The 51359-nt window shown below is 33.9% G+C and carries 41 protein-coding genes (1 of these 41 only partly in view); 10 read left to right on the top strand and 31 right to left on the bottom strand.

The window, feature by feature from the left end; all coding sequences use genetic code 11:
- Positions 1-132 precede the first annotated feature (132 nt).
- From cas9 to mnmE, 26 genes are all read right to left on the bottom strand, one after another.
- Positions 133-4434, bottom strand: a complete 4302-nt coding sequence (gene cas9, locus BM239_RS10815) for a type II CRISPR RNA-guided endonuclease Cas9 (RefSeq protein ID WP_092208460.1) — start codon at positions 4432-4434, stop codon at positions 133-135.
- A gap of 400 nt (positions 4435-4834) precedes the next feature.
- The gene (locus BM239_RS10810) at positions 4835-5581 is read right to left on the bottom strand and encodes a T9SS type A sorting domain-containing protein (RefSeq protein ID WP_092208458.1); all 747 of its coding nucleotides are present in this window, start codon (positions 5579-5581) and stop codon (positions 4835-4837) included.
- Between the two features lie 560 nt (positions 5582-6141).
- Positions 6142-6891 carry a hypothetical protein gene (locus BM239_RS10805; protein WP_092208456.1) on the bottom strand — a complete coding sequence of 250 codons (750 nt, stop codon included), beginning with the start codon at positions 6889-6891 and terminating at the stop codon, positions 6142-6144.
- A 600-nt stretch (positions 6892-7491) separates the two neighbouring features.
- Entirely contained in the window at positions 7492-8133 is a 642-nt protein-coding gene (locus tag BM239_RS10800) for a DUF6266 family protein (protein ID WP_092208454.1), read from the bottom strand.
- Between the two features lie 361 nt (positions 8134-8494).
- Positions 8495-9223 (bottom strand): hypothetical protein, encoded by a 729-nt coding sequence (locus tag BM239_RS10795; protein ID WP_092208452.1) that lies wholly within the window; start codon positions 9221-9223, stop codon positions 8495-8497.
- A gap of 1040 nt (positions 9224-10263) precedes the next feature.
- A complete protein-coding gene (locus BM239_RS10790; protein WP_092208450.1) occupies positions 10264-12216 on the bottom strand; it encodes a heavy metal translocating P-type ATPase in 1953 nt (650 codons plus the stop codon).
- Complete coding sequence (locus tag BM239_RS10785) at positions 12213-12575, bottom strand: DUF3703 domain-containing protein (protein ID WP_092208448.1); 363 nt, start codon at positions 12573-12575, stop codon at positions 12213-12215. Before BM239_RS10785 ends, BM239_RS10790 begins: the two co-directional genes overlap by 4 nt.
- Before the next feature lie 55 nt (positions 12576-12630).
- Entirely contained in the window at positions 12631-13047 is a 417-nt protein-coding gene (locus BM239_RS10780; protein WP_092208446.1) for a Fur family transcriptional regulator, read from the bottom strand.
- A gap of 2 nt (positions 13048-13049) precedes the next feature.
- Positions 13050-14255, bottom strand: a complete 1206-nt coding sequence (locus BM239_RS10775) for an efflux RND transporter periplasmic adaptor subunit (RefSeq protein WP_092208444.1) — start codon at positions 14253-14255, stop codon at positions 13050-13052.
- A gap of 4 nt (positions 14256-14259) precedes the next feature.
- Positions 14260-18594 carry a CusA/CzcA family heavy metal efflux RND transporter gene (locus BM239_RS10770; protein ID WP_092208442.1) on the bottom strand — a complete coding sequence of 1445 codons (4335 nt, stop codon included), beginning with the start codon at positions 18592-18594 and terminating at the stop codon, positions 14260-14262.
- Between the two features lie 123 nt (positions 18595-18717).
- On the bottom strand, positions 18718-19113 hold the full coding sequence (locus tag BM239_RS10765; protein ID WP_245758232.1) for a hypothetical protein: 396 nt from the start codon (positions 19111-19113) through the stop codon (positions 18718-18720).
- An 80-nt stretch (positions 19114-19193) separates the two neighbouring features.
- Entirely contained in the window at positions 19194-20297 is a 1104-nt protein-coding gene (locus BM239_RS10760; RefSeq protein WP_072349417.1) for a DUF4238 domain-containing protein, read from the bottom strand.
- A gap of 3 nt (positions 20298-20300) precedes the next feature.
- Positions 20301-21035 (bottom strand): hypothetical protein, encoded by a 735-nt coding sequence (locus BM239_RS10755; protein ID WP_092208438.1) that lies wholly within the window; start codon positions 21033-21035, stop codon positions 20301-20303.
- Between the two features lie 9 nt (positions 21036-21044).
- The gene (locus BM239_RS10750; RefSeq protein ID WP_092208436.1) at positions 21045-23156 is read right to left on the bottom strand and encodes a Piwi domain-containing protein; all 2112 of its coding nucleotides are present in this window, start codon (positions 23154-23156) and stop codon (positions 21045-21047) included.
- Positions 23157-23173: 17 nt separating this feature from the next.
- A complete protein-coding gene (locus tag BM239_RS10745) occupies positions 23174-24091 on the bottom strand; it encodes an Abi family protein (RefSeq protein WP_092208434.1) in 918 nt (305 codons plus the stop codon).
- A gap of 222 nt (positions 24092-24313) precedes the next feature.
- Positions 24314-24637 (bottom strand): hypothetical protein, encoded by a 324-nt coding sequence (locus tag BM239_RS10740; protein WP_092208432.1) that lies wholly within the window; start codon positions 24635-24637, stop codon positions 24314-24316.
- Between the two features lie 3 nt (positions 24638-24640).
- A complete protein-coding gene (locus tag BM239_RS10735; RefSeq protein WP_092208430.1) occupies positions 24641-27901 on the bottom strand; it encodes an Eco57I restriction-modification methylase domain-containing protein in 3261 nt (1086 codons plus the stop codon).
- On the bottom strand, positions 27902-28231 hold the full coding sequence (locus BM239_RS10730) for a helix-turn-helix domain-containing protein (RefSeq protein ID WP_245758231.1): 330 nt from the start codon (positions 28229-28231) through the stop codon (positions 27902-27904).
- Between the two features lie 131 nt (positions 28232-28362).
- The gene (locus tag BM239_RS10725) at positions 28363-30114 is read right to left on the bottom strand and encodes a DUF3987 domain-containing protein (RefSeq protein ID WP_092208426.1); all 1752 of its coding nucleotides are present in this window, start codon (positions 30112-30114) and stop codon (positions 28363-28365) included.
- Positions 30111-31019, bottom strand: coding sequence for a BT4734/BF3469 family protein (locus BM239_RS10720; protein ID WP_092208424.1), 909 nt, complete (start codon positions 31017-31019; stop codon positions 30111-30113). Before BM239_RS10720 ends, BM239_RS10725 begins: the two co-directional genes overlap by 4 nt.
- Complete coding sequence (locus BM239_RS10715; RefSeq protein ID WP_092208422.1) at positions 31006-31302, bottom strand: helix-turn-helix domain-containing protein; 297 nt, start codon at positions 31300-31302, stop codon at positions 31006-31008. The genes BM239_RS10720 and BM239_RS10715 overlap by 14 nt, the downstream gene beginning before the upstream one ends.
- A complete protein-coding gene (locus tag BM239_RS10710) occupies positions 31299-31601 on the bottom strand; it encodes a helix-turn-helix domain-containing protein (protein WP_092208420.1) in 303 nt (100 codons plus the stop codon). The genes BM239_RS10715 and BM239_RS10710 overlap by 4 nt, the downstream gene beginning before the upstream one ends.
- Before the next feature lie 157 nt (positions 31602-31758).
- Complete coding sequence (locus BM239_RS10705; protein WP_092208418.1) at positions 31759-32709, bottom strand: DUF6617 family protein; 951 nt, start codon at positions 32707-32709, stop codon at positions 31759-31761.
- Complete coding sequence (locus BM239_RS10700; RefSeq protein ID WP_092208416.1) at positions 32709-33803, bottom strand: site-specific integrase; 1095 nt, start codon at positions 33801-33803, stop codon at positions 32709-32711. Before BM239_RS10700 ends, BM239_RS10705 begins: the two co-directional genes overlap by 1 nt.
- Before the next feature lie 6 nt (positions 33804-33809).
- Positions 33810-34262, bottom strand: a complete 453-nt coding sequence (locus BM239_RS10695) for a helix-turn-helix domain-containing protein (RefSeq protein WP_245758230.1) — start codon at positions 34260-34262, stop codon at positions 33810-33812.
- 130 nt (positions 34263-34392) lie between these two features.
- Positions 34393-35784 carry a tRNA uridine-5-carboxymethylaminomethyl(34) synthesis GTPase MnmE gene (gene mnmE, locus BM239_RS10690; RefSeq protein WP_092208414.1) on the bottom strand — a complete coding sequence of 464 codons (1392 nt, stop codon included), beginning with the start codon at positions 35782-35784 and terminating at the stop codon, positions 34393-34395.
- Positions 35785-35896: 112 nt separating this feature from the next.
- On the opposite strand from mnmE, the gene BM239_RS10685 reads away from it, so the two are divergent.
- Positions 35897-37024: a TlpA disulfide reductase family protein gene (locus BM239_RS10685; RefSeq protein WP_092208412.1), complete on the top strand. Its 1128-nt coding sequence runs from the start codon at positions 35897-35899 to the stop codon at positions 37022-37024.
- A gap of 54 nt (positions 37025-37078) precedes the next feature.
- Here BM239_RS10685 and BM239_RS10680 read toward each other — a convergent pair whose 3' ends face one another.
- The gene (locus tag BM239_RS10680; RefSeq protein WP_092208410.1) at positions 37079-37729 is read right to left on the bottom strand and encodes a rhomboid family intramembrane serine protease; all 651 of its coding nucleotides are present in this window, start codon (positions 37727-37729) and stop codon (positions 37079-37081) included.
- 62 nt (positions 37730-37791) lie between these two features.
- Here BM239_RS10680 and BM239_RS10675 point away from each other — a divergent pair, with 62 nt between their 5' ends.
- Entirely contained in the window at positions 37792-38685 is an 894-nt protein-coding gene (locus tag BM239_RS10675) for a lysophospholipid acyltransferase family protein (RefSeq protein WP_092208408.1), read from the top strand.
- A 6-nt stretch (positions 38686-38691) separates the two neighbouring features.
- On the opposite strand, the gene BM239_RS10670 is transcribed toward BM239_RS10675, so the two are convergent.
- Complete coding sequence (locus BM239_RS10670) at positions 38692-40206, bottom strand: aminotransferase class V-fold PLP-dependent enzyme (RefSeq protein ID WP_092208406.1); 1515 nt, start codon at positions 40204-40206, stop codon at positions 38692-38694.
- A gap of 25 nt (positions 40207-40231) precedes the next feature.
- Positions 40232-41620 carry a phosphoglucosamine mutase gene (gene glmM, locus BM239_RS10665; RefSeq protein WP_092208404.1) on the bottom strand — a complete coding sequence of 463 codons (1389 nt, stop codon included), beginning with the start codon at positions 41618-41620 and terminating at the stop codon, positions 40232-40234.
- A gap of 73 nt (positions 41621-41693) precedes the next feature.
- Here glmM and BM239_RS10660 point away from each other — a divergent pair, with 73 nt between their 5' ends.
- From BM239_RS10660 to BM239_RS10645, 4 genes are read left to right on the top strand one after another with little or no spacing between them, the layout of a single operon-like run.
- Positions 41694-42293 (top strand): acyl carrier protein phosphodiesterase, encoded by a 600-nt coding sequence (locus BM239_RS10660; protein WP_092208402.1) that lies wholly within the window; start codon positions 41694-41696, stop codon positions 42291-42293.
- A gap of 3 nt (positions 42294-42296) precedes the next feature.
- Complete coding sequence (gene ggt / locus BM239_RS10655; protein WP_177209029.1) at positions 42297-44000, top strand: gamma-glutamyltransferase; 1704 nt, start codon at positions 42297-42299, stop codon at positions 43998-44000.
- 12 nt (positions 44001-44012) lie between these two features.
- Positions 44013-44912 carry an ATP-grasp domain-containing protein gene (locus BM239_RS10650; RefSeq protein WP_092208400.1) on the top strand — a complete coding sequence of 300 codons (900 nt, stop codon included), beginning with the start codon at positions 44013-44015 and terminating at the stop codon, positions 44910-44912.
- 6 nt (positions 44913-44918) lie between these two features.
- Positions 44919-45632, top strand: a complete 714-nt coding sequence (locus BM239_RS10645; protein WP_092208398.1) for a hypothetical protein — start codon at positions 44919-44921, stop codon at positions 45630-45632.
- A 72-nt stretch (positions 45633-45704) separates the two neighbouring features.
- Here the strand turns inward: BM239_RS10645 and BM239_RS10640 are convergent, their stop codons facing one another.
- Together BM239_RS10640 and BM239_RS10635 are read right to left on the bottom strand one after the other, a co-directional pair.
- Positions 45705-46232: a hypothetical protein gene (locus tag BM239_RS10640; RefSeq protein WP_092208396.1), complete on the bottom strand. Its 528-nt coding sequence runs from the start codon at positions 46230-46232 to the stop codon at positions 45705-45707.
- A 7-nt stretch (positions 46233-46239) separates the two neighbouring features.
- Positions 46240-47115 carry an NmrA family NAD(P)-binding protein gene (locus BM239_RS10635; protein WP_092208394.1) on the bottom strand — a complete coding sequence of 292 codons (876 nt, stop codon included), beginning with the start codon at positions 47113-47115 and terminating at the stop codon, positions 46240-46242.
- A gap of 186 nt (positions 47116-47301) precedes the next feature.
- Between BM239_RS10635 and uvrA the strand changes: the two genes are divergently transcribed.
- The 4 genes from uvrA to BM239_RS10620 all read left to right on the top strand — a co-directional run.
- A complete protein-coding gene (gene uvrA, locus BM239_RS10630) occupies positions 47302-50133 on the top strand; it encodes an excinuclease ABC subunit UvrA (protein WP_092208392.1) in 2832 nt (943 codons plus the stop codon).
- 56 nt (positions 50134-50189) lie between these two features.
- Positions 50190-50360, top strand: coding sequence for a lmo0937 family membrane protein (locus BM239_RS15315; RefSeq protein WP_143094915.1), 171 nt, complete (start codon positions 50190-50192; stop codon positions 50358-50360).
- A gap of 217 nt (positions 50361-50577) precedes the next feature.
- Complete coding sequence (locus BM239_RS10625; protein WP_092208390.1) at positions 50578-51267, top strand: LOG family protein; 690 nt, start codon at positions 50578-50580, stop codon at positions 51265-51267.
- Positions 51268-51287: 20 nt separating this feature from the next.
- Positions 51288-51359, top strand: the 5' end (the start) of a protein-coding gene (locus BM239_RS10620) for an endonuclease/exonuclease/phosphatase family protein (RefSeq protein WP_092208388.1). The gene runs 1203 nt beyond the window's last position; 72 of the gene's 1275 nt are visible here — the first part of the coding sequence; the start codon lies at positions 51288-51290; its stop codon lies off the right edge, out of view.

The raw sequence follows: 51359 nt of genomic DNA, 5'->3' as shown, positions 1-51359 counted from the left end.
TGGAAAATATCGTGTTTTCTAATCTTTAATCAAACCACAAATGAAAAATCGTTGCAAAAAATTGAAACCGTCAATTTTCCGTTGGGGTTTGGTTGTTTAAGATAAAAATGTATGTCAAAGAACTATTTTAATCTAAATAAATTTTAGTTTGCCTGTTGGAGTGATTATAAAATCATAACCTTCCACAAGGCAGTCAAAACTATTGACACCCACTTTTATCCATGGAAATTTTTTGTGTTCTCCAATATTTTTACCGCCTTTCATTCCTGTTTTTAAATTCATGAATTCAGTTAGTGTTTTCTTTTCTCTTGCTTCAGTATGATGCAAAAGCTTAATACAAGAAGCTTCTACATCCATCTGGGTAATTTGAAATAAACGCTCTAGTAATTGGGACTCCGCCATTTCGAACAGTTCGTTGGGCATTTTATCATAAACAAGTACCATTTTACCCTTGGTCAAAATATACTTTAAAGAATTGTTATTTTCATCCTTCTCTGGTGCTATTGGATATAGTTGATTGTTTGTATTACTGGTTTTAAAATAACTGCCAGCTTCTAAATTATTAATTAACAAATTTGACCTGCTTACCTTTCCCTCATCATTAATCCCTTCATAAATTGCCATACAATAATTGCTATCATTTTTAGCAAAGTAATATTGTTTGTGCTCATGCCTTGAAACATCACGATGTTTTTTTATTTCTAAAGGCGCTTTTACATCATTAGCAAAATATCGAATCTTTTTTATAGGTATTGGACTTCCGTTTTTGTTAGGCAACACATAAAGTTCGTTGTCAATTTTATTAGTGATATCTTCTATTTGAGCTTCCATCTTTTGCCCTTCAACATCATTTACCTTGTTGATTTGTTTTTTTAAGGTTTCTATTTCTTTTTTTAATTGTTTCTCTTGTTTCCTTCCGTTTGTAACAATCTCCTTAATTCTATCATCAACAATGTTTTTTAAATCGGTGTCCGAAAAACTATCCAATGGTTTTCTCAATACATACTTTATAACGTCTTCTACTTCTCCTTTTTTATTTTTTTCTTTTCGTTTAATAGCACCATAAAAACTTTCTTTATGCAAGGCACCTCTTACAGTATCGCCCTTTTGGTACTTAATCTCGCCTTTTTTGTTTCTTTGAATGATGCCACGTTTGCGAATGGCTTTTTTACTTTGTATCGGCAAAACATCTAGCGTATGATGACTAATAAGTGTGTTATCATCAAAATTTTTAACATCTTTATTAAAGCCTTTCCATGGAATTCTGTGTTTAAAGGATGGCTTTGGTTTACCATAATATTTAAAATCTTCGTAATTATGGTAATATTCTACCAAAGCATCGTTAATATCTTTTGAGCAGCATGCCACAACCACGGCATCTTTAGCATGATGTGCATGATTGTCTCTTTCCTTTTTATCCAAGCCCCAAATATCCCTTAAATTCGACGTTGTTTTTCCTTTAACAGGAAATACTTTTGAAAATAGCGATTTAAGATACAAATTGCCATATTTACTGATTATCCCAATATCTACCGATTGACTATTTTTAAATCCTTTCGGGATTTCAGTCATGGTGAAGGTTTTGTATTTATTGCGATAGTATACATATTCAAATCGAAGTTTTGCTCTTTTTTGAATGTAACTATCTCTATTTTCTTTAGTAGCAGCGGCTTTAACTTTTTTGGTAATGTCTCTTGTTTGGTCTTCTAAACTTTTATATTTGGCATACCAATGTTTTATTCTTGGTAAAATATCTTCATGGTTATTACATTCAGCAGGTATTTTATTCTTTTTTACATCTCTATTATAAATAGAGCAGCATAAGGTTTTATTAGTTTGCGAATTGTCCAAACTTTTGCTTCTTGGAATGGTATGCTCAATATCAAATTTTGGATTGGCTCCAATAAAATCGCAAATGCTAATAGTTTTACCTGTGTAAAGACAGATTCTGTTTTGCTCTAACCAAAGTTGGTATTTTAAGATTTCATCTTCAGAAGGGTCAATTTCCAACCCACAAACTTCTTTGTAGAGTTTTTTTATGGCACCTATATAATCTTTTCTATTATTCTGTAAGTCATTTTGCCATTGTCGTATGGCTACCCTTTCATTGGCACTTTTAAGTTCTCTTGCCATTTCTATACGCACAATAGTGTTTTCATCTATAGCATCTTCTTTTATGAGTTGATTAATGACTTTGCGCAATTGATGAAGTGAACGCATAGCCATTGGGTTTTTAACGGACGATATTAATGGACTGCCTAAATATAGTTTTCCATCTTTATCGCTACGTTTTGCCTTATCGTAAACCTCAATAGCGGATGGATGGTAAAGTTTTTTTAATTGAAATTCACTAACATTAAAGTTATCTCGTAAAAAATCTTTTACACGTTCATCCAAGGTTTCCTTTTTCAGGAATTCGCCTCGTCCAGAATTTAAGGCCATTTGTTTTGAAAAGCGCTGAAAACTATCATTTAAAATAGTTTCTTTTTTGTCTTCGGAAAACGAGTTCCATGTTTCTAAACCGAAATAATCTTGAATGTTTTTATCAATATCCTTTTTAAAAGCATCAACTACAAACGTGTTTTTATCGTTCCAAGATTCTTGTTTGTCTTTTATATTTTTAATGATTCCATTAACAATATCAACCGAATTTTTATAAGTATTGTAAGTTTCTATGATTGAAAACACCTCCTTCTTTATAACGCTTCTGTCCGTTTCATTGTTCCAAATATCTTTTGGTAAAACATGTTTCATATTGGCTAAAAACACGGCATGCGAGTAAAGCAAGCCTTTTTCCAAATATGGTAGAATATTGCGAATAGCTTTTAAACTTAACGAACCATAATCTTGTTTCAATTTTACTTTTGAAAATTTTGAAGCAGTTTCTTCATCACAATCCAAATAATCTTTTACAAATTGTTTTAGCTTTTTGGTTTTATCAAATCTAAAAAGTACATGCCAAATAGCATCTATAATCTGATATTCTGTTTTATTGGAATTGTCTTTATTCTTCTTATTAAATTTTTTGACTAAATACGATTTCCAATCCTCACCAAAAACATATCTTAAATTAGCAATCGTTGGGCAACCTGAAACATTGGTATAATTACCAAAATTGAATAAAACATCAAAGTTTTTGGCATTTTTATCTTTGTAATATCCAGAGATAAGATTTTTGGGTGTTAGCTTTTTTGAAATTTCCTCAAAATCAAAATTAGGTTTGGATTTTCTGTAAAAAAGAGGCTCAATCAATGCCTTTTCATCAGTATTTAAAACTCTTAATTTATCTTCGTTTTCAGGTTTTATTTTAATGGAATTTATAAAACTGTACATTCTAAACAGTTCAAAATCTGGATGGGATTTTGGCACGCATGCTTTGTCATTTTCTAACGGACACTTTGCTACCAATCCTTTTTGCGATTTTAACGGTCTTTGAAAAAATATAGCGTTTTCAATATCTTTTTTTAACGTATTGGGTAAATTTTGGTGGTCACAAATTGCATGAAACTCATGTAAATAATGTTCTTCACGGTGCGTGTAATTATTTCTAATTCGTTGCCCTTCCTTATGTAATCCATAGAAATATTCCCCAAGTGTATTGCAATTGGCTTCTTCTATTTTAGAGGACAAATCACTAATGGCACTTTTAACTTTACCTAAAAACTCTTTTCTATTAAGTCGTTCGGAAAGTTTTTCCTGAATATCATCAAACGCTTCGTCTGCATTTTCTTTTATTATGGATTTAAACGCTCTATTTAAAGTAAATAACGCTTTACTGTTAGTATCTGTTTTATCATAAGATTCTAGAAATTCGTTATAGATTTTAAGCAATTCTTCTGGCGTGTTGCATTGCTGAATTATATCCTCAATTTCACTGTTTTTCTCTTCAATAATTGAATTGTCTGATGTATCTAATCTATTGCTTAAAAAACCTCGTCGTTGTGCTATGTGATAAAAGGCTCTTCCTAACTCGTTTCTATCATTTAAATTATTTAAATCTAACTTTTGGGTTGAAGCTTTAAAACGAAAAGCATAAGGGTTTTTGATTTGCTGTTTTCGTTCTAGCTCATTGTCTTGATTATCTGTACTTAACCACAATCTAAACTTATCATTGTTAGGATATATTTTTTTATAACGCCACAACTTTAATTCTTCGTCTGATAATTTTGGACACAAATTATTATCTGATAAAATTTTTAGAAGTTCTAACTTTCTTAATTTTCTCCTGTATTTTAGCTTTCTGCTACTTCTGTAGCCTGTTCGTTGCGATGCTTTGGAGCTTTCGCTACTTGTTTTGGCTTCAATATTTACACCCTCAGAGAATATTCTTACACCTTTATCAATTAGCGTAAACTCTTTCTCATTCTTGTCTTTTTCTACAACTGCCCAACCAATCGAGTTAGTTCCCAAATCCAAACCTAATATCCTACTCATAATATCTTAAATTAAATCAGCACTCAAGATACAAATTGCCTTTAATTAATGTTACGGGTTTCCACATTGCAAATTAAAAATGTTTTCAGTATATTTGAAACTGATTAAAATTTCTAATCTTTAATCTTATCACAATAAGGCTATATGCCGTAGATGAAAATCTTTAGTCCTGCATACTCTGTAGGACTTTTTTTTCACTCCTAAAACCCTAATTTTTAAGGTATTCAACAAATAAAAAAACGCTACAACTCTATCTGTCGCTAGGCAGAAAACAAATTAACAGCAATGCAACTTTCCACCTCTCCGCCTTTGCTAGAAAACCAAAAAATCTAAAAATCCAACAAAAAAAAACCCAACCAAATAAATTGGCTGGGCATAAATATAAAATCGCATACAGCTATTACAGCTTAATAAAACGGATCGCTTGGTTGTTATCAGCCTGTAAAAAATAAACTCCAGTTTGCAAGGTTTCCACCAAAATGCTTTGGACATTAATAAAACCGCCGCGTTGCACCACTTGCCCTAAAGAATTGTAAATAACATACTGTTCAGCACTTGGCAATCCAGAAACCTGCAGCTGATTATTTACTGGATTCGGACTAATAAACACCTTGTTTTCGGCAAGGGCATAGCTATCAAGACTTAAGGTGTTTAAATTACCCGTAAAAGCATCTATATTAATATTGTAAAAATCAGTTGATGTCAACCGGACTTCATCCACCTGAATATCACCAAACGTTAAGGTCGCTTCAATTCCTGTTGCAACCGTTTGCGTACTTCCAACTAAAACATCAGCCACATATCCTCCAACAAATACTGTAGCCGCATCTGTGCTATTAATAAAAATACTGCTAAAGGTAAACTCGTTACCATCCGTTCTTTTAATGGTCACTTTTTCAGTAGTGCCAAAATTTTCAGCACCTGATAACACATTAATGGACGCTGAATTACCAAGGCCATAAACATTTTCCCAAGCAAAATCGCCGCCATCTCCATCACTTGTAAAGGTAAAGGTAAAAGACACACCCTGAAGCGTTTTAGTTAGCGTTGTGGTAACGCCCGTATCCACATCAAAATTTTCCGTAAACGATTGCGCATAGCTAAATGTTACGCACAATAAAGCTGATAAAAAAGTAATTTTTTTCATAAGTAGGTTTTTTAGGGTTAAAAATTCGATGCTAATTTAAAATTAAATAGAAGTCTAACAACTTTAATTCACAATAAATCAGCAGTTTTTTTTAAAATTATAATAGCTATGAAATAAATACAAAAATAACACAACCTAAAAACCAAGGAATCCAGTTTACTTAAAAATAACTTTATAGCTTTACAGTTAAACAACTCCACAACCCTGTCTGCCGCTAGGCAGAAAACAAATTAACAGCAATGCAACTTTCCACCTCTCCGCCTTTGCTAGAAAACCAAAAAATCTAAAAATCCAACATTTATAAACAATAGCCTTACGGAATACCAGAATAATAACTAAATATTCATAATAAAATACCTGTACCCAAAACCTTTTCAACCTCGCGCCTTCCTGCCTTCGCGAGAAAAAAATAAAACCCTATACCGCCAAAAAACAAAATTCAAAGTTTCAATCCAACACAACAACAAACAACAGCATGAGCCACTTTAAACGTTTCACGCTTCACTTTTCATTATTCACTTTCCACTTCTCACTTTTCACTAGTCACTAGTCACCTTTCACTAGTCAACACCAAAAACTCCTATCCCAACACCATTCTCAGCATTTAGCACATACATCAACCCATCAACTTCTTGATAGTACCGCACACCCATAACAGCCAACTGCAAACCCAATCCAGTTGGAGCCGTCACAGGAGTAAAACCTAAAAAAGTACCCGCAAAATCCTTGGCCAAAACCAGAGGCGCAGCCAAATGCAAGGCAGAATCTAAAGTCTCAAAATTAAAATCCAAAACCCCAAACTGCAAGGCAATATGGGTAGAACCCGTTATAAACTGAACATGCTCTATATTAAATTGAGGAATGCTAAGCGTATACGTTGGCCAATCCATACCATAACTAAAAGGCAAAACCAACTGTGGTTTGCAATCTGGCGTATACGTAAAATCCTGCAACAAGCGTTTTCCTGCATCAGTTAGAAGTCCTTTATAAACCTGACGCGAACCACGTGCACTATCAGTATCCAATTTTTTCAAATCGGTAAACATGCTCATCAATCTACTATGAAAAAATGTAAACCTATGGTTGGTATAAAACGGTCGTAACGCCTGCCTAAATACCTTATTCACATGAGAACAATCTCCAAATTCACTCGCATTTTCCCGCACACGCTCCATACTTATTTTAGTTTTAATAGCCTCACCATTAAAACCACCACCAGCAACGCGTGCTACAGGCTTCCCATTCAAATAATAAAAATTAATCCCACCAATCGTCCCAACCAATGGAATAACACCTTTTTGCTTTGCCATAACATGAAATTTTAAAATGAATCACACAGTTCCAATCACAACAATCAGAATCACCCATAACACACATAATCCACTAACAACCAATCATATGAAAGCTAAATTACAAAATAAAAATGAATAGTTATAGCGTGGTTATAACATGATTATAAAATGATTAAAGCAAGGTTATAGTAATCTAGATAGCCACCATATACGGGAAAATAGTACGGCAAATACACAAAACATAACAGAAAGAAGTAAAGTAAGGCTAATAGTAGCACTAAAAGAAACGCATCACAACAAGAAGTAACATAAAGCTACCAGTAGGCGCCACGTGGAAACAATCTAAAAACAAGTACATGAATATCTAAATGCCTTTGCACCTCTGAAACTGTCAAACATGACATTTCAAAAACTATGGAACGCTTACCAGACCTACTTCCCAATACAATATTTAACTATCCCTATATTCATTGGTGTTGTAGCATTTGGGCAACAAATGGGAAACAAAAAACACAAAATAAGAGAAGATTAGCAACAAACATTAATAATGTTAATTACAAATATAGCATAAAAAAAACCACTCATAAAGAGTGGTTTTCATACATAAAACACCAAGCATTAATTAGCTGTTCCAGAGCCTAAATAAGTACTGTTTGATACTTGACTACCATCAGCAGTGATAAATGCCATAAATAGCTCCACTGTATCTCCTGCGTAGGTTGTTGGGATAGCAACAATTTGAGTTCCTACTGTTCTGTCTGTTCCATCAGTTAAAGAAATAGATTCTTTCTTTGATGGATTGTAAACCAATAACATTGCTTTATCGGTAGCGTTTGCATTACCTTCAGCAGAGTTATCATCCCAGTTAAAAGTTACTTCTCCCGCAGTTGTAAGATCAGTAGTAGGGTTTAAAGCAGTCGATAAACCTCCTCTACTTACCAAAGCGTTAGCATAATCTACATTGAAGTTTGGCTCAACTCCACCAATAGCATTATTTAACACATACGACATTGCAGCATTGAATGCTGTTTTCTTCACTGCTAAAAACTTATATCCTTTCTGGATGAAAGGTTTAACAGCTTGAATAAATTCTAAAGTCACTGTAAACTTATTTCTTTGGTTTACCTGACCTACAGTTCTTGGATTCGCTACACTTGAAGGTTTAATTCTAATGTAGTCAATTCCTTTCCAGCTTCCACCGATAATGTTTCCAACCTTACCTGAAAGCCCTCCTAAAATACCTTGAGCAATTTTACCCATAACATAAATGATTTAAATGAAACTTACTTTTCTTCGGACTTGGTACGGACTTAACACGAAGCTGTACCTTCCGCTGAAATATATGGCAAGTTTTATGCTATTCTTTCAATATGGATTTTGTTGCTTTAGATTGCTTCTTTTTGCATCAGAAATAAAAAAAACAATATTTTTTTTACAAAGAAAAAGAGAAAAAAGAAAGCAATTCAATTGATGGCGTGGACATACTGTCAAGTTTTTTGGAAAAAATATTGCTATACAAAATGACTACAGCAGGATATGCCAAAATACAGGTGCAAAATTTTTTTCAAAACCCGTAGGGCTTGAACTTTATAGTATGATAGCGGTGGATGTAGGAAGGCATCTAACTTTGCAACCTTTTTGCTTCTTCCTTATCTAAATATGGATGTTTAAGGCGTTCGTACATTAATTGTCTGAATGGTAAAGTTTCTTCGGTTGGATAGGCATTAAAGTAATTATACATTGCAATTGCCATATGCTTTGTAAAACGATTATATTTTTTAATTGGAATGAAATAAAGGCTATTCAAATGTTCAAATTTATAAAGGATGCCTTGTAAGGCTAAATTATTGTTCTTCAATTTATAAGCTAAATAGAAACTATTATTTGATAAAGCTACCTCATCAATATATTTGAAATTTTCTGCAATAAAGTCTAAATCCAAGTTTTTCCTAAACTTCCAATAGCGACCATTCTTTTTTTTGTGAATCAACTTATCCTCTGCTTCTTCAGATGTAGTAATCGTATTTAAAATAAATTTGTGCTTCTTTAATTTACCAAGATTGGTTTTTGATTCAATTATTAAATTTAAAATGCTTTGGTTATAGAAAGCGTCAAATCGTTTTAGGAATAGGAAAAATCTAAATGCTGAAATAACGAAAATAAAATCCCTTCGTTTAGCTCCTGATTCATTAATGTTATCATTCGTAAAATGAATATTAAATTCTTTCCTTTTATTATCAAAGCCTATTGATAAATGTTCTCCTTCTTTTAATATTGGTGCATTAAAAATGAAACCATTTTCATCAGTATAATTAAAACGCAGATATAGTTTTTTTAAATCATCAATCATTCTACAAAGTTACTATTTATTCTTTCGAGCAGGTAATCTAAAAGGCGCGAGCCGGCTGCGAGATGAGCAAGGGTGTTGTGGTAATAGCACGTTGCATTTTTTTTGCATAAGTGCGTACCACAGCAACGGTTTACCGCAAGGGTGGCGGATTTTTTGATTCTTATATTATATCAGAAGGGTTTTTATTCGTAGTTCAAAATATTACTGTTTAGGCAAGTGCAAGGATTGAAGGAAGCAATGGAAGGTATGGGAATAGTTTTCATTTAAGGTTTGCCGTATTTGATACGAAGTAATGAAGTTAAGGAAATGCCGTATTTGAAGGAAGTTAGGAATTGAATTTATCTGAAGGCAAACCGTAATGTAGAAACTATTGTGTGGTGGATGTAATTGCTGACTGAATGAGTTGCTCTTGTGTACTGCTTGCGAAATAGGATAATCCGCAGTATTCATTGAAGTTTAAGTTTTCTGAAAAATCAAGATTTAAAATGCAATACTCACATATATTTAATATTACTGCGGTTATCTTATTTGCAAACTTGGAACATTCAAAAAATGTGACACCCGTAGACCCACATACTTTATTAAATCAAATGTTATAAGATTGTGTAATTTCAATTAATTCACAAAATAATCAATTGAAGCGAAATTATATGTGGGTTTTGCCCGAAGCGACCCGCAGGCTCGCATAACATTAAGTAGCGGTTGCCCCTTAATAATTTCTAACAGCACAACGTGCTAACCTTATTGGGATTTTAAGGGGCAAAAGTAGCTACGGGTGAGGAAGGCGAGTAATGTGTGAAATAAAACAAATAAAAAGTACCAACGAGGACGTGTCGCCGCAGTGGTACTATTTATGGTATATGCAAGCCCTTACAACTTGAGAGTTTTTTAATTATGAGATTGCTTCGATTACTACGTAATAACGATAAATAAACAAACTGGCTTGCAGATATGTTTTATGGAACTAAATGGAACAACTGACGAACACCTTATTACCTGCTCACGGATTATGATGTCATTACTAATTCTATTTTAATTACCTAATTCCAATTCATCCGTTGTAATCTAACTGCATTTAATATTGCTAATAATGCTACACCTACATCTGCAAATACAGCTTCCCACATTGTTGCTAAACCACCTGCACCTAAAATCAATACAATTACTTTTACTCCAAATGCTAAAATGATGTTTTGCCATACAATTTTGCGAGTGGAACGACTAATTTTAATCGCCTTTACCACTTTTGAAGGTTGGTCTGTTTGAATGATAACATCTGCTGTTTCAATAGCGACATCACTTCCTAAACCACCCATTGCTATTCCTACATCACTTGCTGCTAAAACTGGTGCGTCATTAATACCATCACCTATAAAAGCAATTTTATTTTCAGGATTTTGTTTTAAAAGCTCAACTTCATTTAATTTATCTTCTGGTAACAAACCACCTTTAGCCTTTTCAATATTTAATTCTCTTGCTACTTGTTGGGTAATGGAATCCTTATCTCCAGAAAGCATCATTATATTATTAATACCAACTTTATGTAAGGCTGTAATTGTTTCTTTTGCATCTTCTTTTAATTCATCTGCAATAACAACATAACCTGCAAATGTATTGGCTATAGATACTAATACTATAGATTCAACGATAGTTTCTGTTTCCTCTAAAACTTTAATATTATTTGCTGTCATTAGGGCTTTATTACCAACTAAAACAGTCTTACCATTTACAATACCTTTTAACCCTTTTCCTGCTATTTCAGATACTTCAGAAGCCCCATAATCTTCGCCTTCTGCTTTATATTCTAAAATGGCTTTTGCGATAGGATGTGTGGATTGTTCTTCCATAGCCATCAAGTACTGCATAAACTCTTTTTCATCCCAACCAATTGCTTTGATTTCTTTTATTTTGAAAACACCTTTAGTAACCGTTCCTGTTTTATCCATCACCAACGTGTTTATCTTGGTCATTGCATCTAAAAAGGAAGCTCCTTTAAATAAAATTCCGTTTTTTGAAGCTGCTCCCAATCCTCCGAAATAACCCAACGGAATGGATATTACCAACGCACAAGGACAAGAAATCACCAAGAAAATTAAGGCTCTGTATAACCAATCTCTAAAAACATAATCATCTACAAAAAAGTATGGTAGAAACGTAACACCTATTGCTAAAAACACAACTATTGGTGTGTAAATACGAGCAAATTGTCTGATGAATAATTCTGTTTTAGATTTGCGAGCTGTTGCGTTCTGTACCATATCTAAAATCCGAGCAATGGAACTATCTTTAAATTCTTTGGTGGTTTCAATTTCAATTACTCCATCCATATTGATACTTCCAGCAAATACTTTTTCGCCTTTTGCAATAGTATCAGGTTTACTTTCGCCTGTTAATGCAGCTGTATTAAATGAACCTTTGTCGGAAAGTAGAATACCATCTAAAGGGATTTTTTCTCCCACACGTACTTGCACTTTTTCACCAATTTCAACCGTTTCTGGACTTACAGACACATAATCATTGTTGCGATATACCAGAGCTTCATTTGGTCTTACATCAAGTAAGGCTTTTATATTTCCTTTTGCTCTGTTAACTGCTGCATTTTGGAATAATTCCCCAACTGCGTAAAACAACATTACTGCAACACCTTCAGGATATTCGCCAATGATGAATGCGCCAATTGTTGCAATGGACATTAAAAAGAACTCTGTAAACACATCGCCTTTTTTAATACTTTCCCAACCTTCCTTTACAACAGGAAGTCCAACTGGCAAATAAGCAATACCATACCAAATAATGCGAATCCAATCCTTGAAAACGGTAACATCAAAATAGTCTAACCCAATACCTATAATTAGCATTGTAAAACTTATGATAGCTGGTATGTAGGCTTTAATTTTACTTGAGTTGCCACTATTATTGTGACCATCATCGTGACTATGTTGCTCTTCTGAATTTGGTTTTAAATCTCTTAATTTGACTTTCTTTTTTTTCATTTTGAATTGAATAAATTTTTAATATCATTAGGTATAGGCATACGTTTTAATGGTGGTACATTTGCACCTCCTGTATTGCCGATTGGCACGTGATTAATGAACGATTTCCAACCTCCAACAATTAATCTTATTATTTGTCCAAATACTTCTTTGGTGTTTTTTTGCATTAAGCCAAACTTTAGCATTAACCAATGTGAATAGGTATGCTCAATAGGATAAGATTGACCTATAATGTGGCTTCTTTCTAAATGATACCACGCATTAGTAAAATCACTTTTAGCTAAAGCAACTTCATATAAACCAAGTTCTTTATTATAAGCATCTTTTAAATACTTTGGTATTTTATAATTCAGTTTCATTATTATCTCTTTTTATTGTAAAAATATAATACCAATGCGTGCAATGGAAGTGCAATTATTGCCCACTACATTTATCACAAATACCTTTTACTACCAAGTTTACATTTTCTGAAACGAACCCTTCTGGCACTTTAATTTGGGGAATTTTATGATCTGTTAAGCAAATGGTTTCATTACAGTTATTGCAATGAAAATGCAAATGCAAATCGGTTTCAATCTCGCAATTACAGCCGTTTTCACACAACGCATATTTAGTGATTCCTGTGCCATCATCTATTTGATGCACTATTGCTTTTTCCTCAAATGTTTTTACTGTTCTATACAATGTCGTTCTATCTGCTTTATCAAAAGCATTTTCAATATCACTTAATGTTACTGCTACTTCCTTTTCTGCAAGAAACTTATAAATTAATAAACGCATTGCCGTAACTCGAATATCTTTTGACTCTAATAATTGTTCTATTGTTTGCATAATTAATGTTCGTGTTCTGCTTCGCCTTTTTTCATTTCTGCTATAAGATAATAGGCATTATTATAAGCAAATGTTGTATTTGGTTTTATATCTTCAGAAAATTGAATAGCTATCCAATTGCCATCTTTTGCTCCTAAAAGCACTTCAATAGGTTTAAAACTCCAATCTTCATTTTCTTTTTCTGCCGAAAACACGAAAAATCTATCGCCTTCTTTTACTATGGCACTTTCGGGCAACGCCATAGTTTTCGTATTTTCAGTTTGGATTTTCCCTTGAATATACATTCCAGGAATAAGAATGCCTTTTTTATTCTCAATTTCTGCGTGTACGTGCACCGCTTTAGGATTATCTTCGAAAGTTTTACTTACCGAATAAATTTCTGCTGTTAATTCTTCATCTTGCATTGTTTGTACATTAAAGGTTACTTTTTGACCTTTCTTAACTTTATACACATCTTTTTCAAACACCATTAAATCAGCGTGAACGTGATGTGTATTTACTATTTCAAAAAGTTCGGTTTGAGGTTCAACATACTGTCCTGTTTTTACTTCTACCTTTTGCACATAGCCTTCAATAGGACTGCGTAATGATATACTTTGAGCAATTGTTCCATTTTGAACTGATGACGAATTAATGTTTAATAATCTCAATTGAGCTTCCAAACCCTTAACCATTGCCATTGAGGCTTCATATTCTGCTTCAGCTTTTTGGTGATTTGCACCAGATCCTACACCTGCATCGTACAATTTTTGTTGACGCTCATAATTCTTCTTTAAAAAATTACTATCACTATACGCATTTAAATAATTGGTTTGCATTTGAATAATATTTGGATGTGAAAGATATGCCACTACTTGACCTTTATTCACTTTGTCACCTTCAATCACTTCAATAGAAACTACATTAGCTCCAATTACTGATGTTATGGCAGCTTCGTTTTGTGGTGGTACTTCTAAAGTCCCATTGGCTTCCACATAGCCACTCATATTGCGTGAGGCAATAGTGTCTATTTTCATTTTTAAGGCTTCAAACTGTTGTTGCGAAAGCATCACTTCTTCGCCTTCGTTATGGTTATCTTTTTCTTCAGTTTTTTGTTCTTCGTTATGAGAATTGCCATTGTCTTCTTTGTGGCTTTCTTTATTTCCGCAAGCAGAAACAAAAATGGATAACATTATTATGGCTAAAAATTTATATAATCTATTTTTCATTTTCTTATTGATTAAAATATTGTAATTGAAATGTACTTTCTAAATAGTTTGCTAACGCTGTTTGTGCTTCCAGTTCCGATTGAATAGCTTCTTTTATAAGTTGTGTAAATGCTGTGTAATCAATCTCACCTTCTCTATAAGCAAACAAAGCACCTGTTTTTTGTTCTTTAATAAGTGGTAATACTTCATTTTTATAGAACAGCCAAGAGGCTTTCCATTTTTGGTAATTTTCTTTAGTTTGATTAAATTTAGATTGTACTTCCTTTTGCTTGAACTGCATATTTGATTCGGCAATTTGTCTATCAATATTGGCTGTTCTAACTTGTGCTTTTGTTGTACCAGATAAAAACGGTATAGAAATACCAGCTTGATAGGTGTAAAAACCAGAATTTCCATTTACTTTTTGCAAGCCACCTTGAAGGTTGAACTTTGGTAAATTTTCGGCTTTAGCAGCTCTATAGTTTGCTTCTGCTTCTGCGACTTGAAGTTGAGAAATAGTAAATAAAGGGTGTGCTTCTAAACTAAAGGATTCTACATTTATTTCGCTCTCTATATCAATTTCATTTGAAACTGTATAAAATTCATCTGAAACCAACCAAAGGTTTAACTGTTGTAATGCAATAGCATATTCACTTTTTGATTGCATAAATTTATTTTGAATCTGTAAGGCTTGATTTTTGGCAGCCGAATATTCTAACCGCGAAATAGCTTCTACTTCATAATTTAATGCAACTGCTTTTTCAAAATTGGTATAAATAGAATCTAACTCTTTGTATAAATTATACTTTCTTTTACTCTGTAAGGCATTTGCCCACGCTTTTTTTACTTCTAATTCTAAAGCTAATTCTGAAAGCTGAAAGGCTTTTTGGGCTAACTGAATACGTTGCTCCTGTAATTTTCTCTTTGGTGAAATACCAAACACGTCAATATTTGATTGACCAACTCCAATAGTTGTATAAATACCTGATCCATTGTTGATTTCTTCACCACCTGTAAAAATTTGGGTAGTACCAAAATCGAAAGCAGTACCTTTTAATTGTTGTTGCTTATCAATTTCAAGCTGTTGTTGTTTTAAACTTGGATAGTTTTCTTTAGCCAATTTTACAGCTTCTTGCATTGAAATATTAGGTAACGTATCGTTTATTTGTTGCGCATTTCCTGTTATTGGCAACAAAAACATAAAAGCTACCACAGCAGTAACTGTAATTACATTTTTGTTAGCTCTAAAATTGAATGATTTGTTTTCTACCCAATGATATAATATAGGTAAAACGAATAATGTTAATAAGGTAGAGGTTAACAAACCACCAATTACAACGGTTGCTAAAGGTCGCTGAACTTCTGCACCAGCTGATGCTGAAATTGCCATAGGTAGAAAGCCTAAAACATCTGTAAAAGCAGTTAACATTATAGGTCTAATTCTTCGCTTTGTACCTTCTATAATTCTATCTTTTAGATTGGTAACTCCTTCTTCTTTTAATTCATTCAGACCACTAATCATTACTAATCCGTTTAATACTGCAACACCAAATAAAACAATAAAACCAACACCTGCCGAAATACTAAAAGGCATATCACGCATCCATAAGGCTACAACTCCTCCAATGGTTGCCATTGGGATAGCTATGTAAATCATCAACGTTTGTGGTAACGATTTTAATGCAAAATATATGAGTACAAAAATGAGCAATAATGCAATAGGCACAACGGTTTGTAAACGGTTACTGGCGCGCTCTAAATTTTCAAAAGCACCGCCATAGCGAATGAAATAACCTGATGGTAGTTCTAATTGTGCATCTAATTTTGATTTTATTTCAGTCACCAACGATTTTACATCACGCCCTCTTACATTGATACCAACATAGGTTCTTCTATTGGTATTGTCCCTGCTGATTTGCATTGGACCTCCTTTGTAACTTACATCAGCTACCTCGCGAAGTGGAATTTGTGCACCAGAAGGCAAGTTGATATACAAATTTTGCACATCTGTTATGTCTTTACGATTATGAGAACTTAACCTAACCACCAAATCAAATCGCTTTTCGCCTTCAAAAATAGTTCCTGCTATTCCTCCTGCAAAAGCTGATTGCACAATTTGATTTAATGTGTTTATTTGAAGTCCATATTGTGCCAATTTACTTCTGTTATACGTAATTGTCATTTGGGGTAAACCTGTTGTAGCTTCCGCTTTCATATCGCCAATACCTTCCGTACCAGCAATAATTTTAGATATTTCTTCAGCTTTTTGAGACAGTAGATTTATATCTTCTCCATAAAGTTTAATAGCAATATCTTCTCTAACACCTTCAAGCAGTTCATTAAAACGCATTTCAATAGGTTGAGTAAATTCATAGTTAACACCAGGAACGATTTCAACCGCTTCTTTCATCTTCTCTATCAATTCATCTTTAGAAGTAGCTGTTGTCCATTCACTTTTTGGTTTCAAGATTACAAAAACATCAGCTAAATCCATTGGCATTGGGTCTGTTGGAATTTCTGCAACACCAATTCGACTTACAATTTTCTCAACTTCTGGAAACTTTGCTTTTACAATTTGTTCAATTTTTGTAGTCGTTTCAATCGTTTCTGTAAGTGAGCTTCCGGGTTTTAAAATGGCGTGAAATGCAATGTCGCCTTCATCTAATTGTGGAATAAATTCGCCGCCCATTCTCGTGAACATAAAGACTGTAATTCCGAATAGCACGACTGCAATACCAATAATCCATTTTCCTTTTTGCAATGCTTTTACCAATAAAGGTTGATACTTATCCTCAACCCAATGCACAAATCTATCTCCATAAGATTTTTTATCGTTTTTTGGTGCTCGTAACACCAATGCAGACATCATTGGCACATACGTCAAACAAAGTACCATTGCACCAATCATTGCAAAAATAAAGGTCAATGCCATTGGTTTGAACATTTTCCCTTCGATGCCTTCTAATGCCAAAATAGGAAGAAAGACAATTAGAATAATTAACTGACCAAAGAAGGCAGCATTCATCATTTTTTTTGAGGCATCCGCAGCAACACCATCACGTTCTTTAGATGTCAACTTCCTTTTCTTTAGAACTTGTGAAGCAATTAGAAAAACGGTGCTTTCTACAATAATCACAGCACCATCGACAATAATTCCGAAATCTATTGCTCCCAGACTCATTAAATTAGCCCAAACATCAAACACATTCATTAGTATAAATGCAAACAGCAGCGATAATGGAATTGTAGAAGCTACTATTAAACCACCACGCCAATTGCCTAATAAGAAAATAAGGACAAATATTACTATTAATGCACCTTCAATTAGGTTGGTAGCAACCGTTGAAGTCGTTTCTGCTATTAATTTGCTTCGGTCTAACAAAGGTTCGATAATGACACCTTCTGGCAATGATTTTTCAATTTGAGCCATTCGTTCTTTTACGTTCTCGATAACATCATTTGAATTTGCTCCTTTAAGCATCATTACTAATCCCCCAACGACTTCGCCTTCTCCATCTTGAGTTAAAGCACCATAGCGAATGGCAGCACCAAATTGTACTGTTGCAATGTCGCCAACGGTAATTGGAATATTGTTAGTGTTTTTAACCGTAATCTTTTTAATATCCTCTAAACTACGCACCAAACCTTCTCCACGAATAAAATTGGCTTGATGGTTCTTTTCAATGTATGCTCCACCTGTGTTTTGATTATTAGCTTCAAGAGCTTCAAAAACATCGGTAATTGTTAAACCAATAGCTTTTAGTTCGTTTGGGTCAACAGCAACTTCATACTGTTTAATTTTTCCACCTATGGCATTTACCTCAACTACACCTTCTACCATTGCCATTTGACGTTGTACAATCCAATCTTGCATTGTGCGCAAATCAGTAACCGAATATTTGTCTTTATACTCTGGTTTTACTTTAAGTGTGTATTGATAAATTTCTCCTAATCCAGAAGAGATAGGTCCCATAGCAGGTTCGCCAAAACCACTTGGAATTTGTTCTTTAACTTCGTTTAGCTTTTCAGCTACTAATTGACGTGGTAGATAGGTTCCCATAGCATCGTCAAAAACTATAGTAACCACAGATAAGCCAAAACGAGAAATGGAACGAATTTCCTTTACATCAGGTAGGTTGCTCATTGCAACTTCTACTGGATAGGTTACAAATTGTTCAATGTCCTCTGTACCTAAATTGGGTGCTTGTGTAATAACCTGTACTTGGTTGTTGGTAATATCTGGAACAGCATCGATGGGCACTTGGGTCATACTCCAAATACCTGCTCCAATAATGGTAAGCGTTAGCAAACCAATAATGAATTTGTTATTGATTGAAAAATCAATGATTTTATTAATCATAGAAAATGTTTTAATTCAGTTAAACTTTTCGGTACAATTCTGATATAGAAAATAGAATTACACGAAATGAAAAGAACCATATAGGTTCAAAATTGGATATAGTTATCCTTTAAAAAAACTGAATTATGCCCTTGGTGGCTGGAAAAGCGATTCCAAATATCTGGAAGTGAAGTTTACTTTATGTAAATTATACTGTTTTTTCTCTTCAAAATTTAGTCGATTGGTTAAAGCCAAAGTATTGTTGGCAATAATTAATACCAATGGGTGACAACATTGATTATGGGAATGAATAGGTGTATTTTCCTTATCTGGGCTATGATGATGCTCTTTATTTTGAGCATTATTATCAATGTAATCTTCAACTACATATTCAAAGAAAGAGTCTCCATAAAATTTATGGTCTTGATAATGGGTAATAACGTTTGAAATTTCTTTAATTGGGCCACAAAAGTCCATATCTATGCTAATCCCTTGAAAAAAGAATAAAATAGACATTGATATGGAAAAGAATATTTTCATATAATTTAGACAAATATATAAATTATTTAATGCAATGGTGTTGCAAATGATGTTGCAAATGATGTTGCAAAAGTATTATACTACCACTTACCCATTTTAGAAAGTACTTTTTTATACTTCAGCATTTGTATGTCATCCTTACAATAAGGGTGTTCTAATAACTCTTTTAGCTTACCAATAAATTCATTGGAAACAAATCCTTTTTTCTTTAAAATCTCAAATAGAATTAGAGCTTGTTCCGCTCTGTATTTAGCTTTTTTGACAAATTCCTCACCATTTTCTGGTTTTTCATAATGACTTTGAATATCGAAATGTTTATCAATATCTCCTTTATAACCAATTAATAGTTTTTCTGCATTCTGTTGGGTTACTCCATTTGTAGTGAATACATAGTCTCTATCTTGTGTAAGTCGATTAATTCTTGTTTGGCCATCTGCATAGTCATTGGGATGAATTTCTAAATAATGTGAGCGGTCTAATGGTAAAGTTATTACTGCTCTTGGGTCATATAACCCTTGAAAACGATTTGTTTCAAAATGCCTGATGGATACAGGATTATCGCAAGTTATGAGAGGTGCATTCGCATCATTAATTTTAATAACATTAATAGTACAGTCATATTTATATTTTACAAAATTCCCCCATTGTTCTAAATGGTTTACTAAATAAACCGTTCTTGAACGTTCGTTATGTTCTTTTTTTACAGCTTCAATATCATCAATGTGAAACTTTATTTTTTCACCATATAAGTTCATTTTTATCAATCCTTCTTCATCTGCTGTATGAGCTGCTTTATCAAAAATTTGATTATTCATACTCCGTTGAAGATTTAAAATTCTTGGTGTTCTAAAATATAGTGAGAGACAAACGTAGAGTATCTGTATTTTTTCTTCTTGGGTTACCGTTAAAGCTTTTTCATCAATAAGCAGGGAATAGACTTTTTGAAATTCACTATCTACATTTTCAGCGTAATGTTTTTCTAATGCATATTTAATCTCATCAGATTCTGCTGGAATAGTATATATGTTTTTCTCAAAACAAATATCTTTAGTACTAATCTGTTCTAAAAGAATATCATCATCAGTTTTATAAACATCAACAAAATAATTTCTTTTTCTACCTTCAATTCCAAAGTTCTTTAAATATGAACGTGGAATATAATGTTGTTTTATTGGGTTTGACATACTTTATTTTACTTCGTTTAAAGGCATTTCTTTACTGCCTATTTTATCTAATAGACTTTCAATGTTATTTACTATCTCTTTAAAGAATTTTGGATTATCAAGTACTATTTCAAATCTATTTTGTGAAGAGACATACTGTTTTAAAGTAAACTTACCTTTGCTAAAACTCTTAATGTTATTGAACTTTTTATCACTATTATTGACGGTATCGTTGTTTTTAATTATACCCTTATGATGAACAACTAAATTACGGACTTGTCTAAAATTATCGATAAAACTCCATTCAGGATTGAGTATCGAAAAATCAACTTTAGCTGACTGCTTTAAGAACTTCTTTACCTTATCAATATCATTATTACCTTTTAAGTCATCTACTCTGTAGTCTGTTTGTTTATAAGATGCAAACCTGTCGCAACCACGCTTTAAAACATCTTCAAAAAAAGAATACAGTTGTATGATTTGAGCGTTTCTATAATTTTTGATGTAAACATCATTAAACATAAAAACATTGTCAATAAAGGAATCCTGTATGTGGTCTAAATATTCCTCGGAATATTCTGATTTATCAACCTCTTTGGATTTTTGAAAATTATCATACTCAACCTCTATATTTTTCAATTCCATTTCAAAATGAGTTTCCATATGATTCATATAATCTTCAATTAAATGAAACTCAAAATGGATAAAACCAAATCCCATTATAGATGCAAGTGTTTCTTTTCTTCTTAATCTTGACATATCATTATTTTATAAAAACCATAACGCATCTTTAGCATCGTCTGGAACACCATTATTAAATCGTGGTGCTATTTGTGCTACCATTTCTGGGTATTTTATGGTAATAGGTACATTTTGTTGTCGAAGTGATTTCCAATACAATCTGCTAAATTGATATACCTGTGTTAATAACTCTAAAACCACGTCTGCATCTTCAAAAGCATCTTCATCTGGACTGCTTACCTTAATTTTTATTGGAAACGGATAACCATCTGTATCTGCATATCGCTGTGAATTAGGATAACGTGCATTATTAAACAGTAGGAATTGATTTTCGCTAATACGTATGTATGTGCCACTTACAGGCATTAACTTTTTACCCCAATTGAGGTCGTAAGCAATAATATCTTCTGCTTCTGTTTTATTGATATTTAAAATGTAAAGAGGAATTTTCAACCCTAATGTATGCATCCCTCTTATAATAGGTTTTAGTTCCTCGTAGCTCATTTCCTTATAAAAGTGAATGACTACTTTATCTGCTTCAGCAACCGATGTAAAATCTCTAATGGCTTTACATATACTTCCTGCCAATAGGTCTGTTTCGCTTTGGTCAAAATATTCGAACTTTCTAAATAAACCATTGTTTTGAAAACTAAAGGCACTTGCTATATACCGTCTGTTTTCGCCTTGATTGGTAAATGCACCAACACCAATTACTAATTCTTTTTTATCGGTTACTGCGAGTTTCCAAGGTGCACCACCTAATTTGGCGTGAATAGCTAATGCCATATTTTGTAATGTGAATTGGAAGTTGTATTGATTTTCGATATTAACCACCATTTTTTCATAATCAACAACCTGTGTAACAATGCCTTCATTTAAAAAGAGTTCTTTGATTTGAATATAGATGTCTCGGTCTTCGGGATTTGGTGTAAACTTATCGAAAGGACTTAAATAGAACGCTGCATAACGTACATTATCGTGGTCGAAGGTTAAGCTCTCTAACTTTTCAACTATTTCTGGAATTGGGTCGCTTTCATTGGTAAACTCAATAAAATGTTCTTTAGACGTTGAAGCCTTAATGTTTACATAAGCCTCAATCCCTTTAAAATACTTTTTATCCGCAGTAACACCAGCTTTAAGATTGTTGTAAAAGGTTTTAATTGCTTCTTTATGTGAGGTATGGTACACAAAGAAAAACTTAATGTTTTGGTTGTTTGGTCTTTTGTAAGGGTTGAGGTTATTCATTGCCAATTTAGGCACTAAATGGGTTTTCTTGTTACCGTATTGGTCTTTACCAAATTCTAATAATCCTACTTGTGGGTCGATATGGTTGATACGATTGAGTGGCACATCAATAAACGCATCAGTCTTAAACGGAAATATGGCTTTGAAATCTTCTGTAAATAGATAATTGGTAGCGAAATTATTAATAAGTGCTACGTACTTTTGGTATTTGTTGGCTGGCCTTACAGGTTCCTCAATAGGAATATCTAATGCCCGTGCTAATGGCAAATTAAAAATTGGGTATGCTTGCTCAAACTGAATAGTATTGTAAAATTCTTCTTTTTCCTCTGTGTCGAGGTCCATTTGGTAATTGAACGTTTTTTGACCATATACACAACGCCTTATTAACTCTGAATCCTCAATATCCTTAACCGACGTTGTAAGGACTTTTGATGTACCATCGTAAGAGACAATTAACTCTGGTAGGTCTGTGAGTTTTGCAAACTGTATTTTAAATGAAAATTTGTAGTAGAGGTTATAGTCTGTTGTATTCCCCTTTTTTGATGGCATCCACACTTGTACATCACCAACGAAGTTTTTTACTACTATATAGTCTTTAGATTTAAAATAGCTTCTTAATTGGTGTTTAAGGAATTGCTTGTATATTCTTAATTCTCTACCATCTACTAAATTTAGCTTAATACTTGGTGCATTGGGTATTTCTGTTGTAAATGTTGTAAATATTTGGTCTGTGTTAGATAAGTCTGCATCTGGAAACACCTCTTTAATCTGCCTTGAAAATTTAGATTTATGGATGGGGTGGCTACCTTCAATTTCTTCTAAAGTTAAATAAATGGTAGGCGCACTATTAGGCCATTTAAAGTTGAGTATGTTAGTTTTGAGGTGTTCTTGCATTGGTATTCGTATTTAAATTATTGCCATAAAGGTTCTTTTTGCCAATTAAGTTTCATTCCCAATGCATTTGGGTCTACATTAGGATATTTTATAAATAAATCATTTAAACGGGTTGTAAATTGGTTGTTAGGCTGTATGGTATTTAATAGATATTTCATTAAACACATATGTACATACAGCTTACTAAACTCGTGCTGTTTTGGTACATTATCTATATCTGTAATCCAAGGATTAGGTGGTTTTGGCAACAGCTTTACCGTACCTGGAAGATTACGATTCCATAGACGTGAGTGATGCGCACAAAAGTTGCGTATCTGTGCAATAGATTGCAACCAACTTGGTAAATAGGTATGATTAACTGCACCAAATTCTTGGGCAATACTATCTTTAGAATTAACCTTATGTGTTAAATTACCATATAGTTTTGATAAGTTACCGAAACTTACTTGCTCTAAACACTTCCAAGATGGTGGAAACCTTAAATCGTCTTTATGTTTTTTAAAATGGTTTTTAATAGTTATGTCCTTGCTTCTTGCTCTGGTGATTTCTTCTTCAATTTTTGCAAGTGTTCGTGTAAACTGTAATCTATCAATAAAAATCTCTGAATTGCAGAACCACCAAGGGTCAATTTCGTGTGAAAGATTATAAATGAGTTTGGTTCGTAAACTAATTTCTATTTTTTCAATGACATCAAATAATAATAAGCGTAATTCTGCATCAAAATTATATAATGCTATTACGTCTTTAAATCTGCTATTAGGTTTAAAGGTGTGATTTTCTTTATCTTCTTGCATTACATACCAATATTCACCGAGACGGTAGTAACTTATATTAGCCAAGTATTTTTCTGCCAATGGCACATTAGAGATTTGCAAACCTCTTTTTTGTAATTGAGCAATCTGTTGTTGTATGGTAGTTGGCTTTTTGCTAAACATTGAAGGTTGTATTATTGTTTAACAAAAGGAAGGTATATAAAGCAAAAGACACACCCTGGGACGCTGTTCTAATGGGTAGCGTGGTGTGTACTGTTACTGCAAAAGTACAAACTTTATACCATATTTTACTACTTTTTACCATATTTTTTGTTTTTACTATCTGTTTATGAGATTGCTTCGTTGCTCTCGCAATGACCTTTCGACTGCGCTCAAGGCAGACTTTTATTTGAATTGCTCTGTTATTTTTAATCCTTTTTCAATAACTAAACTTAAATCATTACTGTTATTGGTTTGTGCATTTAATGAGCTTAAAATTTTTAAACTCTCTTCCGTTTTATAGTCAATGGATTGTTTAAAAAACACTTCAATAGCTTGTTCTATTCTGCTTTTTAAAGTTTTAAGTTCCTTTTGTGGATTACCCTTTTCTTCTGCTCTTTTAAGCGCATAGTATTCTCCCTTTGAAGGTCTTTTAATTCTTTTATCCAATTTGTATGCTCTATTTAGAAATGCCTCTAAACGCATTGCTTTCATTTCTTCTGTTGTCATATTTTAACTGTTTTCTATAATATCTCGTTCTTCTTCTGTTAAGCCATATAAATCGTACACCATATTATCTATTGTTTTTTCTGTTTGGGTAATTTGGGTTTGTAACTCTTGGGCTTTTTTCTTGTTGTCTTCAAATAGCTCTAACCACTCAAACTCGTCTTTTTTGGTCAATGGTGTACCACCTGCTTTTTTAATGGCCTTATTGAGTTCTTTTATAAAGTCTGAAAAGTCTAATTCGTGCCAGTTTTCGAGTTTTTTATTAACGGAAATATTATTTTGGCTTAAAACAAAATTTATAAACTTTCTTTTCTGGTCATTAAAACTTGAATAAGTATCCAAAACTAACGTAACAGCACTATTTAAATCTTTTGACTCAAAATTTTCTGGTAATGGAATGTTTAAAATATACTGGCTTTTCAATCTTAAATAACCTCCTCTTGCTTTTACACATACAGAATTAAGATATACTTCTATAAGTTTTGAATTTAGAATACCTAACACACTTTTAGAATTAGTTGGTAATCCGAAACAAGTCATATCGATTAAAACATCCTTTGCTATAGTAAAGTTTACTGCACTCGATATATCAGGATAAACAATGTATTCTTCACGAAAAGGAAAATTTAATTTAATCTGTTGGTATTCATACCACTTTTTAGTTCCTTTTTCTATGCCTTTATCAATAATAGCTCTATTAGATAATTTGTCCTTATCTTTTTCAAGAAAGCTTATAACCTCTCTATGATTATTAAAATCTTCTATTAATGCTAAAACTTGATTTTCTGATTGTTCATATGGAAACACAATCTTGTTTGCTGTATCAATTGGATTGTATTTTTTCACCTCTCTTCCAACTAAATATTCTTTTAATAAAACAGAGTTTTTAATTTCTTCGGGAACTTCTTCTTTGTTCATTATATAAGAAGTATTAGAACCAGTTTTGATGCCAACTTGAGGTTTATCAATTACTTCAGATAATTTTTTATTTTCATCTTCTATTTTTCTTATTAAAGAGAACAATTTATTATCCAAAGAACCTGTTGACCAAGAACCTAATCTTTTAAAGATTTCAGATTGTATCACCTCGATTGAATTTTGAAAGTTATTCTCAACTTCTTGATAATTTTCTTCCGATACTACAAGTAATTTAGACTCTGATTTATTAGAATTAATTTTTTCTTTATCAAAAAGTATAATCGATGGATAAGCAACTATCCCACTAAAGACATCTAAATCCCTAAAATCAATAAATGAATTAATTCTACTATTATTCTGTAAGTATTCAATTAAAGGCTTACCATATTTTGTTTTGGTGTACTTGCTTGATACAATAAAACCACACTTTCCATTTTCTTTTAAGTTCACTAATGACTTTTCAAAGAAAAAAACATATAAGTCTGATTTACCTGTAAACACTTCATATCTTTTCTCAAGATATTTTTTTGATTCAGTATCTATAAACTCATTTCTTACATAGGGTGGATTGCCAATAATTACATCAAAACCACCTTTATCAAATATCTGTGGAAATTCTTGTTGCCAGTTAAAGGCTTTATCTCCTGCAACAGTTTTGCTATCTATTAAAGAGTTACCACATTTTATATTGTTGCTTAAATCGTTGAGTTTTCGTCGTGGTTGTGCAGTGCGTAACCATAAGGATAGTTTGGCAATTTCTACAGATTCTTCATTGAGGTCCACACCATAAATATTGTTTTCTAAAATGGTGTTTTCTATATCGCTTAATATGAAGCCACCACCCAATACTTTTGCTTTTAGCTCATCGATGTAACGGTGTTCTTTAATCAAAAAATCTAACGCTTGGTTTAAGAATGCTCCAGAGCCACAAGCTGGGTCGCAAATGGTTATTTGCAGTAACCACGCTCTGTAATTATCTAAAACTTCTAATAGTTGTTTTTTGGTGTTTTGGTGTGTCCCTTTTTTTATCTCGAAATAGGCTTCTTCCTTAAAACCTAATTGGTCTTTTTTCTCTTGGCAAAGTTTACCAACGGTATTTTCTACAATGTATTTGGTAATGTATTTTGGTGTGTAGAACACGCCATCTTTTTTGCGCTTGCTCTTTTGCTTATCGAACTCGCCACCTTCAATTTCGGCATTAACGCTTTCTATTTCGTTAAGTGAGTTTTCAAAGATGTGCCCTAAAATATTGACATCTACTTGAGAGCTAAAATCGTATTTAGCGAGTTTATAAGTGTGTTTGTACAGCAAATCATCATCAATCTCCAAACTATCTATAATGGCATCCGGTTTAAACAATCCGCCATTGTAGGCATAGATTTCTGCTCTTGAGGTTGTGCCTTTTCTGCCTTCATCCAAGAAATGAAAGTATTGTTTAAAGAGATTATATAATGGGCGTTCGTCACCAAAATCGATGTCGGCTTTCCACTTATCTAATATCTGTATGGTTGAATTTGGTGGTAATAGGTCTCTATCTTCGGCAAAGAAAATGAACAGAAAACGGTCTATGAGTTTCTGTGATTTTTTGAATAGGGATAATTTTACGTTTTTTTCGAGTGCTTTATTCTCATTCGCGTTGTTCTCTTCAAGAGATTGCCGCGCTTCGCTCGCAATGACAGCATCCATTTTAATGCGTTTGGCGTTGCGTTTTACGAGGTCTCTAAAGAGTTCGCGTTTAAATACGGAATAGTCGTTGTAAAACTGTTTGGTAATCTTGTCTTCTTCAACTAAAGACGCTTCTTTAATGGTTAGCGGTAGATTGTTAAGAATGTTATCCTTTTGTAAGCATAGGTACATTAAAGCAAATTCTTCGGGCGCTAACTGAAAGAGATTAAACTCTAAAAACTCGGTAGCATCGTTGATGTAAAATCGCAACTTCTCAAAATTGGACGTAATAACATACACACAGCCTTTTTGATTGGCTTTATAATCGAACGCCTGTTTACGGATGCTTTCTAAATCTTTGGTATTTGTACCTTTTAATTCTATGACACCAATAGCGTTTCCTTTGCTTAAAATAGCGCCATCTGCTTTTCCTGCTCCTTTTTGGTTCTTAAACTCGGTAGTGATATTAAAATCAGGCTTTGGATTTAGGATATACCCCAAGACATTTACAAATAGTTCGTCCAGAAACTTTGCCTGGTACTGTTCTTCTTTAGAGTTTTTAATATTCTCTTGAATGGTAGCATTATGAAAATACTTGGTATATTTTTTATAGGCACGCTCTACTACTGAATTATCTTGTTGCGCCAGATATGTTTTTATTACTGATGTTTGAAATAATGCCATTTAAAGCTGCTGTTTTTTGTTGGTTAAGTTCTTAATTTCTTCTTCTACTTTTTTGAGGATTTCCGTACTGTTGGATTCATCTTTAAGCATATTGACAATCTTATCGGCCATCCAGACGTTTAGCAACTCGTTTTTGTTTTCCTTTAAAGCGATTGCAAGTGCTTCTACTTGCTCCTTTCGAGCTATGCGTGTACCACGTTCAATTTTACTTAATAAGGCGGTATCGATATGCATTTGTGAAGCGACTTCTCTTAATAATAATTGCTTCTGTTCTCGTAATTTCCTTATATGTTCACCAAATGTCATTTTAGAGGTATTTTGACTTGTCAATATTTGTCTAATTTAAGAAAAGGAAACCAAAGGAAAGTAAAAAGATATAAACAGTTATTAACAGGTAATGAGGATATTAAGGATTTGAGGAAGTCCTTTTAATCATATCCTTAAATCCTTAAAATCCTTAACTATGTCTTTGCAGGATTTGAATAGTTGTTGTGCGCTTCTCTATGTATTAAAGCTGCTTCGACAAATTTAGTAATATAACCTTCTGCGGTTTTGTGTGGGATGCTCTGCTTTGTGGCTAAATCTAAATACTCTTGCCTGCTAAATTGCTTTGGTAAACTTTCTAAAAAGCGTTCTTTTCTATTTGAACGTTTTGTTACTTTATGCTCTATTGGTAAGTCGTTAAATACTTTACTACTGTGTTTTACTAAAATTGAAATTATGGTTAATGCATTTTCAAAATCTATATCCTCACATTCTTTAGTTGCATTAACATCACCATCTTCCATAATGCGGAATGCTGTGAAAAGCATCATTACTCTAAAAGCAATTAAGCCTAATCGCCTTATTGTTGCGATGTACTCTTCAGTTTGTAGGTTGATGTATTTGGTCTGTAAGGATTCAAAAAAGGCATTGAATTGCTGTTGTTGAGTTGTGGTTAACCTTATTTCAATCTCTGGGTTGTTTTTTAGCGTTTTGTACAATTCTAAAAACTCACTACCTAATTTGTTATAGTAATCATCTAAACCTACTTTATTGCTATTTTGAAACACGTTTTTCCAAGTTGGTTTTATATTCATATAGTAAAACATAAAGCGACTAAATAATCCGTTCTCTGCATTGGGTATTAAGGTTGCCACTTGTTTAGGTGTACCTGATAATACAGTTGACAAGCACGGTTTCTCAATATCTACATATTCTCTATCGGTTCTACGATAATAGCTTATTGTTTCGTGATGAAAGGCTTTACGAAATCCATCGGAATAATTGCCATAATCGCTTTTAAAGGCTTGTGCTAACGTATCGCCTTCTGTTTCAAAAATTAAACCTCTGCCTTTATTATCAGAAATTAATTGATATACGCCTGTTACACTATTGTTAGCAGGAATGAACAGCATTCGCTCTGGCGGTTTACTCGGTTTTTCCAAGTTTTCATCTTTTCCTTTGTTCATATTATAGGTAGCGGTTTCTACTTGAAATTGCTGTTTTAATACTTTGGCTTGTTCTCGTTTTAATTTATGAACAGGCTCTACCAAATTTTTAATTTGGTTAAGTCTTCCTTTACCTGCAGATGCAGGTGCGGTTACAAATAGATATAAATTACAAAATACTTTACGTTGGTCATAGATTCCGAAGAGTTTGGGAAAACACGCACTAAATGCTGTTAATGCACCTAATAGTAAAATATCTTTTTCTTCTTGACCACTTGCAGGATTTACAACTTGTTGTAAAAACTGTGGCAAATTCTCATATAGCGTTTCTGGTATTGTAGGCATTGATTGGTTGGGTGTATCGACAACAGTTACAACGTTTGTTGCAGCTTCGTTGTTATACTGTTGTTTAGTCGGTTTAATACCTGACTGATGTGTATAGTGATAAAAGGTAGCAATTGTAATTCCGTGTCCTTTTGCGTTTAAGCATTTATCGAATTGTGCATCACACTCTTTAGCATCGTAACCTGCATAATTTTTACTTATTCGGTGGAAATAATCTCTTCCTGTTTCTCCATATTCTTCTGCTAAAGCAAAGCCTAAATCTCTCCAAGTGGCATAACTTCCTGTTATGTCTGTACCTGATTGCTCGATTGCTGAAATGTAGGATTCAATGTCTGTATCAGCAACAGCAACAACATTGGTTGTTGCGGTGTTGCTTTTTGGTTTTATTGGCTCTTTAGGAACTTCTAACCAATCTTTTGGGTTAAATATTTTAGTCATAATACTTGATGTCTTTTATGTAGAAAGGCTGTTGGGTCGTATGGTAAAAAACAAGCTCTGGAAACGTCTTTACCTGACTGGTCAACCTCAATGTTATAATTGTGTTTAATGTAATTTGCTACTGCTGTGAAATATTCTGAATGCGATACTTCTGAAATATCTATTCTGATAATCCATTTTAGGCCATCACCAGATGGTGATACGAATAACATTTCGGTTTCGAAATATTCATCATTTAGTAATTGTGCCTTTAACTCTTGAAGATTATCCAAATGGTCGAAATCAATAGTTAATAGATTAGAATGTTGTAACAAATTACTATCGTTACGTTTTTCAAAAGTTCCTGAAAAGGTTACGTAGTCAAAGCGATTAGCTTTGAATTTACGAGCTTCTTTTACATCTGTAATTACACTTAAATCTTCGGTTATCTTTTTGTATTTATCACTTGTGATTAATGCAAATACTTGATGCAATCGTATAGTTTCCGAAGGAAACACATTGCGAACAGGTGCTTTGAAAAAGCTACAGTTTGCATACCAGGAATCGTCAGGTTCATTAAGCCATTCTAATTCGTCTTTCTCTTTTATTTCTAAATTTAAATGTAACTCTTGATTTATCTTCTGGAATAATTCTTCTTCATCGGTTATTCTGAAATGGTATTGTGCAAAATCGAATACATCACCTTTAAAGTCTTCTAATTCAGTATCTCTATGCGTTGCAATAACACCATCTATATGAACACGTAAAGTTTCTTTACCACCATTAAAAGGGTTTCGGGTTATCCCGCAGTCCCTTCCTTTTAAGGAAAGGACTGTAGTTTCAGGATAATACTGTCTTAACACATAGGCGTAAATCTTTAAACCATAATGTGTTTTGTCTAATATTGCTTCTCTACTTATTTCCATTACACTTGAAATTATGGTTGTAGTAGTTGTCTTGAAGCAATTGCTCTATGTCAGCAACTCTATAGTAAAATTTACCTTTTACTTTACTGTATGGTAAAGTATCATTGGTTCTTAAAGTTTGTAGCGTTCGCTTACTTATATGTAAGGTTTGCAATACATCTTGATTGTCTATCCACGTATCTTTTAATACTTCTGCTCTCGATTGTCGCAACAACTCGATACGCGCTTTTAAGTCCTTAATATCTTGCGAGAGCGCCAAGATTAAATCGATTATCTCCGTCATAACTTTACCGCTCCTTTCTTAATTAGGTAATCGGCAGCTTGCTGTTCGATTTCATCTTGTGAGTCCATACGGTTACGCAGTAACCAATGGTCTAACTCTTCACGTTGGAAATAAATCTTTTTGCCATTCGGTTTATAGTGTGGAATGGCTCCCGTACTTGTCAATTTGTACAAGTGTGATTGGGAAAGTTCTAAATACTTGCAAGTTTCATTAAAATTCAATACTTGCTTTTGCATCGTTTGTTGCTCTATTAAGAGTTTTTCGATACGGTCTAATTTTTCGATGATATTTGTGTCCATCGTTTATTTTGTTTTAAATAAATGAGGACATCTGGCCAAATGTCATTCTTGGTTTTCAAGAACAAGACAAAGGTTTAAAATGTAGATTTTTAAAAAATGAAGATTTTTAGGTAGTATTGAGATTACATTGAGAAATCTCAATGTTCTCAATGTTTTTTTATTGCATTTGTTTGAAAATATTATCAATAGTTTCTTTTTCTTTAAAAGTATATTGCTTACTTGAAGATAAATTTTGGGCAGTTAATTCAAAATCATTTTTAGTATAAAACTTATTAGACCTTTCAATTTCGGATAACTTTAAATTTTTAAATTGAGGTTTTAGCTTGTCAAAGATGTATCTAATTGCAGTTGTATTGGCCTCAAAATAAATATTAAAATTTAAAGAAGTAAAATCATCTGTTGTTAGAATCTCTAACAGCTGTTTTGTAGTAGTTCTATTTTCTAATAAATCTATTTTAATTTGAAGCTGTTCAAGCACTTTTAAAAGATTTGCTTTATCTTTTCCTTTAAACACAAATGAAGTTTTTGGTTTGCTTTTAGGCTTTGATGTTTTTTTAATGACTACTTTTTTAGATGTCTCAATCTTCTTTATTAAGTCTGCATTGAATTTAGTGTCATTGAAATACTTTTCAGCTATTTCGGAAATCGTAAATAATGGTGTTTCTGAAAACTGTCCGTACTGCTCTTGTAATTCAGCATATAGTCGTATCACTGATACTTTCAGGTAATTAATTATATAATCAACGTCGTCGCTTAAATCTACCGTTATATTCCTTTTACTAATGTAGCTGGCTATGTCATTTAAGTACTTATCAAATTTATTATGCAGAATCGTATAGCTGTATTTATTTTCTGCTGTTGTTGCATTCTCTGGAAAGCCTGCAATAAATGAAACAATAGTTTTTTCAGTTTCATTAAATATGCTTTTTTGGTAATACTCTTTTTTACTATTTAAAGGTCTTTTAAAATGTATTTTAAAAACCGCATTAGCTGCTAATGGATATAATTTTATTTCAGATAACAATAATTGAAATTCTCTTTCTGATCTATTGTCGCGATGTAAACCTTTAGTAATAGAAACTAAACTTGAAAATATGTTATTTTTCATTATAAATCCAATTGAATACGGTTAGCAGCATCTTTCTTTTTATCGTCGATTACTTTGGCATAAATCTGCGTTGTTCTCAATTCTTTATGACCTAATAATTTTGATACTGTATAAATATCTGTGCCTAAAGTTAATTGTAAAGTTGCATACGTATGACGTGCGCAGTGAAAAGTAATATTTTTTGTAATACCCGCTTTCATTATCCATTGTTGTAATTTCAAATTAGACCAGGCACTATAATGCAAATCTTTGAAAATTTTATCTGTCTGCTTTCCTTCTTCACCTAATAGTTCTCTTGCTTGTTCAGAAATGGGTAAAGTTTCAGCTCCTTTGGTTTTCTTTTGTCTAAAACGGATGTAGTATCCCATTTCTTTAGAATGCTGTACTTCTGACCAGACTAACTTTTCAATGTCTGACCATCTTAATCCTGTGATTGCTGAAAATATAAAAGCTTTTTTTAATAAAGGAAGTTCACATTCAGTGTTTGCTGCTCTTTGTAATTCATCAAGTGTTAAAAATTCTCGTTGAGGTTCACCTTGTTTGAAATATTCAACACCATTGGCAGGATTTACTTTTAGAATACCATCCTTAACAGCTTGTTTTAGTGCTGCTGAAAACTTACCATAGTATGAATATTTAGAGTTTTGAGATAATTTTTTTCCAGCTCTTCCCATAGCATCCTTATCTAAATACTCTTTAAACCGCTCTACAAATGATTTATCTATATCTTGAAAACTAACATCCGTTGGACAAAAGGTTTTTAAATGTTTCAACATACTATTCCAATTCCCATAATTACCTGCACTTGTGTTTTTCTTTTCTGCTAATGTTGTTATATAAGTAATAAAACTACCCTTTAATTTCTCTATATCCTTAAATCCGTAAATACCATTTTGAATTTCTATTTGTCGTTGTGCACAAATAGTTTCAGCAAGTTGCTTGGTTTTCTTATTAACATCCCTTTCCGTTTTAGTTTTAGGATTGGCAGTTAGGTATAACCTCAAATATTCTGTTTTCCTTTTTCCCTTATGATAGTAGTCTAAATACAAACTAATATTATCATTTTTTTTGCGCTGTCTTAATGTTACTTTCATAATAAATCAATTAAAGAGGTTTTCAATTTGCCAACGAGCTACTATATGCTTTCTACCAAAAGGAACTGCTTTTAAACGTCCTTGTTGTATCATCCTTTGGATGGTCCATCTACTTACACCAATGAGTTGAGAAGCCTCTGTTACGCTTAAAAAATCTTTGTTATTTACTGCATTTGGATTGTAGTCATTAACTATTTCTTTTTGCTGCTGAATAGTTTCTTCAAGAGTAGCTTGTACTTTCTCATTGCGTTTACGTGCCTTATATGCTCTTTTAGCACAAATATCACTACAGTATTTAGTAACTGTTGTTCGTGCTGTAAAGGCATTACCGCAATGCTTACAAGTTTTTGGGATGTATAAATTACTGCTCATAAATGGTGCTTTATGTAGCGTTATGGTGCAACGTGGGGCAATATGGTGCATCATTTCGCCAATCTCACTGCCAACAGATTTGGGCAACAAATCCGTATTTAAGGCAACAGATATACAACAAATTTAATGAAAAAAGAGCAAATAAGCAACAAATAAAGGAAGATAAAAACGTATAAAGTAAAGAAAAACAGGTGGTTAACAATAAAAAGAAAGATAGTTACTTCCCAATACAAAAGTTTGCAAAAATATTACCCAACAATTCATCATTGGTAACACTGCCTGTTATTAATCCGAAGTGATATAATGCCTCCCTGATATCTATCGCCATTAAATCGCTTGGTAATCCCGAATCCAAGCCATGCTTCACTTTCTGAATTTCTTCAAAAGCTTTCAATAAAGCATCATAATGCCGTGTGTTCGTAATAATGGTTTCGTTATTGCGTAAGGCTCCTGTATTAACCAAATTTAATAACGAATTGGTAAGTTCCTCAACGCCTGTACCTGCTTTAGCAGACAGTAGCTGAACGTTAGGAATCGCTCCTTGAAGTTCCACTAACGCATCAGCGTCCACAGTATCTATTTTGTTGGCTATAACCAATAATGGCTTTAATGGGTATTTATTTTTTATTTTTTCTAACTCTACCTGAAATTTAGAACCTTGAGCCTGAAATTGTCCGGCATCAAACAAGTAAATAACCACTTGAGCTTGTTCAATTTTTTCAAAGGTTTTTTTAATCCCAATGCTTTCCACCACATCTTGTGTATCACGAATACCAGCTGTATCAATAAAACGGAAGCCCATACCGCCAATACTAATTTCATCTTCAATCGTATCACGGGTAGTTCCTGCTATCTCACTAACTATAGCGCGTTCTTCATTTAATAAGGCATTCAACAAGGTAGACTTACCCACATTGGGCTCACCTACAATAGCAACGGGAATACCGTTTTTAATAACATTTCCAACGGCAAACGAATCTATCAAACGCTTTAACACAAAAGTGATGCGTTCTATCAGCTCTCGAAACTGCGTTCTATCTGCAAACTCCACATCCTCTTCTGCAAAATCCAACTCCAATTCTATAAGAGAGGCAAAGTTAAGCAGCTCTTCACGTAACTTGGCAATTTCACTGGAAAAACCACCACGCATTTGCTGCATAGCTATTTGATGTGAGGCTTTATTTTCACTAGAAATTAAATCGGCTACAGCTTCTGCTTGACTTAAATCCAGTTTACCATTTAAAAATGCACGCAAAGTAAACTCGCCTGCATCGGCCATTCTACAACCATGTCGTAAAAATAATTGAATAATTTCTTGCTGAATATAATTAGAACCATGACAAGATATTTCTACCACATGTTCACCAGTATAAGAGTTCGGGTTCTTAAAAACAGATACCAAGACCTCATCAATCTCGCGCGTATCATCAACAATATGTCCCAAATGAATGGTATGCGTTTTCTGATTAGATAGTGTTTTCGATTTTGAAACCGATTGAAAACAACTATCAGCAATCGTAATAGCATCTGCCCCAGACAGGCGAATAACAGCAATAGCACCAGCTCCTGAAGGTGTGGCTAATGCAACAATAGTATCGTTTTGATTCATGCTACAAAAGTACTAAAATCACCAGAGAAAATACACTGTTAGATATTAGCGAATTCTTAACAAATATATTTTAACATTCCATTATATTTGCACAAACTAAAAAACAGAGATAATGATAAAAAAACTCATGCTACTTGCCTTAATAATTCTTGTAGCTTCTTGTAAGAATGAGGTAACAAAAGAAGGTTATGTACTCAATGGTTTTATTGATTCGTCTGTAGATGGCAAAACAATGAGACTCCGTAACGCCGACTTAAACAACGTCACATTTGTAGATTCTACAATTATTAAAGACGGTAAAGTAACTTTTACTGGTAAAGTGGATTCTCCAGATTTATATCTTTTGAGTATTGATGGTGTTCCAGGAGGAATGCCAATTGTTTTAGAAAATGAAAATATTAGCATTCAATTTTATAAAGATAGCTTGCAGTCCTCAAAGGTAACAGGAAGTCATGAAAATGATATTTTTAAAGTCTTTAAAGATATTTCAGATCCTATCAGAGCAAAAAATCAAGCTATGGGTCAAGAGTTTATGGCAGCAAGAACCGCTGGTGACACAGCTAAAATGAAGACTATTCAAGAAGAATTTCAAAAAATTGTTGACAATGGTAATTTAGAAAACCTTGAAGCAATTAAAAAACATAACGACGTAGTAACAAGCGCAGCTATTTTAGAAAACCTAATTAAAACAAAAGGTATTGAAATGGCCAAAGCACAAGAGTTATATGATAATTTTACCGATCCCGTAAAAAACAGTCGTATTGGTAAAAGTATAAACGATTTGTTAGTAAGTGGTAAAGCTACAGCAATTGGAAGTGTTGCACCAGATTTTACAGCGCCCAATCCTGAAGGAAACATGCTAACCTTAAGTGACTTAAAAGGTAAAGTAACCATCATCGATTTTTGGGCAGCATGGTGTGGACCTTGCAGAAGAGAAAACCCAAATGTGGTTAACGTATACGAAAAGTATCATGATAAAGGTCTTGAAATTATTGGTGTATCTTTAGATGGCAACCCAAGACAAAAAGACGCTAAAGGCGAATGGTTAGCAGCTATTGAGAAAGATGGTTTAACCTGGCACCAAGTATCCAACTTACAGTATTTTAATGACCCAGTTGCCAAAAAATATAATATCCAATCTATTCCTGCAACGTTTATACTAGATGCCGACGGAAAAATAATTGCTAAAAACTTAAGAGGGCCTGAATTAGAAGCTAAAATGGCCGAGCTTTTAGACTAAAAAATTGAAATAAAATAATGAAAAGCCTCTCTATTACGAGAGGCTTTTTTGTGTTTATATCTTCCCCAATTTTTTCAAAATAAATAATAATACAATCGGAATGGCTAATAAGCCAATCATCAGTAAATTCTCTTGGAATAACCAATTAGCTAACATTAGAGTAATGACATAACCACCAATGGCGCCACCAAAATGGGCATCATGGCCAATATTTCCAACCCGATTTTTCATTCCATAAATGGAATACAATAAATACCCAATACCAAAAATATAGGCAGGAATGGGAATGGGAATAAAAAACAAGTATAAACTCATGCCTGGTTGTAGCAGTATAGCAGAATAAATAATTCCCATAACAGCACCACTGGCACCTACAGCACTATAATGGTATTCATTTTTATGAAAATAAAGTGATAATAAATTTCCTAACAGCAGGCTCCCTAAATAAACAATAAAAAACTGTAAATTTCCTAAATAGGCTATCACTACATCGGCAAAAAAGTATAACGAAAACATATTAAAAAATAAATGTGCAGTATCTACATGCAAAAAACCGGAAGTTAACATACGTATTTTCTCCCCTCTCACAATAGCACCTACATTAAATTTATAGGTTTCAAAAAAGGAGTAATCACTAAAACCCTTAAAAGAAATCAAACAATTGGCTGCAATAATTACAACAGTCACTATACTTAAATCACCCATAAATAATAAACGTTTAAAAAGAATATAACATATATTTGTAACTGCAAATCTAAAATTAATTCATGCAATTCCTTGCCTATATTCTTATTTATCCCATTTTATGGCTAGTATCCATCTTACCCTTTCGTTTACTGTATGCGTTTTCTGATGGATTATTTATTATAATCTATCACATTATTGGTTACCGAAAAAAAGTAGTTAAAGAGAATTTAAAACTAGCATTTCCAAACAAATCAGAAGCCGAATTAAACCGAATTCGAAAAAAGTTTTACCATCATTTATGTGATATGGTTATGGAATCTATAAAATCTATGACCATTTCAGAAGCTGAAATGAAAAAACGCTTTACATTTTCAAACGTAGAAGTGGTTCAAAATCTGGAAAAAGAAAATAGAAGTATTGCGCTTATGTGTGCTCATTATGGTAGTTGGGAATGGATCTTTATTCTACAAACCTATTTAAATAATAAAGGATATGCCATTTACAAACGTTTAGCCAATACCTATTTTGATAAACTAGTTAAACGTATCCGTGCGAAATACAATAGCCACCTCATTACAACCAAAGAAAGTATTCCGATACTTATGGAAACCAAGCGTCAAGGTAAAGTAACCATTTGTGGCTTTGTTTCAGATCAATCACCCAAAGCTGAAAAGGCATTTCATTGGAATAAATTTATGGGTATCACGGTTCCGGTGCATACAGGTGCCGAAATGTTAGCTAAAAAACTGGATATGTCTGTGGTTTTCTTTGGTGTAAAAAAATTAAAACGCGGTTATTATGAAACCACTTTTAAAACCCTTGCCTACAACCCAAATGAGTATCCAAATTACCAAATTACAGATAAATTCTTGGATTTAGTTGAAGAACAAATTCATGAAGCTCCCGAATACTACCTATGGACACATAAACGCTGGAAACATCGGGATAAAGTTCCTGCGGAATACCAAAATTAATCTGCCTTAATCCAATTCAAACCAGCTAGATACCATAGTTTGGACATCATCTGTATCAGAATTTACTTGAGACTTATGGACAAACTCATTAGTAGCTTTGTTGTAAGCGTAATCTGTTGCCCATTCGGCATGATTCTCTGCTAAAGCCTGTATACTTTTACACACATAATCAACTTCAGCATTGGTTGTGGTCGGGTGAATAGACATCCGAATCCAACCTGGCTTTCGGGTTAATTCTCCTAATGATATTTCTCGGGTTAATTCATGAGACATTTCATAGTCCACATGTAACAAATAATGGCCATAAGTTCCAGCACAACTACAACCGCCTCGGGTTTGAATACCAAATTTATCATTCAATAATTTAACCCCTAAATTAAAATGTAAGTTATCAATATAAAAAGAAACGACTCCCAAACGGTCTTCATGCTGACCAGCTAAAATATGTAGATTGGATATACCACCCAACGCTTTAAAAACAGTTTCTAGAATCTCGTGTTCTCGCTTTAGCATATTTTTTACACCCATTTGCTCTTTTAACTTAATGGCTAGAGCCGTTTTTATGGTTTGTAAAAAACCAGGTGTACCACCATCTTCGCGATCTTCAATATTATCAATATATTTATGTTCACCCCAAGGGTTTGTCCAACTAACGGTTCCACCACCTGGACAATCGGGAATCATATTTTTATATAATTTTTTATTAAAAATTAGGACACCTGAAGATCCTGGGCCACCTAAAAACTTGTGAGGCGAAAAGAATACAGCATCCAACGCTTTAGTCGTATCTTCTGGATGCATATCTATATCTACATAAGGTGCTGAACAAGCAAAATCTACAAAACAAACACCACCATGCTTGTGCATCATTTGTGCAATATCATGATGCGGATTTTGAATTCCTGTAACATTAGATCCACCGATAACAGAAGCAATCTTAATGGTGCAATCTTGATGTTCTATCAGTGCTTTTTCTAAATTTTCTAAACTAAACAAGCCATCTTCTCCTGGTGGAATGACAACCACTTTAGCTATAGTTTCCAACCAAGTAGTTTGATTAGAATGGTGTTCCATGTGTGAAATAAAAACTACAGGACATAAATCCTCTGGAACTACAGTATGCTTTTGCAAATTTTCTGGTACTTTCAAGCCCAAAATACGCTGGAATTTGTTCACAACACCTGTCATCCCATTACCAGAAACAATCAACACATCATCATCATTTGCGTTTACGTGCGCTTTTATAATGTGTTTGGCTTCATGATATGCTTTGGTCATAGCCGTTCCAGAAACAGTTGTTTCCGTATGTGTATTGGCAACATAAGGTCCAAAAACATCACAGATTTTCTCTTCAATTGGTCGGTATAAGCGGCCTGAAGCTGTCCAGTCCGTATAGATTATTTTTTGAGAACCAAAAGGCGATTTAAACGTTTGATCCACACCAATAATGTGCTTTCTAAATTGAGCAAAATAAGTCTCTAAATCCATTTCAACGTTTAAAGCTGTATCTGTAGTAATCATGTAAATGTTTTAAATTGCAAAAGTACTAATTATTAGCGACAGCTTCAATTTCTGCAATAATTTTATTAGCAAGCGTCTCGGCCTCCTCCTCTGATGGTGCTTCTGTATACACGCGAATAATAGGTTCGGTATTACTTTTACGTAAGTGAACCCAACTATCTTGAAAATCAATTTTTACACCATCTATAGTTGTTACCCTTTCGTGGCTATATTTAGCTTCCATAGCTTTTAAAATAGCATCTACATCCAATTCTGGTGTTAGGGCTATTTTCTTTTTACTCATAAAATAATTTGGATAACTAGCTCGTAAGGCACTAACAGACATTTTTTTATCAGCCAATAAGCTTAAAAACAACGCAACACCAACCAATGCATCCCGACCATAATGCGATTCAGGGTAAATAATACCACCATTACCTTCACCGCCAATAACGGCCTGGTTTTTCTTCATCAATTCAACAACATTCACTTCTCCAACTGCACTCGCTTCATATGTTCCGCCATGTTTTTCGGTTATATCACGTAGGGCACGTGTAGAACTCATATTGCTAACCGTGTTTCCTGGTGTTTCACCTAGCACGTAATCTGCGCAAGCTACTAATGTGTATTCTTCACCAAACATATGTCCATTTTCATCCATAAAGGCTAAACGATCTACATCAGGATCTACAACAATTCCAAAATCTGCATGCGCTTTAACAACCGCTTCAGACAAATCGGTTAAATGTTCTTTTAAAGGTTCTGGATTATGTGGAAAATGGCCTGTAGGCTCGCAATATAATTTAACGCATTCTACACCCAATCGTTCTAATAATAATGGAATAGCAATACCACCCGTAGAGTTTACACCATCAACTACTACCTTAAAATTAGCTTTTTCGATTGCAGATTTATTAACAAGTTTCAAATCTAAAACCGCATCAATATGTAAATCAATATAAGCATCATTTCGTGTTATTTTCCCCAAACTATCTACATCTGCAAAATTCATGCTATCACTTTCCGCAATGGCAAGAATTTTAGAGCCTTCCTCACCATTTAAAAATTCACCTTTATTATTTAAAAGTTTTAAGGCATTCCATTGTTTAGGATTATGACTAGCCGTTAGAATAATACCACCATCTGCGTGTTCCATAGGTACAGCAACCTCAACAGTTGGTGTTGTGGAAAGCCCTAAATCTATAACATGTATGCCTAACCCTACCAAGGTATTCATAACTAAATTCTGTATCATTTCTCCAGAAATTCGGGCATCTCGGCCAACCACAACTCGATAATCATCTTTTTTATATTGTCCTTTTAACCAAACGCCATAAGCGGAAGCAAATTTTACGGCATCAATTGGCGTTAAATTATCGCCAACTGCACCACCAATAGTTCCACGGATTCCTGATATCGATTTTATAAGTGTCATATTTTTCTATTTAATTTCAACAAATATAAGTTTTCTGTGTGTTTTCTATAGTATGAATTTGTAAATTCGAGACATGAATTTTTTAGCGCACATTTATCTTTCTAACAACTTGGATCAGGTTACCATAGGCAATTTTATAGCAGATGGTATTCGCGGGAAAAAATATAAAAAATATCCGAAAGCTATTCAAGTTGGTATCCTACTCCATCGGGAAATTGACACTTTTACAGATGCACACCCTACAGTTAGGCAGAGTACTAAAAGACTTCATAAAAATTACAGCCATTACAGTGGTGTTATTGTAGATATCCTTTACGATCATTTTTTAGCTAAAAACTGGTCGCTTTATTCCAACGAACCACTCGAAAATTATGTCCAAAATTTTTACACGTTATTACAGGATAATTATCAGCTATTACCTGAAAGAACCAAACACATGTTACCCTATATGATTTCTGGCAATTGGTTATTAAGTTATGCTGAAATTGAAGGCATTCAAAACGTTTTAGACGGCATGAATAGACGCACTAAAAACAAGTCTAAAATGAATGAAGCTACACGAGAACTCGTAAAATACTACGATGAATTTGAAGCAGAATTCACCTCTTTTTTCGAAGAATTACGATACTTTTCAAAAGAGAAACTACAATTACTTACTAATGCAATTAATTAAACTATGATCATTAAACGCTATTATTTGCTATTTACACTAGCTCTTGTTTGGTCTTGCAAAAACCAACCTGAAATACCTAAAAAAACTCAAAAACATGGACTCATTACTCAAAAAGCCATGGTTGTTTCGGCACGTGAAGAAGCCTCTAAAATTGGAAGTGCCATTTTAGAACAAGGCGGAAATGCTTTTGATGCCATGGTTGCAACCGAATTAGCACTTGCCGTTTCGTTTCCCTATGCTGGAAATATTGGAGGTGGTGGATTTATGGTGTATCGATTACAAAACGGAGAAACAGGAGCTTTGGATTATCGGGAAAAAGCACCTATGGCAGCTACCAAAGATATGTATTTGGATAGTTTAGGAAATGTAATTCCTAATAAAAGCATTGTAGGCGCCATGGCTGTTGGTGTTCCTGGTACTGTAGCTGGTGTTTTTGAAGCACATAACAGATTCGGCATGTTACCCATTGAAACCATTCTTAAACCTGTTATCGCGCTAGCGGAAACTGGCGTTGTTGTTACCAAACAACAAGCAGAGCGTTTAGCCTATTTTCAAAAAGCATTTGCTGCTGTAAACCCAAAAGGAACTGTTCTAGATGGTTTATGGCAAGAAAACGACACCATTAAATATCCTGCTTTAGCTAACACACTAAAAGCCATTATGTCCAATGGTCGGAACGAATTTTACAAAGGTGAAACCGCTAAAAAATTAGCTGCATTTATTCAAGAGCAAGGTGGTATTATTACAGAAGAAGATTTGGCACGCTATGAAGCACAATGGCGCAAACCTGTTTCATTTAATTATGATGACTTAACCATTATTTCCATGTCGCCCCCATCTAGTGGAGGTATTGCGTTAGGACAAATTATGAAAATGATCGAACCCTATAACCTTTCAGAATACGGTCATAACTCCCTTCAAGCTATTCAAGTTATTACGGAAGCCGAACGTCGTGCTTATGCTGATCGTAGTTTCTATTTAGGCGACCCTGATTTTGTTCACGTACCAACCGATTCTCTAATTAGTGCACCCTACCTCTCCCGAAGAATGGCAGATTTTTCATTTGAAAAAGCTACAAAATCTACAGATGTCATGCATGGTAGCGTGGAAATTATTGAAAGTAACGAAACGACTCACTACGCTATTATCGATCAATTTGGAAATGCCATTTCCGTAACAACCACACTAAATCATGGTTACGGCTCCAAATTATTTAGTCAGGAATTAGGCTTCTTTTTAAATAATGAAATGGACGATTTTAGCAGCAAACCAGGAGTACCAAATGCCTTTGGCTTACTAGGTGCAGAAGCCAATAGCATACTATCTGAAAAACGCATGTTGAGTTCCATGACACCGACTATTGTTGAGAAAAATGGCAAACTACTCATGAGTGTTGGTACCCCTGGAGGTTCAACCATTATTACATCGGTATTGCAAACTATTTTAAATGTTCATGAATTTGGCATGACCATGCAAGAGGCTGTTGATGCGCCACGTTTTCACCACCAATGGTATCCCGATTATATTAGAATGGAACCAGGTGTTTTTAAAGATCAACTTAAAGCTGAATTGAAAGCTAAAGGCTATACAATTAACGAAGAAAATGCACCCGTTTTAGGGAAGGTTGATGGTATTTTAGTATTGGATTCTGGCGCCTTGGAAGGTGGTGCCGATTATAGAGGTGATGACACAGCAATCGGGTTTTAAAAATTAAAACACATGAAAACTTACGACATAATCATACTAACCGACAAACGCTACTTAGAAGACTCCCAAACAAACACCTACAAGCATAACGTGTTTTATGAAGACTATCTAGTACAACAAGCTCTACAAAACGAAAATTTAACCGTTGCCCGATTAGCTTGGGACGATCCCGATTTTAACTGGTCAGACACCAAAGCAATTCTTTTTAGAACAACCTGGGATTATTTTGATCGCTTTCCAGAATTTTCAAAATGGTTAGCTATGGTCTCTACCAAAACCAAATTATTAAATTCCGAAAAACTCATCCGTTGGAATATTGATAAACATTACTTGTTGGATTTAAAATCAACTGGTATTCCTGTGGCTGAATCCTATTTTATAGAAGCTGGAACTCAAATTACTTTAGCTGAATTACACCAACAATTACAATGGAATGAAACCGTATTGAAACCCTGTGTTTCTGGTGCTGGCAGACATACTTACAAATTATCACCTGAAAACAGAGCGGATTATGAGAGTATTTTTTCTGAATTGATTCAAAATGAAAGCATGATGCTTCAACCCTTTCAACACAATATTGTAAATCAGGGAGAACTATCGCTCATTATATTTAATGGCATGTATAGTCATGCGGTTTTAAAACAAGCCAAAGCAGGCGATTTCCGTGTACAAGATGATTTCGGTGGCAGTGTAACAACCTACAATCCTAGTGAAACCGAAATAACCTTTGCTGTAAATGCAACAAAAGCTTGTCCAGAATTGCCTATTTATGCTAGAGTTGATATATTTACTGATAACGCAAACCAATTAGCAGTTTCTGAACTTGAACTTATTGAGCCTGAATTGTGGTTTAGAAATAACCATAAAGCAGCTGGAATCCTTGCTAAACAAATAGCCTTACGCCTAAAATAACTGTGTATGAAAACAAAGAAAATACTTAAAATAGTCATGGGTGTTATTATTTTCTTCACCTTACCCAGTTTACTATTTTTTGGTTTTGTTTATTTTAAATACAATGAAGACTTACCAGCTGGCCAACAAGGCCCTCAAGCAGACGCACTAGCTCATAAAATGCTACAAGCATTAAACCACGAAGCTTACTTGGAAACCAATTATATAGAATGGACGTTTAAAAACAGGCACCATTACCAATGGCAAAAGAATGAAAACACCTGTATGGTTCATTGGAAAGACTACAAAGTAGATTTAAATTTAAACAACCCGAGTTTAAGTAAAGCCTTTGTTCATAATTTTGAAGTTCAAGGCGAACAAGCTTCCGAATACATAGCTACAGCTCTTGGTTATTTTAATAATGATTCCTTTTGGCTTGTAGCACCTTACAAAATTTTCGATCCAGGAACGGAAAGACGCTTGGTAAAGTGGAACAATCAAGAAGCGCTATTGGTGACGTACACCACAGGAGGCACCACACCTGGTGATTCGTATTTATGGCTTTTAGACACAAATAACAAACCCGTAAAATTCAGGATGTGGGTAGATATCCTACCAATTGGAGGTTTAGAAGCTTCATGGAATGATTGGACAACTACCGAAAGTGGCGCCATATTACCTACCTTTCATGAAATGCTTTTTTTAGGTATTAAAATGAATGATGTTGTTGGGAAAGAATAACTGTTCAGTTTTCAGTTTAAATAGCAATTATCTTAAACCTTGAATCTAAAACCAGAAACCGAAACTTCTAACCTATTTCGAACGCTGCCCAACAAATTGCTGTTCCTTTAATTTAAATAACACATTAAAGGATGTTAAACTCCCATAACTTCGGGTAATGTATTGCTGTAAATCTATTTTTTCTTGTTCGTTTAAATTACTTGAATTTATTTTTTGTTCCATAACACGCAAACGGTCACGAACCATAGTAATTTTATGAAAAAAGGTGTCAATCGGCAATTCGCTGGATTTCAGATTGGTATCACCAGGTTCCAAAATCAGTTTGCCACCTTTCCATTTATCAGCTATATGAACCACTTCGCTGGCATCACTCCAACGTTTTAAAATTTGTATCAAACTACTTTCTACCTCTGCAAAACTAACGGTATCCACATCGTCTTCGGCTGCCTCAATGACTTCAAATTCAGAGTCAATAGCTATGGTTTCTAAACCGGAATCTATAAAAGTGACCCAGTAATGCTTAGAGGTGACGTTAGTTACCACACCCTTTCCATATTCTGGGTGATTAATTCTGGAGCTGATTCCTAAAAGTTGCTTCATAAGTGTATTATGTTTTATTAAATATATGCTGTTCTCGATTGATAAACGCGACTAAAGTGGTCGGTTTTTTGCCTGTCAATTTAAAAAAATTATTGGAAATTTCTGGTTCTTTTTGAAATCGTGGTAAAAAATGAAGTAAGGTCATTACCAAAGCAAAACCAGTAGTAAGACCATCTTTTCGTTTTTTAAAATAAAATCGAATAGGATTTATACTTTTAAAACGATAGGGTTTGTTAAGAATAATAGTCATCTGATGGGTAACAGCTTGAAAACTCAAATTTTCAGAGCCTGTAATATCATAACCACGGTTTTTATACAAATCAAACGCCTTGATTAAAACCGCAACTGCTTCACCTATATTTTTCACATCTACCCAATTAAACTTTGCTTGGCCAGCTGGTAAGGTAATGGTTTGCGTTTTTAAAATTTCTGGCAATAATGTGGAAGTTAAATTTTGCATAAAATAACCTGGCCGAACAAAAACATACTGAAAACCTAGATTTTTAATAAGGGCTTCAATTTTATAATGTGGAATCATGTTACTAGTTTCTACACCTTGAACGGATAAAAACACCACCTGTTGAATACCACTGGTTTTTGCCGCTTCCAAAAGCGGCTTAAAATACCTATCTACATCGGCCAGTTGTGGTGGACGCAGCAAAAACAGACTATCAACACCTTGAAATGCCTGACTAAAGGTGTCTGGTTTTTCAAAGTCGAATACCTGAAATGTTAGTTGGGAACTTGGCTGAAATTGTTGTTCAGCTGCCTCTACATTACGAACAGCTGCCACTATTTCTAAATCTTGTGGACTCTTGCAAAGGGAAGCCAAAACTTCAGACCCAATATGGCCTGTTGCGCCAGTTATAAGTATGCGTTTCATGTTTTCTATTATAACACCTAATGTAAAGGTTTTTGTTTAATGTCTCTTAAAATTTTAAATAGATATTGTAAAAATCTTTCAAAAGGGTAATTCTAGAATAAATCATAAACAGACATCGTTTTATAATTAAAAGCATAATCTGTACCTTTGCAAACTGGTCTGTAAATCAGTCCAGATTGCTATGCTATGAGTAAATTTGAAGATACTATTGAGGTTCAAGGCGCACGCGTTCACAACCTAAAAAATATAGATGTTTCCATTCCTAGAGAAAAACTGGTTGTAATTACGGGTTTGTCTGGTAGTGGTAAATCGTCATTGGCTTTTGATACCATTTATGCCGAAGGACAAAGACGGTATATTGAAACGTTTTCGGCTTATGCGCGTCAGTTTTTAGGTGGTTTAGAACGTCCTGATGTGGATAAAATTGATGGGCTTTCGCCTGTTATTGCCATTGAGCAAAAAACGACGAGTAAATCGCCACGATCTACGGTTGGAACCATTACCGAAATTTACGATTTTTTACGTCTGTTATACGCCAGAGCTAGTGATGCCTATAGTTATAACACTGGCGAACAAATGGTGAGCTATAATGACGAACAGATAAAAGAATTAATTACAGAAACTTTTAACGGGAAACGTATTAATATTTTAGCACCTGTCGTGCGTTCTAGAAAAGGACATTATCGTGAGTTGTTTGAGCAAATAGCCAAACAAGGCTTTGTAAAAGTCAGAACCGATGGCGAAATTAAAGACCTAGTAAAAGGCATGAAACTGGATCGTTATAAAAATCACGATATTGAAATTGTGATTGATCGTCTTAAAATTGATACTACAGCCGATAACGACAAACGCTTAACCGAAAGCATTAATACAGCCATGTATCATGGTGAAGATGTGCTAATGGTTATTGACCAAGACACTCAAGAAGTACGCTATTTTAGTCGGAATCTAATGTGTCCGAGTTCGGGAATATCCTATCCTAATCCGGAACCAAATAATTTTTCATTCAACTCGCCTAAAGGTGCATGTCCTACGTGTAATGGGATAGGAACTTTGTATCAAGTGAATGAAAATAAGATTATTCCAGACCCATCTCTATCTATAAAAGCAGGTGCATTAGCGCCTCATGGTCCGCAAAAAAACAGTTGGATTTTCAAGCAATTTGAAACCATTGCAACACGCTATAATTTCTCACTAAACGATGCTTATAAGGATATTCCGGATGCTGCCAAACAGATGATTTTATATGGTGGTAACGAAAAATTTGAGGTAGAAAGCAAGACTTTAGGCATTACCCGAGATTATAAAATAGATTTTGAAGGCGTTGCTAATTTTATAGAAAATCAATACAACACGGCTGAAACAACTTCTTTAAAACGCTGGGCTAAAGAATATATGGATAAAGTGGTTTGTACTACCTGTGAAGGCGCACGACTGCGAAAAGAATCGCTTTATTTTAAAGTGAATGGTTTAAATATTGCCGAATTAGCCAATAAAGATTTAGTAGATTTAGGTGCGTGGTTTCAGGATTTACCAAAACACCTATCTGAAAAACAAGTCAAAATTTCCGAGGAGATTATTAAAGAAATTTCATCGCGAACCCAATTTTTATTAGATGTTGGCTTGGATTATTTGTCATTAAACAGAAGCTCTAAATCGCTTTCAGGTGGTGAGGCACAACGGATTCGACTAGCTACTCAAATAGGTTCGCAATTAGTTGGCGTTTTATATATTCTAGATGAACCGAGTATAGGTTTACATCAACGTGATAATGAAAAACTGATAAAGTCCTTGGTATCCTTACGCGATATTGGAAACTCCGTAATTGTAGTAGAGCATGACAAGGATATGATAGAACATGCCGATTATGTAATTGACATTGGACCACGAGCCGGAAAACATGGTGGCGAAATTATTAGTATTGGTACACCAGAGGAGTTGAAAACACACAATACCTTAACGGCCGATTATTTAAACGGTAAAAAAGAGATTGAAGTTCCTAAAAAACGTCGGGAAGGGAATGGCAAAACACTAACCTTAAAAGGTTGTACGGGAAACAATTTAAAAAATGTATCTGTTGATATTCCTTTGGGAAAAATGATAGGTATAACTGGTGTTTCTGGAAGCGGGAAATCCACCCTAATAAACGAGACCCTCTACCCGATTATGAATGCGCACTATTTTAATGGCGTTAAAAAACCAATGCCTTATAAAAGCATAAAAGGCTTGGAACATATTGACAAAGTTATCGATATAAACCAGTCGCCAATTGGCAGAACACCACGAAGTAATCCAGCCACATATACAGGCGTTTTTAGTGAAATACGCAGTTTATTTGCTAAAATTCCAGAAGCCATGATACGTGGTTATAAACCAGGACGTTTTAGTTTTAATGTAAAAGGTGGTCGTTGCGAAACCTGCCAAGGTGGTGGTTTACGGGTTATTGAAATGAATTTTCTTCCAGACGTTTATGTAGAGTGTGAAACCTGTCAAGGCAAACGTTTTAATAGGGAAACATTGGAAATTAGATATAAAGGCAAATCCATTAGCGATGTATTAAATATGACCATGAATGAAGCGGTTGAGTTCTTTGAACACATTCCTAAAATTCATAAAAAAGTAAAAACCATTCAAGATGTTGGTTTGGGTTATATTACACTGGGTCAGCAAAGCACAACCCTTTCTGGTGGTGAAGCCCAAAGGATTAAGTTGGCAACCGAATTAAGCAAACGTGATACAGGAAACACCTTCTATATTTTAGATGAACCTACAACAGGATTGCATTTTGAAGACATTCGTGTATTGATGCAAGTATTAAATAAATTGGTTAATAAAGGCAATACCGTTTTAATCATTGAACACAATTTGGATGTGATTAAAACAGTAGATTATATTATTGATGTTGGCTATGAAGGCGGTAAAGGTGGCGGCGAAATTATAGCCAAAGGCACACCTGAAGACATTATTAAAAACAAAAAAAGCTATACGGCTCAATTTCTAAAAAAAGAATTAAAGTAATTACATTTCAGAAATATTTATTAGATTAGTAGGATAACCCTTTAAAACTAACAAATATGAGAAGTTTACTTTGGCTAGTTGCCGTAATTTGCATTGTTATTTGGATTTTAGGATTTTTTGGAATTGTTTCTGGAATGCCTACTGGTGATTTAATTCACATATTATTAGTTATTGCTGTAATAGTAATATTATACAATCTTATTTCAGGTCGAGGCCCTTTGAAATAGCACAGAAATTAAACATGATTTTTAAAAGACAAATCCAGTCGATTTGTCTTTTTTCATGTCCTTTTTTTAAACAATTCACTTGATGAAAACAGGAATTTTCACTGAAATTGAAATGATTCAAATAAAGCATGAATAATGCGCTTATTTCTCTTAAATTTGCTGTTGGATTTATGTTTTCCAAGTACTTAAAAAGATAACTTAAAAAAAATTATATAAAATGAGAACTGAACAACACCATAAACGTTGGAATGAAGTAAAAACAAATGACTCTTGGGCTATATTTAAAATCATGGGCGAATTTGTAAGCGGCTATGAAAAATTAAGTAAAATAGGACCTTGTGTTTCTATATTTGGTTCTGCTCGAACCAAACCAGACCATAAATACTATAAACTAGCGGAAGAAGTTGCTTGTAAAATTGTAGAACATGGCTATGGTGTTATAACAGGAGGTGGTCCCGGAATTATGGAAGCTGGTAATAAAGGTGCGCATATTGCTGGTGGGACATCTGTAGGCTTAAATATTGATTTACCCTTTGAGCAACACGACAACCCTTACATTGATTCTGACAAAAGTTTAGATTTTGATTATTTCTTTGTTAGAAAAGTTATGTTTGTTAAGTATTCACAAGGTTTTGTGGTGATGCCTGGTGGCTTTGGAACTTTGGATGAGTTGTTTGAGGCCATAACCCTTATTCAGACAAACAAAATTGAAAAATTCCCAATTATATTAGTAGGAACCGATTTCTGGTCTGGTTTATTAGATTGGATTAAAGCAACGGTTTTAGATGGCTTTGCTAACGTAAGTGCTAAGGATTTGGATCTAATTCACTTGGTTGATACAGCAGACGAAGTGATTCCAATCTTGGATAGTTTCTATAAAGAATCTGACCTTAGTCCAAACTTCTAAAATAGTTCCACACCTACCATATGAAAAAGAATTGGCTGTTTTTGATGCTTTTGGGCATCTTAAATTTTACAGGAATACGTGCACAAACATCC

The organism is Algorimicrobium echini (assembly GCF_900115185.1).
In the GTDB taxonomy this organism is placed as follows: domain Bacteria; phylum Bacteroidota; class Bacteroidia; order Flavobacteriales; family Flavobacteriaceae; genus Algorimicrobium; species Algorimicrobium echini.
Note: the sequence above shows the minus strand (reverse complement) of the source record. Positions and strands in the feature narration are given on the sequence as shown.

Excerpts from the sequence above, each read along its gene's own strand:
- cas9 (WP_092208460.1), bottom strand. The coding sequence starts at position 4,434 with ATGAGTAGGATATTAGGTTTGGATTTGGGAACTAACTCGATTGGTTGG.
- BM239_RS10810 (WP_092208458.1), bottom strand. The coding sequence starts at position 5,581 with ATGAAAAAAATTACTTTTTTATCAGCTTTATTGTGCGTAACATTTAGC.
- BM239_RS10805 (WP_092208456.1), bottom strand. The coding sequence starts at position 6,891 with ATGGCAAAGCAAAAAGGTGTTATTCCATTGGTTGGGACGATTGGTGGG.
- BM239_RS10800 (WP_092208454.1), bottom strand. The coding sequence starts at position 8,133 with ATGGGTAAAATTGCTCAAGGTATTTTAGGAGGGCTTTCAGGTAAGGTT.
- BM239_RS10795 (WP_092208452.1), bottom strand. The coding sequence starts at position 9,223 with ATGATTGATGATTTAAAAAAACTATATCTGCGTTTTAATTATACTGAT.
- BM239_RS10790 (WP_092208450.1), bottom strand. The coding sequence starts at position 12,216 with ATGAAAAAAAAGAAAGTCAAATTAAGAGATTTAAAACCAAATTCAGAA.
- BM239_RS10785 (WP_092208448.1), bottom strand. The coding sequence starts at position 12,575 with ATGAAACTGAATTATAAAATACCAAAGTATTTAAAAGATGCTTATAAT.
- BM239_RS10780 (WP_092208446.1), bottom strand. The coding sequence starts at position 13,047 with ATGCAAACAATAGAACAATTATTAGAGTCAAAAGATATTCGAGTTACG.
- BM239_RS10775 (WP_092208444.1), bottom strand. The coding sequence starts at position 14,255 with ATGAAAAATAGATTATATAAATTTTTAGCCATAATAATGTTATCCATT.
- BM239_RS10770 (WP_092208442.1), bottom strand. The coding sequence starts at position 18,594 with ATGATTAATAAAATCATTGATTTTTCAATCAATAACAAATTCATTATT.
- BM239_RS10765 (WP_245758232.1), bottom strand. The coding sequence starts at position 19,113 with ATGAAAATATTCTTTTCCATATCAATGTCTATTTTATTCTTTTTTCAA.
- BM239_RS10760 (WP_072349417.1), bottom strand. The coding sequence starts at position 20,297 with ATGTCAAACCCAATAAAACAACATTATATTCCACGTTCATATTTAAAG.
- BM239_RS10755 (WP_092208438.1), bottom strand. The coding sequence starts at position 21,035 with ATGTCAAGATTAAGAAGAAAAGAAACACTTGCATCTATAATGGGATTT.
- BM239_RS10750 (WP_092208436.1), bottom strand. The coding sequence starts at position 23,156 with ATGCAAGAACACCTCAAAACTAACATACTCAACTTTAAATGGCCTAAT.
- BM239_RS10745 (WP_092208434.1), bottom strand. The coding sequence starts at position 24,091 with ATGTTTAGCAAAAAGCCAACTACCATACAACAACAGATTGCTCAATTA.
- BM239_RS10740 (WP_092208432.1), bottom strand. The coding sequence starts at position 24,637 with ATGACAACAGAAGAAATGAAAGCAATGCGTTTAGAGGCATTTCTAAAT.
- BM239_RS10735 (WP_092208430.1), bottom strand. The coding sequence starts at position 27,901 with ATGGCATTATTTCAAACATCAGTAATAAAAACATATCTGGCGCAACAA.
- BM239_RS10725 (WP_092208426.1), bottom strand. The coding sequence starts at position 30,114 with ATGACTAAAATATTTAACCCAAAAGATTGGTTAGAAGTTCCTAAAGAG.
- BM239_RS10720 (WP_092208424.1), bottom strand. The coding sequence starts at position 31,019 with ATGGAAATAAGTAGAGAAGCAATATTAGACAAAACACATTATGGTTTA.
- BM239_RS10715 (WP_092208422.1), bottom strand. The coding sequence starts at position 31,302 with ATGACGGAGATAATCGATTTAATCTTGGCGCTCTCGCAAGATATTAAG.
- BM239_RS10710 (WP_092208420.1), bottom strand. The coding sequence starts at position 31,601 with ATGGACACAAATATCATCGAAAAATTAGACCGTATCGAAAAACTCTTA.
- BM239_RS10705 (WP_092208418.1), bottom strand. The coding sequence starts at position 32,709 with ATGAAAAATAACATATTTTCAAGTTTAGTTTCTATTACTAAAGGTTTA.
- BM239_RS10700 (WP_092208416.1), bottom strand. The coding sequence starts at position 33,803 with ATGAAAGTAACATTAAGACAGCGCAAAAAAAATGATAATATTAGTTTG.
- mnmE (WP_092208414.1), bottom strand. The coding sequence starts at position 35,784 with ATGAATCAAAACGATACTATTGTTGCATTAGCCACACCTTCAGGAGCT.
- BM239_RS10685 (WP_092208412.1), top strand. The coding sequence starts at position 35,897 with ATGATAAAAAAACTCATGCTACTTGCCTTAATAATTCTTGTAGCTTCT.
- BM239_RS10680 (WP_092208410.1), bottom strand. The coding sequence starts at position 37,729 with ATGGGTGATTTAAGTATAGTGACTGTTGTAATTATTGCAGCCAATTGT.
- BM239_RS10675 (WP_092208408.1), top strand. The coding sequence starts at position 37,792 with ATGCAATTCCTTGCCTATATTCTTATTTATCCCATTTTATGGCTAGTA.
- BM239_RS10670 (WP_092208406.1), bottom strand. The coding sequence starts at position 40,206 with ATGATTACTACAGATACAGCTTTAAACGTTGAAATGGATTTAGAGACT.
- glmM (WP_092208404.1), bottom strand. The coding sequence starts at position 41,620 with ATGACACTTATAAAATCGATATCAGGAATCCGTGGAACTATTGGTGGT.
- BM239_RS10660 (WP_092208402.1), top strand. The coding sequence starts at position 41,694 with ATGAATTTTTTAGCGCACATTTATCTTTCTAACAACTTGGATCAGGTT.
- ggt (WP_177209029.1), top strand. The coding sequence starts at position 42,297 with ATGATCATTAAACGCTATTATTTGCTATTTACACTAGCTCTTGTTTGG.
- BM239_RS10650 (WP_092208400.1), top strand. The coding sequence starts at position 44,013 with ATGAAAACTTACGACATAATCATACTAACCGACAAACGCTACTTAGAA.
- BM239_RS10645 (WP_092208398.1), top strand. The coding sequence starts at position 44,919 with ATGAAAACAAAGAAAATACTTAAAATAGTCATGGGTGTTATTATTTTC.
- BM239_RS10640 (WP_092208396.1), bottom strand. The coding sequence starts at position 46,232 with ATGAAGCAACTTTTAGGAATCAGCTCCAGAATTAATCACCCAGAATAT.
- BM239_RS10635 (WP_092208394.1), bottom strand. The coding sequence starts at position 47,115 with ATGAAACGCATACTTATAACTGGCGCAACAGGCCATATTGGGTCTGAA.
- uvrA (WP_092208392.1), top strand. The coding sequence starts at position 47,302 with ATGAGTAAATTTGAAGATACTATTGAGGTTCAAGGCGCACGCGTTCAC.
- BM239_RS15315 (WP_143094915.1), top strand. The coding sequence starts at position 50,190 with ATGAGAAGTTTACTTTGGCTAGTTGCCGTAATTTGCATTGTTATTTGG.
- BM239_RS10625 (WP_092208390.1), top strand. The coding sequence starts at position 50,578 with ATGAGAACTGAACAACACCATAAACGTTGGAATGAAGTAAAAACAAAT.